Raw genomic sequence first — 57,671 nt, forward strand, 5'->3', positions numbered from 1 at the left:
TAATGATAGTTTATAGATAAAAGTTGTAAATTCACAGCGTTAGAAATGAAAAAGTTTGAAGAAGGAGATTATTATTTATCTCCAGAAGGTTTCAGAATATTTACTGAACAATATCTAAAAAAAAGAGGGTATTGTTGTAAAAGTGGATGCAAACATTGTCCGTATGGATACGATAAAAAAACAGATAAAATAAAGAATAAGAAATAATTATATGAAAATAACATCAACAGTTTTAGCTTTGTTAATAGGAAGTTGTGCTTTTGCTCAAATGAAATTTCCCGCGGTAAGTTCTCATGCTGAAGTTGAACAAAAAGTAGGTTTAACAGAATTTGAAGTTGAATATAATCGACCAAATGTAAACGGAAGAAAAGTATTTGGAAAATTGGTACCGAATGGAGAAGTTTGGCGAACTGGTGCGAATGAAAATACGGTCATCAAATTTGATAAACCAATCAAAGTGAATGGACAAGAGTTGGCTGCTGGCGAATATGCGTTGTATAGCATTCCGAATAAAGAGGAGTGGGAGGTAATTTTTTACAAAGACACGAAAAACTGGGGAAATCCGAAAGAGTGGAAGGAGTCGAATATCGCTTTGAAAGTGAAAGCTCCGTCAACAAAATCGATGAACAAGACAGAAACGTTTGAGATTCGTTTTACAAATGTGACGCAAAAATCAGCGAATTTGGTATTAGCTTGGGATAACACAACGGTTGTTTTGGATATTGAAACGAATACAATTAACGAAGTTTTAAAAATGATTGGAGATCAATTGAATGAAAATTCTTCTGCAAGAGATTTTTACAATTCAGCAAACTTCTATTATTCGAATAAATTGGATCGAAATCAAGCGTTGAAATGGGTTAATACAGCTTTAGAAAAAGATGCAAATGCGCCAGATTATTACAAAGAATTGAAAGTTAATTTGGAAAAAAATAAATATTAATTAAAAATCCCTTCAAAAATTTTTGAAGGGATTTTTTTATTGAGTAATATTCTTCTTTAAGATAATTTGTAGGTAAGAAAACATCAACGCAGTTGACCAGCCTACCATCATAATTCCGTTTATAGCTTCTAATCCAGCCATAATTTTCCATTCGCTATCAATCACAACATCACCGTAACCAACGGTTGTAAAAGTGATTAATGAAAAATAGATTGCTTCTTGAAAACTATATAAATTGTCAATATTTGGATTGAAATAAAAAGTAGCCGCCCAAATTGTACATTGTGCACCGTGCAATAAAGTCAAGAAAGATACTGAAATTGCCATTTGCCAAAGCACTTCACTAAACGTTAATCGTTGTTTTTTGAGATTATATTTATGTAGATATTTTAGCGAATAAACCGTAACAGTTGATTGTAAAATAACATTTACACAAATAATCAATACGCCAAAACATATAATTAGAAACATATTTTTATCAATTATAGATGAGTACAAAAATGTAAAGAATAAAATTTATAGAACACTTTTTGAAGCGAAAAATTTTGTAAATTTAATAGAGAAGGAAAATCTAGATATCCTAAATATTTGATAAAATCTGGATTAATAAAGCTTTATTACTAATTTTGTAACGCTAAAAATACATATTTCAACGAATGAAAATTAATTTTAAATATATTTTGATGTGTTTCGGAATAGCTACAATTGGCTTATCTTCGTGTGCTTCAAATAAAAATTCGAAAAAAATAGTTTATAAAAAAGTAGAATCTAAGCAGCCTATAAAACCTGTCGAATCTACGAAGTCAACCATTGCTACTACGCCAAAAACTGAAATTCCGAACAAGAAAGATGAAGTTTTTACAGTAAAACTACCTGAAGTAAATCGTGAGTTTCGTGCAGCTTGGGTAGCTTCTGTTGCAAATATTAACTGGCCTTCTAAAAAAGATTTGACAACAACGCAACAAAAAGATGAAGCAATAAAGTTGTTGGATATGTTAGAAGCAAACAATTTTAATGCTGTTATTTTTCAGGTTCGCCCAGCGGCAGATGCTTTGTATAAAAGTAATTTCGAACCTTGGTCTTACTTTTTAACTGGAGAAGAAGGTAAGGCGCCTTCGCCATATTATGACCCGTTAGAATTTTGGGTGGAAGAAGCACACAAACGTGGAATTGAGTTGCATGTTTGGTTAAATCCTTACAGAGCGCATCACAGTAGTGGAGGTCCAGTGACAAACGAATCGATGGTGAAAAGATCGCCAAGTAATGTGGTGAGATTGAAAAATGGCATGTATTGGTTTGATCCTGCTGACAAAAAAACGCAAGATCACGTTTCGGAAGTTGTTCGTGATATCGTTTCGCGTTATGATATTGATGGTGTTCATTTTGATGATTATTTCTATCCATATGCATCGTATAATGGTGGTGCAGACTTTCCAGATAATTCAACTTGGAATGTTTACAAGAATAATGGAGGAATGTTGTCGAGAGCAGATTGGCGTCGTCAAAATGTGAATACAATTATTGAGCGTATTTATAAAGAAATCAAAGCAGAAAAACCTTTTGTAAAATTTGGTATTAGTCCTTTTGGAATTTGGAAACCAGGATATCCTGCTGGAATTACAGGTTCTTCGCAATATGATGAATTGTATGCAGATGCAAAATTATGGTTGAACAAAGGTTGGGTTGATTATTTTTCGCCACAATTGTATTGGCCAATTAATTCGACAGGACAAAGTTTTCCGAAATTATTAGAATGGTGGAAATCAGAAAACACACATAATCGTCATCTTTGGCCAGGTTTGAATACTGTAGAAGTGAAAGTTTCGGATAGAACAACTGAGATTACAAATCAGGTAAAAATGGCTGGAGAAATTTTACAAAACAATGTGGGTGTTATTCACTGGAGTATTGCTGGATTAACGAAAAATCCTTCGATGTTGAGTTATCTGAAAGAAGGTCCATACAAAGCTAAAGCTTTGGTGCCAACTATGAATTGGATAAAAGCAGATCGTTTGGTAAAACCAAGTTTGACTGTAAATATGAAAGCGTCAGAAGTTGTGATGAATTGGAATGATTATAAAATGAATTCAAATGTTTCGAAATGGATTTTATACACACGTTACAACAACGATTGGGAAACGTCTATTTTGGATAAAACCAAAACAAACCAAACAATTTTGAAACACAAAGATGGTAAAAGTTTAACAGCAGTTGCACTAAAAGCTGTCGATCGTTTAGGAAACGAAAGTGATTACGTTGCTCAAAAAATTAATTAAGAATTGAATTTCTCTCAATATAAATCCTCAACATAAGTTGAGGATTTTTTTATTTTTTTCTCTTTAAAATATAATAAAGCGCATCGTTATCATTTTCTTTTGATGTGTAGGCAAACTGAAATTCATATCCGTTTTCAGACATAAAATTCAACGCATCAATCATCGAATTGAATTTCACTGAAATTCCGCGTTCATCTTTTATTTTCAAACCATTTTTCAGTGAAAAAGATTTGGTTTCTTGTCCAAAATCCAATCGAATATTCATTTTTGTACTCAAACCTCGCCCAGTTCCAATAATCTGTACATAATCAACATTGATATCTTTAATCGGAACATCATTTACAGTTTGCGCAACCGAAAAATTACCGATGAATAATCCCAAAATAAGTGCTAATTTTTTCATAAGTTTTAAATTTTGATAAAGATATTTATTTTCGAATGAAAGAAAAAAGCTGTTTCAAAAGACTAAAATTAGTCATGTCATTTCGACGCATGGAGAAATCTGTAATTTAGATTTCTCATTTCACTACGTTTCATTCGAAATGACATTTTTGAAACAACTTTCTTAATTATATTATTTCAATCCCCAATCAACAGCAAAAACAGCTTGTAAAGCTGCAGTTTCAGTACGGAAACGTTGATGTCCAAGACTAATTCCTGTAAAATTATGATCTTCTGCAGCGAAAATTTCATCTCTCGAAAAATCACCTTCAGGACCAATCATAATCAAAATTTTCTGCGGATTATTTTCCAAAACTGTTCGTAAAGGCGTACGTTCAATATCCGCTTCGCAATGCGCAATACATTTCGTGAAACCTTCAAAATCCTGTTTGATAAATTCATTGAATTTTGTCAAATCATTTACTTTTGGCAAATACGCTTTCAACGATTGTTTGGTTGCAGATTGTACAATTTTTTCAATTCGCTCGATTTTAATATTTTTTCGTTCCGAATGAAAAGTCTGTAAAAAAGTAATTTCGTCAATACCAATTTCAGTTGCTTTTTCTAAGAAAAATTCCAAACGTTCCATTGTTTTTGTTGGTGCAATTGCAACATGTAAATAGTAATTTTTCTGCTCGAAATTTACTTTTAAGTCAACAACTTTTCCTTCAACTGCTTTTTTAGAAATTGATGTAATTTCAACTTCAGCCAAATTTCCTTTTCCATCTGTCACGTGCACCAAATCGCCTTCATTTCCGCGTAAAACTTTTGCAAAATGATGACTTTCTTCTTCGTTGAGAATAGCTGTTTCGTGATGAATTTCTCCAAAAAATAATTTCATTAAATATGGTATTTAGCTACAGATTTCGCTGTGTTTTCTGTAAATAACTCTTGATCAAATTTTAAACTTCCAACCATTGCAATCATCGCTGCATTGTCTGTTGTATAAGCAAATTTTGGTATAAAAGTTTTCCAACCAAATTCAGTTTCTCCATCTTTTAATCGTTGACGAATTTCAGAATTTGCAGAAACTCCACCTGCAATTGCAATTTGTTTAATTCCAGTTTCGTCCGATGCTTTTTTTACTTTTTCCATCAAAATATTTACGATAGAACGTTGAATAGAAGCGCACAAATCATCAATATTTTCTTCTATAAAATTTGGATTTGCTTTGACCTCTTTCTGAATAAAATATAAAATTGACGTTTTGAAACCGCTAAAACTAAAGTTTAAACCATCAATTTTTGGTTTTGCAAATTTGAATTTTGTAGGATCTCCAATCTTAGATTTTTTGTCAATAATTGGACCTGCAGGATATGGTAAGTTTAAAATTTTACCTGCTTTATCAAAAGCTTCACCAGCTGCATCATCAATTGTTTCACCTAAAATTTCCATCTCAAAATAACTGTTGATTTTCACGATTTGTGTATGTCCACCAGAAACAGTCAAACATAAAAATGGAAAAGTTGGTTTTTCGTCGTTGGCATCTTCAATAAAATTTGCCAAAATATGTGCTTGCATGTGATTAACCTCAATCAACGGAATATCCAATGATTGACTGAAAGATTTCGCAAAACTTCCGCCAACCAAAAGCGAACCCATCAATCCTGGACCACGTGTATACGCGATTGCTTTAAGTTCTTCTTTGTTAATATTTGCCTGTTTTAAGGCTTGATCTACGACGGGAACAATATTTTGTTGATGTGCTCTCGAAGCTAATTCTGGTACTACGCCACCATATATTTCGTGAATTTTTTGGCTTGCTACAACATTAGAAATAATTTTATTTCTGTCAATAATTGCTGCGCCTGTATCATCACAAGAAGATTCTATGGCTAAAATGTAGTTTTTATCGCTCATAATTCCTTGTAGAATAAAATTTATAACTTATTTTTACCCTGCAAATATCGTAAATTTAAACCATTGAAAATAGTCAGACGAATAGGAAGATTTTTATTGTCGTTGATTATACTCGTTTTAACCCTTGTTTTAACAGTAGCAATCGCAATACAAATCCCTGCGGTACAGACAAAAATAGCTCACTTTGCCTTAGAAAAATTAAATAAATCGTTGAACACACAAATGTATGTAGATGCGGTTGATATTGATTTTTTTGGGCGTATTTATTTCTATGGTGTACACATTAAAGACGATCACAAATATGATTTTTTGAAGTCGAAGACTTTAGAAACAACAATAAATGTTTGGTCGTTAATTCCAGGAATCAAAAAAGATCATATCAATTTGAGTGAAGTGAAATTGATTGAACCTGAAATTCGTGTGATTACCTACAAAGGTGATTCGATTTCGAATTTCATCAAATTTGTGAACGGTTTTAGTTCTGATAAACCAAAAGATCCGAAAAAGATTTTCAAATTAGATGGAGATTTTATTTTACAGGATGGAAGAGTTTCAATTGTTAATCAAAATTCTGGAAATGTTTGGTTGGATTCGAAGCAGTTGAACATGACGGTAAAAAAGTTTCGATTAGTTGATTCTGATATTACGGCTGATTTAGAAAACTTCTGCTTTGTTGCAACAAAAAATAAAGAAACGTATAACGTACAAAATTTCACAGGAAAAGTTCATTATTCGAAAAAAGAAATTCGAGTTGGGAATTTAAATTTACGAACGGATACGTCTGTTTTAAACGGAAATTTATTATTGAGTTACAATCAACCTTCGGATATGTCTGATTTTAATAATAAAGTTCGTTGGGACGTTTTTTTTGATCGAGGATCTAAAATTAATTTTAAAGAAATTCGCTATTTCACTGATTTATTTGATAAAAATTCTTCGGTTGATTTATATGGAAAAGTAAATGGAACCCTGAATAATTTAACATTTACAGATTTCGAATTGAAAGGAGAAGATAATTATGTTGGTGCTTCTCGTTTACAATTGCAAGATGTGACACATGGTTCTTCGCTAAATTTTTCGACAAGAAATGTAAAAATCAATACATCCTATCAAAAAATTGTAAAGTTACTTCCAACCTTTGTTTCTAAGAAAATTCCGAATATGTTGACTCGTTTTGGAAACTTAAATTATCGTGGTGATATTTCATTAAATCCAAATGAAATTCATGCGAATGGTTACGCAGTTTCTGGACTTGGTGATGCTGATATTAAAGCTCAAATTAGGAATTACAAAGATGTAAAATCGTTAATTTATAAGGGAACTTTAGATGCGAAAAATCTTAATCTTCGTCAATTAACAAATGCAAAAGATTTGGGTTATGTAAGCGGAAAATTTAGATTTGATGGAAAAGGAACTGATCTAAAAAATATCAATTTAAATTTAGATGGAAATCTTCGTTACATCGATTTGATTGGAAAAAGATATCAAAATATTACAGTAGATGGCTTGGTCAAAAATTATCAGTTTAATGGTTTATTTGATATCAAAGATCCTAATCTAAATGCACAATTGAACGGAAAAATTAACTTCAGTGGAAAACCATATGATTTTGATTTTACATCAAACATTCGTCAAGTTAATTTAGATTTTCTTGGAGTTACAAAAAATCTAAATGCAATAGTACGTGGCGATGTTGAAGGGAATTTTAAGCTGACAAATATTAATGATTTTAGGGGAAATATTGATGTCAAAAATCTTTATTTCCGTTCTAAAAAAGATACGTTAGAATTGTCACATGTCATGTTGAATTCTCAAATAGATGGTTCGCATAAAATTATGACATTAGATGTGCCAGATTATATGAAAGCCACTGTTGATGGGAAATTTAATATTACAGAAGTTGCAAATGTTATCAATAATTCGCTTGTAGATTTGGTGCCATCTTTTCGTCATAAAAAAGTTTCGCCAAATCAGGCTTTTTCGTTTGATGTTTATGTGCAAGAAAATTTATTACAATATATCGATCCATCGATTTCTATTGAGCCAGATACACATGTTAAAGGTTATATTGATGGTACGAAAAATCAATTGGAAGCGACATTGGATACTCCAGGTATAAAATATGCAGGAATTCAATTGTTTCAGTCGAATGTTAATCTAAATACAATTGCAGAACTACCAACACTTAATGCGAAAATTGATAGTATGAAAGTGAGTGGAGTTACGATTAATGCGATTAACGTAAATTCGATTCCGAAGAATGATACAATGATTGTCAAAACAGATTTTAATATTGGTCGTAAGAATCCAATTTTATTTAATCTAAATCTTTTTCACACAGTTCAGAATAATAATGATTTGATTTTTGGATTTTCACCTTCGACAATACAAATAGATTCGACACAATGGACAATTAATCATTTGAATGATGCAAATTCTAATCGGGTAATTTTTAATCGAATCAATAAATCATTAAAAGTTGAAGATTTGTCATTAGAATCGGAAGAACAATATTTAAAAGTAAGTGGTTTATTTAATAACAATGTAGATTACAATTTCAATGCTGATTTTAAAGATTTGCATTTAGAAAAAATCATTCCTAAAACATTATTGAATAATCTAAAAATTGTCGGTATAGCGAACGGTAAAGTAGATATTATTCGTACAAAAGAAAAGTTAGAACCAACACTTGAAGCTAAAATTGATAAGTTAGGTTTAAATGATTTTGAGCTTGGTAATTTGACTTTACAAGGAGGTTATAATGTAGCGGATAAACAATTTAATTTTGAAACAAGTTTACAGAAAGAGCAAATTCAATCGTTGGTTGCTTATGGTAATATTATTAATAAACCAACAGGTCCTGAAGTCGATGTAGATGCCAATTTTGATGAGTTTCATATCGATTTCTTAGAAGGATTCTTAAAATCTGTTTTCTCTAATATGCGTGGAACGTTATCTGGTGATTTAAAAATTACTGGACCAATTGATTTACCAAATCTTAGCGGAAATATGATTGCAAAAGATCTTGGATTAAAAGTTAATTTCTTAGGAACAGATTATTTATTTGAAGGAGAAAATGAATTACTTGTTTCGAAACAAGGAAAAGGACAAGGGATTATTATGTTGAATGATATTGCGTTCAAAGACACAACTTTCAATACAAAAGGAAAAGTTGATGGAGCAATTCTTTTCCGCAACTTATCTAAATGGGGTCTCAACTTAGATTTTGATACTGATAATTTATTGGTGATGAACACATCTATTAAAGACAATGAATTGTTTTATGGAAAAGTATTTGCGAAAGGAAATGTATCTATGTTTGGTGCGGTAGAGGAATTGGAGATTGCTGGAGATGCGACAGTGGTTGGAAATTCTGAGTTAACGATAAATACAGGAAGTACAACAATTGAGTCAGAAAATAATTTGGTACGTTTTGTTCCTAACCAACATCTAGATGAAAAATCGAAAAATAACGAGCCTCACGCACCAAAAGGAATGTCGATAGATGTCAACATCAATGCGTATCCAAATGCGATGGTGAATTTGATTTTTGATGCAGCTACAAATGATAAAGCAACAGCGCGAGGAACTGCAGAAAATCTTAGATTCTTAATGAATAAAGCAGGATTGAGTATTACAGGGGTATATAATATAGAAAGTGGAACATATGAGTTTAGACAATTTCCGCTGATTCCAAAAGATTTTAAAATCAAAAAAGGATCTTCGGTACAATTTGCAGGAAATCCACTTGATGCAACGCTTAATATTACAGCTGAATATCAACGTTCGGTGTCAAATGTTGGAGACTATTTAGGTGTAGGATATTCGCAAATTTATGATGCTCTCTTATCAATTAATATTTCTGAAACGTTGAAAAAACCTATTATCGATTTTGGATTAACAATTCCTAATGCAGGTTCGGATATCAATTCGCAGTTACAATCAAAATTCCGTTCAAATACAGAAGAACAGATGCTTCAGTTTAGTTATATCTTATTGACAGGTAAATTTGGTGATGCTTCGGCTGTTCAATCTGGTGTAACAAGTACAGCTGCTGATATTGGTTTATCGACAATTGCGGGTATGTTGTCTTCTATTGCGAACAATGTAGATATACAAATGGAGTATGTCGGTGGTAGTGCGCAATCGGAGACAAATGATAAAATTAGAACTTCTGTTTCTTATCGGGTTAATAATCGTTTAAGTTTACGTGGTTCGTATGGAATTGCGGTTACAAATAATAGAAATGTACAAGAGAACTTCGATGGGAATTTTGATGTTTCTTATGATATCTCGAAATTAAACAATGGATCTTTGGTCTTAAAAGCATTTACAAAACCTACAACTTTCGGTTTATTGCCAGGAATGGAAAATAACTTAAATCAAAGTTTCGGAGTAGGAATTCAGTACAACAAAAGCTTCGATACGTTTAGAGGATTTTTAGGTTTAGATGAAAATAAACGAAAAGCAAAAGCTAAAAAAGAAGAGCAACAGCAAGAAAGATTTGATTCGATTGTACTTCCGAAACAGTTTAAAAGTGAGGAAAGAAGAATAGATTCTACTCGTCAAACTACAAAAGATACGGTCAAAGTTACGTATCAAAAAAGTACTCAACCTAAAGTGGAACAAAAACGTCGTGGTTTAGTCAAAATTAAATAAAAAAAAATGAGTTTATTGTGGTTAGACAATAAACTCGCGCAAACAAACAAAAGTGATTAGTTCTTTCTTTTTTGAACTATTATTATAACAAAAGTAAAATATTAAATAAATCATTAAAAAATATTTTGAAGTTTGTTTGTTTTATTTATAATTTTGCTAAAAATTAATTCGATTTTTTATTAAAATAATAATAATAATCAAAAATTAGGAAAATGAATTACATAATTGATGATGTTGATAAGAAAATTTTGATGTATTTGATTGACAATACAAGAATGCCATTTACAGAAATTGCAAAGAAAATGAATGTTTCTGCTGGTACTATTCACGTACGTGTCAAGAAATTAGAGGAGGCTGGAATCATCAAAGGAACTACACTAATTACAGATTATGATAAAATGGGTTATCAGTTTGTTGCGTATGTAGGATTGTTACTTACAAAAACAAACAAAACTCAGAAAGTGATAGATGAATTATATAAAATTCCTAACGTAACAGTGGTTCACGTTGTGTCTGGGAAATATAATATTTTCTGTAAAATTCGTGCAAGAGATACTTCTGATGCGAAAGATGTTATCTACAAAATTGATCAAATTGATGATGTATTGAGAACAGAATCTATGATTTCGTTAGAAGAATCTTTCAACGATAAAAATAGATTGATGCATTCAATTTTTCATTAAAAATAAATTTCAATTTATTAATCATCCCACAAAATGACAGACGAAGAAAAAGAAAAATATTTTCAGGTCGCTCTATGTTCAAGTCTCGTACTTTTCGGGTTTGATGGAGAAGATCTCAAAATATTGGTGTACAAAAAACTAAATGATCCTTTCAAAGGAGCATTGGTTTTGCCAGGAAAATATATTGCGCCAACGGTAAGTAACGATCAAGCAATTCACGAATTGTTGATTGAGAAAATTGCTTACGATGAGCATCAAACATATATTGAACAATTGAAAGCCTTTACAAAAGTTTTTCGTAATCCATTAGGACGAGTTGTAAATGTTGCTTACTATGCTTTGGTTAAATTAACACCTCAAATAGAGGAAAAAGTGAAAACACAAGGTGGAGAATGGTATGCTTACGACCGTGTTCCGGATTTGGCTTTTGATCACAATGAGATTGTAAAATATGCAAAAGAGCGTGTAAAACGTCGTGTGAAGCGTCGTCCAGTAGGGTTCAACTTACTTGGAGATGAGTTTACAATTGCGCAATTGCAAAGTTTGTATGAAAAAGCCTTGAATCGTGAGTTGGATAAACGTAACTTTAGAAAGAAAATCTTTAATTCAAATTTAATTATCGAAACTGGTAATACAACAGATCCTAAACAACATCGTAAAGTATCTAAATTGTATCGTTTTGATGAAGAGAAATACGAAAAATTGAGTTTGAAAGGATATGATTTCTTATTTTAAAATAAAGCTATGACAGATCAAAAAGTAGAACAAAATCAAGAACGTGACGATATTTTTGACACAAAAGTTTTAATGTCGGATAACACCAAAACAAAAGATTTGAAACACGAAGGAAACAAAACATCATTCCTTTTCAAGTCAATGATTTTTATAATGGTTTTCTTGATTTTGAGTATTCTTTATCGTGGTTATCAATTATTGGTGACAAATGATTATTTGTTTCGCCAAATGATGAACGAAGACGCACCAGAAATGCCAAAATGGTATCCAATTTCGACTCTTGTTTTAGGAGTCATTGCATTAATTGGTATCTTTTTAGTAAGATCTTATAAAAGAATTGGTGTGTACATGGTTGTAATATCGTTGTTCGTGTCAGCAGCAATGCAGCCCGAATTTATGGCAGATGGAACACTTTTTACCATGTTTACATTATTTGTGTTTATAGGTTATGGTTTAGCGATTATCTATCCATATTGGCACAAGTTTAAATAAAAACTTAATAAAGTATAGAAAAGAGGTTACAATTAGTTGTGACCTCTTTTTTTGATGCTGAATTATTTGTGTTAATATCATTCAATATGAATATTTTAAGCATGTTAATTGTTTAAGTTGATAAAAAAACTGCTTAAATAAAGTGAATATGAGAATTTAACGGCTATATTTGTCTTGTGTGGAAAAAATATAAATTAAAAGTACAAAATGGATTGTATTTCAGTATTTGATATGCTCAAAATTGGCGTTGGTCCTTCAAGTTCGCATACTTTAGGTCCTTGGCGCGCTGCAGAAGCTTTTCTGAAAGAATTGGATGCTGCATCTATCTTTAATAAAATTACAAAAGTTCGTGTAGATTTGTACGGCTCTTTATCGCTTACGGGTAAAGGACATGCAACTGATTATGCAGTAATGTTAGGGTTAAGCGGTGCTGATCCTGAATATATTCCTGTTGATGATATTTCGAATATTATTAATACAATCAATACAAATAAACAATTAAATTTTGGAAATAAATTTTTAATTGATTTTAATCCCGAAACTGATATCGTTTTCAATCGTGAGTTTTTATCTTTTCACGCTAATGGAATGATGTTTACAGCTTTCTATGAGAACGAAGAATTATCTTCTACGTTTTATTCGATAGGGGGAGGATTTATTACAAAAGAGGATGATAGTGCTACCAATACAGATGTCACTTGTGCTTTTCCATATTTATTTAATACATCAACAGAATTATTAGAATTTTGTTCGAAAGAAAATAAATCGATTTCTGAAATTATGTTCGAGAATGAAAAAACAATTCGAACTGAAGATGAAATTCACCACGAATTAATGCGTGTTTGGAATACTATGTTAGAGTGTATGTACATTGGTTGTCATACAGAAGGTATTTTACCAGGCGGATTGAACGTGAAACGTCGTGCTTACGATATGCACAAAAATTTGGTTGGAGCAACACCTTATTCTAATTCACAAGAATGGATTGCATCAATCCGAAAAACCAAAGTATATTTTCGTCAAATCTTGAAATGGGTGAGTTGTTTTGCTCTTGCTGTTAATGAAGTAAATGCTTCGTTAGGTAGAGTTGTAACAGCGCCAACAAATGGAAGTGCAGGAGTTATTCCAGCAGTTTTGATGTATTATTTGGTGATCGAAAATCATAAAGCTGGTCAAAAAGAGATTGAACAATTCTTAACAACAGCAGGAGTTATTGGTTCTATTTTTAAGAAAGGAGCAACTATTTCTGCGGCAATGGGAGGTTGTCAAGCTGAGATCGGTGTATCTTCGGCGATGGCTGCAGCTGCATTATGCGAATTAATGGGAGGAACTCCTGCGCAAGTAACAATGGCTGCCGAAATTGCAATGGAACATCATTTAGGTTTAACATGCGACCCGATTGGTGGTTTGGTACAAATTCCTTGTATCGAACGTAACACAATGGGAGCGATTAAAGCGATAAATGCAGCAGAATTAGCATTGGATACAGATCCATTGAATGCGAAAGTTCCGTTAGATAAAGTTGTGAATACGATGTGGGAAACTGCAAAAGATATGAATAATAAATACAAAGAAACTTCTGAAGGAGGTTTGGCAGTTGCTGTAAATATTGCAGATTGTTAGTAATTTATTCATTATCAATAAAATAATATTATGTGTATTAATTGTAAGGATTATGAATGTGTGTTGTGTATTTCAAAAATAATCCTTACATTTGCACAGCCTTTTAGAGTTAAGGTACGGATGTTAAAGAATATTCATTTAGGGATTTTTTAGGCTGCTCAGCCATTTAATTTTATTCTTTCATATCTGTTGGTTAAATAATTTAAAATAAAACCGTGATATGAAATATAAATGAATTTCATTATCTCGGTATCGTATCTAACATGATTACATTCAAAGAATTAGGACTTCAAGAAGAAATCCTAACTGCAATTGAGAAAATGGGCTTCGTTAACCCATCTCCAATCCAAGAAAAAGCTATTCCTCAAATCCTTTCATCAGATCAAGATGTTATTGCATTGGCGCAAACAGGTACAGGAAAAACTGCAGCATTCGGGCTTCCAGTTTTAAATCAATTAGACAGCAATTCAAAATCAGTACAAGCAATTATTTTGTGTCCTACTCGTGAATTATGTTTACAAATTGCAAAAGAATTAGAATCTTTTTCTGCTGATATGCGTGGAGTACGTGTACAGGCAGTTTACGGTGGTGCTGACATCGTTAAACAAATTAGAGGATTAAAAGATAATCCACAAATCGTTGTAGGAACACCAGGTCGTACAATGGACTTAATTAAACGTGGTGCATTAAAAATTAATGATATCACATGGACAGTTTTAGATGAGGCAGATGAGATGTTGAACATGGGATTCCGTGACGAAATCGATTCTATCTTAGAAACAACTCCAGAAGAAAAACAAACTTTATTATTCTCAGCTACAATGCCTTCAGAGGTTCGTCGTATCGCTTCAGAATATATGCACAATCCAGTTGAGATTGCTGTAAGTAAAGTAAATACTGCATCAAAAAATATCGAGCATCACGTTTACTTAGTACGTTCTTCTGATCGTTACTTAGCTTTAAAACGTTTGGCCGATTATTACCCAAATATTTATGGTATCGTTTTCTGTAGAACTCGTCGCGAAGCGAAAGACGTAGCAGATAAATTGATGCAAGATGGTTACAATGCAGACGCATTACATGGAGATTTATCACAATCACAACGTGATCACGTGATGGAGAAATTCCGTAACCAAAATATTCAAATCCTTGTCGCAACAGACGTTGCTGCTCGTGGTATTGACGTAAATGAGTTGACTCACGTAATCAACTTCAATTTACCAGATGATCCAGAAGTTTATGTACACCGTTCAGGACGTACAGGACGTGCGGGTAACAAAGGAATTTCTATCATTATTTCAGGAGGACGTGAAGCGCGTAAAATTAGAGATTTAGAAAAATTAATTGCTTCTAAAATCGAGCCTAAAAATGTACCAACTGGAGCAGAAATCTGTGAAAAACGTTTAATTTCTTTAATCGATAAAATCGAAAATATCGAAGTTGATGAAGAATTAATCGAGCCTTACATGGAAACTGTAAATGAAAAATTGGCGAACTTAGATCGTGACGATTTATTAAAACGTTTCATGACAGTTGAGTTCAATTCTTTCTTAGAATATTACAAAAACACGAAAGATATTTCTTCTGAAGGAGATCGTGGTGATAGAGGAGATCGTTCTTCTAACCGTCGTGGTGGACGTGATTTCTCTCGTTTCTTTATTAATATTGGTCAAAAACACAATTTACGTGTTCCAAACTTAATTGGTTTAATTAACGAGCAAACTCGTAATCGTAACATCGAAATCGGAAAAATTGAAATTTTACGTAATTTTTCTTTCTTCGAAGTTGATACACAATTCGAATCATTAGTGTTAGAATCTTTCAAAGATGCACAACGTGATGGAGTAGACTTAGATGTTCAAATCTCTAAACCAGAACCTAGACGTGGTGATGGTGAGCGTCGTGGTGGAGATCGTCGTCGTAATGACAGAGGAGATTCTCGCGGACGTGGTTTCAATAGCCGTCGTGATAATGACCGTGAAAGAAGTGGAGGTTATCGTGGTGGAGATCGTGATCGCGGAGGAGACAGAGGTGGATTCCGTGGAGGTGATCGTGACCGTGATTCTAGAGGTGGAGATCGTGGTGGTTACCGTGGAGGAGACCGTAATAGAACAGGAAACTCAAGAAGAGGTAGAGATTAATATATTCTCAATAAAAAATAACAAAAAGGATGATTTTATAAAATCATCCTTTTTTATTCATAAAACTTCTGTTTGAATAAATAATTTTTCTATATTTATTCAAAACCACAAATAAATGACAGTACAAGAATTGTTTAGCTCTATTCGATTATCCATCGAAGAAGAGAATTATACGCAATTAAAACAGATTAAAATTTTCAAACCAGAGAAATTCAATTGGGTGAAGGATATTTTTGAGCCTTATAATGTTGCTCAATTAGGAACTCAAAAAGGTTTAATTTGGAAGTATAATGAAGAACGAGAAGATTATACTTTTCAGAATTTAGCTGATAAATACAATCAATTTTTAAACTATTTAAGAAACAAAGGAATTGTACAAGGAGACAAAATGTTTTCTCAAGTTCCATTATTACCGATTACTTGGATTGGTTATTTGGCTTCTATCAAAGGTGGATTAATTATTATTCCAGCCGCAACAACTTTAGAAGCAAGGGATTTAACGTTTAGATTCGAGTCTTCTTTTCCAGAAGTTGCTTTAGCAGATCAAGCAAATGCATCGAAAATAGATGAAGCAGAAGCAAAATTTGATAAAAAGATTAAGGTAAAATTAATCACAGAAGGCGAGTGAGAAGGTTGGATAAATATCAATGAGTTATGGAAAGAATCTATTCAAGCTGAGGCTGCAGATACAAAACCAGACGATGATTTATTCTACTTTTTTACTTCAGGAACGACAGGAATGCCGAAAGTTGTGGTGCATACGCATTACACTTATCCGCTTGGAGGTTTCACGACTTCTTCTTGGGTTGGAATGAAAAAAGGTGATTTACATTATAATATTTCTCAACCAGGTTGGGCGAAATTCTTTTGGAGTAGTTTTTTTGCTCCATGGAATATGGGTGCGACAATTTTGGGTTATCATTCAGATAAATTTGTTCCGAAAGAACAATTACAAACCATTCAAGATTTGGGTGTAACAACTTTTTGCGCACCACCAACAGCTCTGCGTGTATTGATTTTAGAAGATTTGAAAAGTTATGATTTCAAACTTCGTCAATGTGTTGCAGCTGGTGAACCGCTTAATCCAGAAATTATAGATGTCTGGAAAGAAGGTACAGGAATTACGATTCGTGATGGTTATGGACAATCAGAATCAACTGCGATGATTGCGAATTTGCCAAATGAGAAGATTAAATATGGATCGATGGGAAAACCTGCGTTTTTATACGATATTGTGATTGCTGATGATGATGGAAATATTGTACAAGATTGCGAAGAAGGAAATATTTGTGTTGTGCATAATGAAGAAACCATCAATGGAATTTTCAAAACTTATTTGATTCAGAAAGATAAAATGGCGAAAGTTTTCAAGCATGGATTATATTATACAGGAGACAAAGCTTATAAAGACGAAGATGGTTATGTTTGGTTTGTTGGGCGTGATGATGATGTGATAAAAGCGTCTGATTTCCGTGTAGGACCATTTGAAGTAGAAAGTGCTTTGTTAGAGCATGATGCCATTATGGAAGCTGCTGTTGTGGCAAGTCCGCATGATTTGAGAAGTAATGCTGTAAAAGCTTTTGTTATTTTAGCACCTGGAAATGAAGCTTCGGAAGAATTAGCAAAAGATATTTTTAGATATACAGAAGAGCATTTAGCACGTTACAAAATTCCACGTATTGTGCAGTTTGTGGAGAGTTTACCAAAAACAATTTCAGGAAAAATACGTCGAGTGGAATTGCGTAACCAAGAAGCTGTTGATAAAAAGAATAAAACGATTATACCAAACGAATATTTTCACGAAAAATATTAGTCGAGCTTAAAATTAACACACAAAAAAACCACTTCAAACGAAGTGGTTTTTTAATATCAAATAATTTTATAATTTTTCTTCTATATATTCCTGAATTTTATTCGTAATAATTGGAACCGCTATCATAATCAATCCAGAAATTAAAATTTTTGTAATTCCCTTCATTGGATATTTTTTTGAAGCTTTATCTCCAGCCCAATTTAATGCACTTTCAACTTTAGAAGAAGTAAAACTTGTATCGGATTTTAAGTTTGTTACAAGATTAACTGCTTTATTTACAAATGAATTTTCATGTTTATTTTCAGCAACTTTCATTTGTAATTTTAGTTTACGTTTTGCCATTCGCAAATCGTCTAAATTTTTTATCGCAGACATTTGTTCTTTATTCTTCATCGTCGTCTTCGTCATCTTCCTGGTTAGACATAGCTTCCATCGCGTTTTCTACGGCAATATTTGTCAAGAAAAGTTTTAATTTCTTTCTAAATAGAATAGAAAAAACCATCATTAAGAAATAAATTCCAGTTACAGCAAGAAAACCTAATCCTGTATCATTAAAATAACCTCCCAAAATAAATCCTAATGCTAAACTTCCTAATAATAATAGAAACAAAGAAAATACGGCAATAATTAATACATAAATACCGCTCGCCAACATATTACTCAGCGAATCTACGAGATCGTATTTAGCTAAAGTTATTCTATTATTAATATAAACTTTTAGTTCATTAAACATAAAATTGATTTATTTCAGACAAAGTTAATTATAAATTTTAAGGAATGTTGTATTTCGAAGAAATTAAACTCCTACGTTTTCTTGAAATTCGTCTTTTAAATCTTCTTTTGTTTGGTTTGCTTTAGATTTTAAATCTTTTCCAGCTTCTTTCGCTTTTGCTACAAACTCGTCTTTTTGTTCTGCTAATTTTGATTTTACTTCGTCTAATTTAGCTTCTAATTCTTTTTTTGTTTTTTTCGCTTTATCAGAAAAATCATTCGCGTATTTGTCTAACTCTTTTTTGTATTTGTCAGCTTCTTTTTTTAATTTTTTGCGAGTGTCTTTCCCTGATTCTGGTGCATATAATAAACCTACTACTGCTCCGATTGCTGTTCCAATTGCTAAACCTGCTAATAATTTAGTTGCATTATTTAATTTACTCATAATAAAGTTTTTTTTGAGATTAAACGTTTTTTATATTTACACTTTAAAATTACAAAAACAATACCAAAGAATTCAAATCAAATTTTAAAAATTACAATAAATGTTAATATTATCTGAAAAATCACAAAATATGCCAGCTTCTCCAATCAGAAAGTTGGTGCCATACGCAGATGCAGCGAAAAAAAGAGGAACGAAAGTTTATCACTTAAATATTGGACAGCCCGATATTGAGTCGCCAAAAGCTGTTTTAGAAGGATTGAAAAATTTTCCTTCAAACATTATTTCTTATACGCACTCAGAAGGAACGTTGGAATATCGTCAGGCTTTGGCAGATTATTTTACAAATCGCGGAATTGAATTAACGCCAGAAAATTTTATTGCAACATTAGGAGGTTCGGAAGCTTTATTATTTATTTTCGGAATTATTGCAAATCCAGGAGATGAAATTATTATTCCAGAACCTTTTTATGCAAATTATAATGGATTTACATGTGAAAACGATGTAAATATTGTTCCAGTTCCATCTACAATCGAAAATAATTTTGCTTTACCATCTGTTGAGGAGTTTGCAAAAAAAATTACAGATAAAACACGTGCGATTTTAATTTGTAATCCAGGGAATCCAACAGGTTATGTATATTCGAAAGAAGAATTAAATCAATTAAAAGATTTGGTTTTAGAGCATGATATATATTTAATTGCGGATGAAGTTTATGCAGAATATTTATATACAGAAGAAGAATTTACATCTGTTTTAAGTTTCCCAGAACTGAAAGATAATGCAATTGTAATTGATTCTGAATCGAAACGTTTTTCTTTATGTGGAGCACGTTCTGGAGCTTTGATTACACGTAACGAGAAATTCTTAAAAGCTGCGATGTTATATGCTCAAGCGCGTTTAAGTCCAGTTGAAATTTCTCAGTACATTGCAACATTAGCACACAGAAACGTAGGAACTTATTTTGAAGATTGTCGTACAGAATATTTAAAACGTCGCAACACTTTGGTAAAAGGTTTACAACAAATTCCAGGTGTTGTTTGTCCAAATCCAAAAGGAGCATTTTATTGTATGATTCAATTACCTGTAGATAGTGCAGAAAAATTTGCAATCTGGTTATTAGAATCTTTCTCATCAAATGGAGAAACAGTAATGTTGGCACCAGGAGCAGGATTTTATTCAACTCCAAATTCAGGAATTCAAGAAGTTCGTTTGGCTTATGTTTTGAAAGAAGAAGATTTGGTTCGTTCTGTCGAAATCTTGAAAGAAGCTTTAGAACAATATCCAGGAACAATTAGATCATAAGAAAAATACGAAGATGGAAATCATCGAAAATTATTCATTAAAATTATATAACACATTTGGAATAGAAGCGAAAGCAAAATATTTTGCTGATGTTGCAACTATTCAAAATTTGCGAAAAGTTTTGGTTTTTCGTCGTCAAAAAGATTTACCTATTTTATTTATAGGAGGAGGAAGTAATATGCTTTTTGTAGACGATTTCCCTGGAATTGTGTTAAAACTGAATTTGAAAGGAATCGAAATTATCAATGAAGATGATGATTTTGTGTATGTAAAAGCGCAAGGAAGCGAGAATTGGCATAATTTTGTTGAATGGACGTTGCAAAATGATTTCGGAGGATTAGAAAATCTTTCGTTGATTCCTGGAAATGTTGGTACTGCACCGATGCAAAATATTGGTGCGTATGGCGTAGAGGTAAAAGATTATATCGAAGAAGTTCAGACATTAGTTCTGGAAACGGGTGATGAACGTACTTTTACAAATGAAGAATGTCAGTTTGGTTATCGCGAATCTGTTTTTAAAAATGAATTGAGAGGTCAATATGTCTTGGTGGCAGTTACGTTTAAACTGACAAAGAAAAATCATAAACTTCATGTGGAATATGGTGCAATAAAATCTGAATTGGAAAAGGAGCAAATTTTTGATCCAACGATTCAAGAAATTAGTGCAGCTGTGATCAAAATTCGTCAAAGTAAATTACCAGATCCTTCGCAAATAGGGAATTCGGGAAGTTTCTTTAAAAACCCTGTGATTTCGAATGAAGAATTTGCTGAGATTGAAAAACTTCATCCAGAAATTTCTCATTTCAAAACTGATTTAGGTGTAAAATTAGCTGCTGGTTGGTTAATAGAACACGCAGGTTGGAAAGGAAAACGTTTTGGAGATGCGGGAGTTCACGACAAACAAGCTTTGGTCTTGGTGAATTATGGAAATGCAACAGGACGCGAAATATATGATTTGTCTGAACGAATTATAGAAGATGTGAAAGCCAAATATGGCGTAACATTGGTTAGAGAAGTCAATATTATACAATAAATTAAATCCCGCTTTCAGCGGGATTTTTATTCTTCTTCTTTATTGATTTTTAATTTAGAAATTCCAATTATTAATATAATTCCGAATGCTATGTATAAAAGTTTTTCGAGAATATTTGTTACTATATTTAGTTCATAAATTGAAACACCAAGATATTCTTTTATAGATAATCTTATTATTGATAATAGTAATATAGAAATTGTTATGAAAATTAGATAATTACTAAAACTTATTTTTTTTCCGTGAGCAACAATAGAAATAATTAATAATAAAATATCGAATACGAAGTGAAGGACTAAAATTACTTTAGTATACAAAATTAAAAAATCCGGATCCATATATTTATTTATAATTTGTAATAATCTCCACAATTTTATCCAAACCATCGGTTAAAGCAGCAGGACCAGGTTGTAAAATCAATTCAGATTTTATTTCGTATAAATGATTTTGTTGAACTGCTTTTACATTTTCGAAACCAATACGTTGTTTTACTTTTTCTGGTTTGAACATTTTACCACACCAAGAACCAATAATAATTTCAGGGTTACGTTCAATCACTTGTTCAGCCAACAAAATACGATCTTTAGCCAAAGCTTTATTTTTGAGTTCTGGAAAAGCTAATTTTCCTCCAGCAATTTCTATCAAATCATTTACCCAAGCGCTTCCCGAAATAATTGGTTCGTCCCATTCTTCAAAAAAAACTGTTGGATGATAGGGAAGGAGAGCAGCTTGTTGTTTTACTTCTTCGAGTTTCTTTTCATAAGATTCAACTAATTTTAATCCTTTATCTTGGCAACCAATCAATGAAGTAAATTGCACAATCATATTTAAAATTTCATCAACTGTTCGGTGATTAAAGATAAACACATTGATTCCTCTTCTAATTAATCCTGCTGCAATATCTGCTTGTAAATCCGAATATCCTACAACTAAATCTGGTTTCAAATTGATGATATCTTCAAATTTAGCATCTAAAAAAGTCGAAACTTTAGGTTTTTCTTTTCTTGCTTGTGGCGGACGATAGGTAAAACCACTAATTCCTACTAAACGATGTTGTTCATTAATGTTATACAGAATTTCAGTTCCTTCTTCGGTTAAGCAAACAATGCGTTGAGGATATCGATTTGATGACATTTAATTATGATTAATAATAACTAAAATTAAGATTAAAATATGTAAAAAAAAAAGACCACTTGCAAAAGTGGTCTTTAGATTAAGTTTTCAGCTTAAATTATATATTTTTTGAATTTGCACAGCTGTAATCAACTGGACCATCGTTTGGAATATCTTTTAAAATATCTAATAAATAATCCCAGAATTTTTGAACTGATGCAATTTCTACTTTTTCGTCAGGAGAGTGAGCGCCAGAGATATTTGGACCGAAAGAAATCATATCCAAACCAGGATAATTTGTTCCAATAATTCCACATTCTAAACCAGCGTGACATGCCACAACTTTTGGTTCTTCTCCGAATTTTGAAACATAAATTCCTTTCATCAATTCTAAAATTTCTGAATGAGTATTTGCTTTCCAACCAGGGTAAGATCCTGAGAATTTAACCTCAAAATCACCTAATTCGAATCCAGCTTTTAATGTTTGTGCTAATGCTTCTTTACCTGATTCTATAGAAGAACGAGTTAAACATAAAACACGAGCATTTCCGTCAATAACTTCTACGCGAGCCACATTGTTAGACGTTTCTACTAAACCTTCAACATCTGGACTCATTCTGTAAACACCATTGAAAGCTGCCATAATCGTTTGAACAAAAACTTTAGAATCTTGTGCTGACATTGCATCAGTTGCATCAGTTGATTCTAATGTAATGACCATTTTAGGCTCTTTCGTTTCGTATTCTTCAATAATTTCTGCACGTAAAGTTTCGTAAGAAGCTTTGAAAGCGTCAACTTTATCTGTAGGAATCACAATTTTAGCCCAAGATTCGCGAGGAATAGCGTTACGTAAACTTCCACCTTCCATATGCGCGATTTGTAAACCAAATTCAGTTGCAGCATTTAACAAACGAGCAATCAATTTGTTCGAATTTCCTAAACCTTCGTGAATTTGCATTCCAGAGTGTCCACCGTTCAAACCTTTTAATGTTAAGGTAAAAGCAGTTCCGTTAGTAGCTTCTGCCGTATAAGATTTTGTAGCCGTAACATCAACACCACCAGCGCAACCAATGTCTAATTCGTCATCTTCTTCTGTATCTAAATTCAACAAAATTTTCCCAGATAAAAATCCTGCTTTCAAACCTAAAGCACCAGTCATTCCAGTTTCTTCGTCAATCGTGAAAAACGCTTCAATAGCTGGATGAGGAATATCTTTCGATTCTAAAATTGACATAATTGTCGCAACTCCAATTCCGTTATCAGCACCTAAAGTTGTTCCATTTGCCGTAACAAATTTTCCATCTTCAATCAACATTTCAATTCCTTGTGTTTCAAAATCGAATGTAACATCGTTATTTTTTTGACAAACCATATCCAAGTGTGATTGCATCACCACTTTTTTACGGTCTTCCATTCCTGGATAAGCTGCTTTTTTGATCAAAACATTTCCTACTTCATCTGTTTCGACAGGTAAACCTAAATCTTCACCAAATTTGATGATAAACTGACGAACTTTTTCTTCTTTTTTAGAAGGTCTTGGAACTGAGTTCAATGCTGAAAAGTTTTTCCAGATTGCTTTTGGTTCCAAATTAAGAATATCGTTATTCATTGTTTGTTTTTTTATTGTTCCTCAAAGTTACGGAATTGCAACAATATAGTTTTATGAAAGAAGTTTTAAATTTTAAATAAAGCAAAAAATCCCTTGAATTCAAGGGATTTTTTAATGTATACTTTTTATATTTATCTTGTAGAAGGCATAGGAGATTCTTTGTCTACAACTGGTCTATTTTCGACGTTTGCTAAAATCCAAATTGTATTGAAAGCTAATTTTGTACGACGCGTCAATAAATCATATTCAATTTTGTCTGGTGTATCGCCTGGTTTGTGGTAATCATCGTGCACACCATTAAAGAAGAAAACAGACGGAATGTTATGTTTCGCAAAATTATAGTGGTCAGAACGGTAATAAAAACGATTTGGATCATCTGGCGTATTGTAACGCATATCTAAATTAATTCCTAATCCATCATTTGCTGCTAAAACAGCTTTGTGTAAATCAGAAGACAACATTTCAGAACCAATTACATAAACAAAGTCTCTTGTTTGTTCATTATGTTCGTAGTCTACTCGACCAATCATATCAATGTTAACATTTGCAACTGTGTTTGCAAGAGGAAAAATTGGATGTTCTGAATAATATTTAGAACCTAATAATCCTTTTTCTTCACCAGAAACATGTAGCAATAAAACCGAACGTTTTGGACGAATTCCTTTCTTCTCAGCTTCGCGGAAAATACGACCAATTTCCATTACAGCAACAGTTCCAGAACCATCATCATCAGCACCAGCATATAATTTTCCATCTTTTATTCCTTCGTGATCATAATGTGCCGAAATCACCACAATTTCTTCTGGTTTTTCTGATCCTTTGATGAATCCCATCACATTTCTCATTTGACCTTTTACTCGGTTAAAAGTTCCAGCAGGAATAATTTGGAAATAATTATTATTTGGTCCATTAATTCCTAATTCTTTGTAATAATTAGAGATATAGTTTCCCGCTTTTATTTCGCCTTCAGTTCCAGCATTTCTACCTTCCATATCAGGCGCAGCAATGATGTAAAGCTGTTTTTTTAATTCAGCTTCAGAAATTTTGTCTGTATATTTTACAAGACTCTTTTGATATTTCTCCTGAGAAATTGGTTTTGTAGAATCACAACTTACTAAAGTAGCAGTTAAAGCAATTGCAAATAAAAATTGTTTCATGTTAATTTTTTGAATTAAATTTAAAATTAATCTAACCAAGCAGAATAAAAAAGAAAATTTGAATAAAAAACCAATATTTATACGGATTCTATCCGAATTTGGGATTGTCTTTTTTATATTTGCCCGTTTTTAAATAAATTATGTCACAATTATTCAGAAAAAAATCTGTCGAATCCATTTTAGCAGAATCTGCAAAGAACACGACTACAATGAAAAGAACTTTAGGTGTTCGAGATTTAACAGGTTTTGGTATCGCCGCAATTGTTGGAGCTGGTATTTTTAGTACTATTGGTCGAGCAAGTTTTGAAGGTGGACCAGCAGTTATCTTCTTATTTATTTTTACAGCAATAGCCTGTGGTTTCACAGCATTTGCTTATGCAGAATTTGCTTCGTTAGTACCTGTTTCGGGTAGTGCGTATACATATAGCTATGTTGCATTTGGAGAATTATTTGCTTGGGTAATTGGTTGGGCATTGATTATGGAATATGCGATTGGAAATATTGTTCTCGCGATTTCGTGGAGTGATTATTTTACCACCTTGCTCTCCGGAATGGGATTGCATCTGCCAGAATGGATGACAATGGATTATTTCACTGCGAGAGAAGGTTTTGAGTTTGTTTCGAATGAATTAGCGAAAGGTAAAACATTAGAAGGAATTGCAAATTCGCCTTATGCACAAGAGATTCCGAAATATTTAGCTTTCAAAGATGCTCCATATTTAGGATTTAATTTGGTGGTGGATATTCCTGCATTAATCATTACTTTTTTGATTACAGCTTTGGTTTATCGTGGAATTAATGAATCGAGAAAAGCAAGTAACGCAATGGTTGTGTTAAAATTAGCAGTAGTGCTTTTGGTAATTGTGGTTGGTGCTTTTTATGTGAATCCTGATAATTGGAATCCTTTTGCACCGAATGGAATAGGAGGTGTTTTGGCTGGAGTTTCTTCTGTTTTTTACGCTTATATTGGGTTTGATGCGATTAGTACAACTGCGGAAGAATGTAAAGATCCGAAGCGTGATTTACCTCGCGGAATTTTTGCTTCAATTATTATTTGTACTGTTTTATATGTACTTATTGCTTTGGTGATTACGGGAATGGTGCATTATTCTGAATTGAATGTTGGAGATCCTTTGGCGTATGTTTTTGATAAAATTCAAGATTTAAAATGGTTGGCAGGAATTATTGCTTTTTCGGCTGTAGTAGCGATGGCGAGTGTATTTATTGTTTTTCAAATTGGACAACCTCGTATTTGGATGACAATGTCTCGTGATGGTTTATTGCCAAAGAAATTTTCTACCATTCACCCAAAATTTAAAACGCCTTCTTTTGCAACTATTTTTACTGGATTTGTAGTTGGAGTTCCTATTTTATTTACAGATTTGGAATTGGTTGTTGATGCTTGTTCTATCGGAACTTTGTTTGCTTTTGTGTTAGTTTGTGCTGCTGTACTTCGTATGGATGCCGATCCAAATGCGAAAAGAGGAAATTTTAAAACGCCTTTTATCAATGCAAAATACATTATGCCAATTGTAACTGCCGTGATTGTATTTTTATGCGCAACAACATTTAAAGATGATTCGATTGATTTCTTTACGAATAAACCGCAACCTATGCCAATTGAACATTTTGTAAATTCGTTATCGCCAAAAGAATTAAAAGATTCTTATGCCACAATTAATGAATTAACAGGATCTGAAATTGAATTTTTGGATGATTATTTGGTACAATTATCTCCAGAACAATATAAATCTACTTTGAGCAAATTACCAGTTTACGAAGATAAGAAGATGGAAAAAGGATGGGATGTTTTCAAACACAAAATTCCAATGATTCTATTCTTAATGATTTATGTTTTTATGGTAGTTAGAACATTTTTCAAAAGAACTTCTATTATTCCGTTAGCAGGTATGTTGTGTTGTTTTTATATGATGGCGCAATTAGGATTGAAAAACTGGATGATTTTCTTGATTTGGATTGCAATTGGTTTGACAATTTATTTCACCTACGGTTATAAACATAGTAAGTTGAGAAATCAAAATTCATAATAGTTAAAGCGATTCAATTTTGAATCGCTTTTTTCTTAAAATTATTTGATCAAATAAGTTATATAACTTCTTTATTTCACCTCAAAACTCTACCTTTGTCTTATAAATTTGACGACAAATGTTTAGAACTCATACTTGTGGTGAATTAACACAAGCCAACATTAATGAAAAAGTAACGTTAAGCGGTTGGGTATCAACGCTACGTGACAAAGGTTTTATGATGTGGATCGATTTACGTGATCGCTACGGAATCACACAAATCATCTTAGATGAAGAACGTTCTTCGAGAGAATTATTTGAAACTGCTCGTCATTTAGGACGTGAGTTCGTAATTCAAGTTACAGGAACTGTAATCGAAAGAGCTTCAAAAAATCCAAACATTCCAACAGGAGATATCGAAATCTTAGCAGAGAACATTACAATTTTGAACGCATCTGCATTGCCTCCATTTACAATCGAAGATAATACAGATGGTGGAGAAGATATCCGTATGAAATATCGTTATTTAGATATTCGTCGTAATCCAGTAAAAGAAAAATTAATCTTCCGCTCTAAAGTTGCGCAGGAAGTTCGTAAATATTTAGATGCACAAGAATTTGTAGAAGTTGAAACTCCAGTTTTAATCAAATCTACACCAGAAGGTGCACGTGATTTTGTGGTTCCTTCTCGTATGAATCCAGGTGAATTTTATGCATTACCACAATCACCACAAACATTCAAACAATTATTAATGGTAGGGGGTCTAGACCGCTATTTTCAAATTGTAAAATGTTTCCGTGACGAAGATTTACGTGCAGACCGTCAACCAGAGTTTACACAAATTGACTGTGAAATGTCATTTGTTGAACAAGAAGATATCATGAATGTTTTCGAAGGTTTAGCAAAACATTTATTACATACTTTTAAAGGTTTAGAATTTGATCAATTTCCAAGAATGACATTTGCAGAAGCAATGCGTCGTTATGGAAATGATAAACCAGATATCCGTTTTGGAATGGAGTTCGGTGAAATTACAGACTTAGCGAAAGGAAAAGATTTCAAAATATTTGATGAACAAGAATTAATTGTTGGTATTGCTGCCGAAGGTTGTAATGCTTACACACGTAAGGAAATTGATAAATTAATTGAATGGGTTCAACGTCCACAAATTGGGGCAACTGGACTTGTTTGGGCACGTTACAACGAAGACGGAACATTTAAATCTTCTGTAGATAAATTTTATTCACAAGAAGATTTAGCAGCTTGGGCTGAGCGTATGAACGCAAAACCAGGTGATTTGATGTTGGTAATGTCAGGTAATACAAACAAAGTTCGTGCGCAATTATCGGCTTTACGTATGGAAATTGCAGAGCGTTTAGGATTACGTAATCCAGAAGTTTTTGCTCCATTATGGGTTATCGATTTTCCATTATTAGAATGGGACGAAGAATCTGAAAGATATCACGCAATGCACCATCCATTTACTTCTCCAAAACCAGAGGATATGGAATTAATTGCAACTAATCCAGGTGAAGTTCGTGCAAATGCTTACGATTTAGTTTTAAATGGTAATGAAATCGGTGGAGGTTCTATTCGTATTTTCGATAAAGAAGTTCAAGCAAGAATGTTCGAATTATTAGGATTTACGCCAGAACAAGCAGAAGCGCAATTTGGTTTCTTAATGAACGCTTTCAAATACGGAGCGCCACCTCACGGAGGTTTAGCATTTGGTTTTGACCGTTTTGTATCAATTTTAGATGGTTCAGAAACAATTCGTGATTACATTGCATTCCCTAAAAATAATTCAGGTCGTGATGTCATGATTGATGCGCCAGCTCCAATTGATCAAACACAAATGGATGAACTGAATATTGCGTCAACATTTGTTGCGAAATAAGAAGAATAAAATTCCTATAAATATTAAAGACTACTTTTATAAGTAGTCTTTTTTTATTGATTAATTTTAAATTACATCACAATTTCTAAATGTAGAAGCAAAACCTTTGCTGTATCTTTGCAATTGTAAATAGAGAATAAATTGGAATTAAAAGAGCATTTAAGGCGTAATATCAAATTAGCATTTCCTGTAATGATTACTCAAATGGGGCAAATTTCTGTCAACATTATTGATAACATTATGGTTGGTGGTTTAGGTGGAAAATATGATAATATAGAAGATGAGGTTTTGGGTAAAACAGCTCTAGCAGCAGCTTCTTTAGGAAATTCATTGTTTTTTGCAGTTTTAGTATTTGCTTTCGGATTTAGTTTTGCGTTGTCACCATTGATTGCAGCAGAAGATTCGAAAGGTGATAAAAAAATGGCTGCAAATTATTTTTCGCATAGTTTGGTCTTGAATATTACTCTATCAATCGGTTTATTCTTATTGATTACATTTCTGAAACCGCTAATGTTCTACATGGGACAACCCGCTGATGTAGTGGAAAAATGTATTCCATATCTAACGATTATGACATTTTCGATGATACCGTTGATGATTTTTCAAACGTTTCGTCAATTATCGGAAGGTTTATCATTAACGATTCCTGTTACAATTGCAACTGTATTGAGTAACGTGATTAATATTACGTTAAATTATGGTTGGATTTATGGAAACTGGGGATTCCCACGTTTAGAAGTCGCTGGTGCAGCTTGGGGAACATTCGTTGCGCGTTTGGTAATGATGATTTTCTTAATTCTTGTTTTATTTAATTTTAAGAAAACGAAATCTGTTTTACAAGAAGTTCAATTTAAGGCAAGTAATTTTCAGAAAGCTATTTTCAGAAAAATTGCTGGAATTGGAATTCCAACCGCGTTAACTTCTTTCTTCGAAATGAGTGCATTCTCTTTGGCAGCCTTTGTTTGCGGTTATACATTTACAAATTCTATTGCAGATCAAGAATTAGCTAAAGTAAATTTAGCAGCGCATCAAATTGCGATAAATTTAGCTTCCACAACTTTTATGATGTGTACAGGAATTGGAGTTGCAGCAACGGTTCGTATCGGAAATCAATTAGGTTTAAAAGATTACAAAACCTTACGAGAAGCAGGTTGGTCTTGTATTTTAATGGTATTATCATTTATGATTTTGTGCGGAATTTTATTCATTATTTTCCGTTATCAATTACCAACAATTTATTTAGACAATCCAGACGTTATCAATTTAGCTGCATCATTATTAATTATTGCCTCGCTTTTCCAAATGTCAGATGGCGTTCAATTGGTATTATTAGGTGCTTTGAGAGGAATGACCGATGTTAAAATTCCTTCTATTTTAACGTTTATATCATATTGGTTAATCGCAATTCCGATTGGTGTAGTATTAGCAATTGTTTTCGAAATGCGTGCGTTTGGAATGTGGATTGGTTTAGGAACTGGATTAACAGCTTCGGCAGTGTTTTTGATGATTCGTTACAATCGTCAAACGAAGAAAATGATTAGGGAAAATCCTAATACAGAAATAATTTTAGAAGATAAATTAAAAAACATATAAAATGGAATTACCAAAATTTTTATTGGCTGATAACTCTACAATGCCAGACAAAATCTTTATTTTACATACAGATTATCCTCGTTTTTTATTAGACGTAGAAACTGACGATATCGAGTGGTTTGAAGATATTTCTGAAGAAGAAGATAACGAAGAATTTAATACTGAAATTGCTAATTTAATTGAAGACGCTTTAGATTTTTATGATCAAGAAATGTCTTTGTTAGATGATGAAGAATAAGTCTTAAATAAATAAAATTTCTATGTTTTTATTGGTGTAAGATTTACACTAAAATAATTTTATATGCTTGCATTATAATTTTTTTATTAGTATTTTGCAACTAAGAAAATTATTCAAAACCATGGAAATAAAAAGATTATTTGATTTTCCGCAAAATCAATTAGAAAATAATCCTCGAGAAGATGCATTGGTGTCTAAAGTGAACGGAACTTGGGTGAAAACATCTACGCAAGAATACGTTGGCAAAGCAAATGCATTTAGTCGAGGATTATTACAATTAGGAATCAAGCCACAAGATAAAATTGCAATAGTCACTTCAACTAATCGTACCGAATGGAACATCTGTGATATCGGTATTCAGCAAGTTGGCGCGATTTCCGTTCCATTATATCCAACACTTTCGGAAGATGATTTTGATTATATCTTAAATAATGCTGAATGTAAATTTATCATTGTTTCTGATAAAGGTTTATACGATACGGTTGCGGCTGTAAAAGATAAAGTGTCAACATTGGTTGGGATTTATAGTTTTGATGAAATTGCTGGAGTTCCTAATTATAAAGAAATTTTAGATTTGGGTGAAGATAATTCAACACAACATGAAGTAGATAGTATCAAAGAGATGATAAAACCTTCTGATATGGCAACTTTGATTTATACTTCTGGAACAACAGGTCGTCCGAAAGGTGTTGTATTAACGCACGAAAATATCGTTTCTGATGTTTTAATGTCTGTTGATCGTATTCCAGATTTTCCAAATCATGCGATTGCGTTAAGTTTTCTTCCGATTAATCATGTTTTCGAACGTATGTTGATTTATTTGTATCAACATTTGAGTATTGGAATTTGGTATGCAGAAAGCATCGATAAATTAGGAGATAATATGAAAGAGGTCAAACCACATGTAATGACGGTTGTGCCTCGATTAGTTGAAAAGGTTTACGATAAAATTTACAATACAGGTGCTTCTGCAGGAGGTCTTAAAACGAAAATTTTTATGTGGGCTTTAAGCCTTGTTGAAGATTACGATCCTTATAATCCAAAAGGTGGATTATTTGGGTTGAAACATTCTATCGCGAAAAGTTTGGTTTTCAGTAAATGGAAAGAAGGAGTTGGAGGAAATTTAGTATGTATGGTGTCGGGATCTGCACCTTTAGCAGCACGTTTGAATCATATTTTCTGGGGTGCTGGAATTCCAATTTTAGAAGGTTATGGTTTGACAGAAACTTCTCCTGTAATTTCGGTGAATTGTATGAAGAAAGATGGTTTCGGAATCGGAACTGTTGGTGCTCCATTAAAAGGAATCGAGGTTAAAATTGCAGAAGATGGAGAGATTTTAGTCAAAGGTCCTAACGTTACACAAGGTTATTATAAAGATCCTGAAAAAACTGCTGAAGCATTCACACCAGATGGTTATTTCAAAACGGGTGATATTGGAGTTCTTGAAAGAGGTTTACTTAAAATTACTGATCGTAAAAAAGAGATGTTCAAAACTTCTGGAGGAAAATATATTGCACCTCAAATTATTGAAAATAAGTTTAAACAATCTCGTTTTATCGAGCAAGTAATGGTTGTTGGAGAAGGAGAGAAGATGCCTTGTGCGATTATTCAACCTAATTTTCAAGTGTTGAAAGATTATTTACGTATCAAAGGAATTGCTGAACCTGCAACGAAGGCAGATTTAATTAAAGAGCCTGCAATTTTAGATATTATAGGTCGTGAAATTGAAAAAATGAATAAAGGTTTAGGACATTGGGAACAAATCAAAAAGTTTGAATTAACTCCTGATGAATGGACAATTGATGATGGATTATTAACGCCAACATTAAAATTGAAACGTAAAAATGTCTTGGCTAAATATCAAGATTTATACAATAAATTATACGATAAGAAATAATAAAAAATCCCTTCAAAAATTTTTGAAGGGATTTTTTAATTTTATAATAATTAAGTTTTAATCTCGTCGTCCGCCCATTGCCATCATTACAAAATAAAGTAATTGCGCTAATGAACCAATCGCCGCTACTACATAAGTTCTTGCAGCCCATTTTAATGAATCTTTTGCGCCTTCATATTCGTTTGGCATTACCATATTGTTTCCTTTTAACCAAGCTAACGCACGGTTGGAAGCGTCATATTCTACAGGTAAAGTAACAAATGCGAAAACTGTTGTTACCGCAAATAAGAAAATACCAATCCACAATAAAGTTGCATTTTTAGATGAAGCCATTACGATTAATCCTAACATCAAAATCCATTGATTTAAGCGAGATGCAACGTTTACCATTGGAACCATTTTCGAGCGTAATTGCAACATATTATATCCAACCGCATGTTGTACTGCGTGACCACACTCGTGCGCTGCAACTGCCGCCGCCGCTGCATTTCGTTCGTGGTAAACAACTTCCGATAAGTTTACCGTTTTATCAGCAGGATTGTAATGATCCGTCAATTGTCCAGGAGTAGATATAACACGAACATCGTGAATGTTATTATCAGAAAGCATTTTTTCGGCAATCTCTTTTCCTGACATTCCGTTTGCTAAATGTACTTTCGAATAATACTTAAATTTACTTTGCAGTCGGTTACTAACAAACCAACTAATCAGCATAAATAACCCAATAATAATGTAATAACCTGTCATCTATTTTCTATTTTATTTTTTAATCAATTTTAATATTTATTCAAAATTCAAAAAGTATTCCAATAAGTGAATAGAGACAAAAATAGCAGAAAAGTTAGTTTTTTTGGCAGAGTTCTGTATTAAATCATATAAAAATGAACAAAAACTGACATTTTGCTCAAAAATTTTTGAATTGAAATTACAAAACTCATTACCTTTGTAAGCTATGAGTATTCGCATAATAGAAGTACAATCAAAACACGATTTGGAAGCATTTATTAAGTTTCCGATGAATTTGTATAAGGATAATCAATATTACGTTCCACCCTTTATTAATGAGGAGAAGGAAACATTAGATGTTTCTAAAAATCCCGTTTTTAAAGATGCTGAAGCGCGTTATTTTCTTGCTGAAAAAGAAGGTAAGATTGTGGGACGTGTTGCGGCAATTATCAATTGGCAAGAAGTCAATAATCAACAAAAACGTAAAATGCGTTTCGGCTGGTTTGATATGATTGATGATATCGAAGTCACGAAAGTACTTTTGGCAAAAGTCACGGAAATAGGTAAAGAAAATCAATTAGAATATATAGAGGGACCAGTTGGTTTTTCGAATTTGGAAAAGGCAGGTTTGCTAACTTTCGGATATGATAAATTGGCTACAATGGTTGGTTTATATAATTTTCCGTACTATGCGCAACACTTAGAATCATTAGGTTTTGAAACGGCTAATGAGTGGGTGGAATATGAATTGGCTGCACCAACAGAATTGCCAGAAAAGGTTATCAAATTTAATAAAATTATTCGAGAACGTTACAAATTACGAGAATTGAAGTTTACAAAAACTTCTGAAATTATTCCGTATGTCGACGAAATGTTCGATTTGTTAGATAAAACTTACAGCGAATTGGATACTTATGTGCCAATTGCGGATTACCAAATAGAATATTACAAAAAGAAATATATTCCGTTTATCAATCCAGATTTTGTGAACTGTATTGTTGATGAAGACGGAAAAATGGTTTCGTTTGCAATTACGATGCCTTCTTACTCGAAAGCGATGCAAAAAGCGAAAGGTAAAATTTTTCCTTTTGGTTGGTGGCATTTGATGAAAGCAAGTAAAAATAATGATTCTGCTCAATTTTATTTGATTGGAATTGATCCGAAATTTCAAGGAAAGGGAGTTACAGCATTGATTTTTAATGCAATGTTTGATACGTTTAGAAACAACGGGATCAAATTTTTGGAAACAAACCCTGAATTAGCGGACAACGAAAGTATTCAAGTTTTATGGAAAGCTTATGATCCTGTAAATCACAAACGTCGCAAAACTTTCAAGAAATCAATTTAGTATAAATAATAATGTTATATATTTTGAATTAAAATTTGTCAATTCGAGTGATTTTTAGAAAGATTATTTCTGAAAATTATATCGAGAATTAAGATGAATTATATTTTCTAAAAATTTATAGCATAGAACTTATAAACGTATAACGTAAAAAATATGTTTGATATTCATCAATTAGAGAAAGAATATTCAACTTTCAGACAAGAAGGTTTTGATTCGAAATGGTTAAATTTTGAAGCTTTAAATCAATATTTTTCATTAAAATCAACTCAAAAAGAACAAATTGGAACATCTTTTTTAGGAAACGAGATTTATAAATTAAGTTTCGGCACTGGAGAAAAACGTTTATTAATTTGGTCTCAAATGCACGGAAACGAATCTTCTGGAACGCGTGCAATGTTTGATGTGATTAATTTTTTTGAACAAAAATCTGAATTAGCTCAAACCATTTTATCTCAATTGACTATTGATTTTATTCCGATGCTAAATCCTGATGGTGCAAATGTTAATACACGTAGAAATGCGGTTGGAATTGATATTAACCGTGATTTTTTAGCAAAAGAATCAACAGAAATTCACGTTTTGTTAAATCAAGTGGAGAAAGGAAATTATCAAACCTTATTCAATTTACATGATCAACGTACGATTTTCAATGTTGGACAAACCGCTAACCCAGCGACTTTATCATTTTTAGCTCCTTCTTATAATGTTGAAGAAGATGTAAACGAAGTTCGCGAGAAAACTATGGGAATTATTCAGGCAATGAATACAGAATTGCAAAAAGTAATTTCTGGTCATGTAGGTCGTTATACATCAGAGTTTTATCCGATGTCAACTGGAGATAATTTTACAAAAATGGGTTATCCTTGCGTATTATTTGAAGCGGGACATTTTCCGAATGATTATCAACGAAATACAACAAGAAAATACAATGCATTGGCTATTTTAGCAGGATTGAATGCTTTAGCTACGCAAGAAAATTTTCCGTTTGATGAATATTTATCGATTCCTCAAAATGGACAAAAATATTTGGATGTTGTCATTCATAATGTTCAAATCCAAAATGGAGAAAATTCTTCTGTTGTTGATTTGGGAATTTATTTTGAAGATGAATACAACGAAGAAAATAATTCGGTAGTGCAAATCGCGAAAATTATTGAAATTGGTGATTTACGAAAATTTATTGGTCATCTCGAAATTGATGCTGAAAAACAAGTTTATAAAGGAATAACTAAAAATTATCCTTTTTTGAATCAATTGGCGACTTTCGAAATTGGCTCAATTAAAGTTGAAAATGGTCAAATCATTTCATAATTATTTATACATTTAACCTATAAACTAAAAATACAATGAAAAAAATATTAGCAATTGCACTTGTTGCAATGTTGGGATTTTCTACGCAATCGTTTGCTCAAAATAAAGTGTTGAATCGTACGATTACAGCTGAAAATGGGAAGAAAATGTTGACGGGAGAATTCAATAGAAAAGCTTTGGAAGAAGAAGATTTTAAAGAATGGTATCACCACGAATATGACACTTACGAAGTTGAGAAAAGTAAATTGAAAGGTTTAAAAGATTTACGTAACTACCGTTTGGAAGTTTTTGTAGGAACTTGGTGTCCAGATTCTCGTCGTGAATTACCACGTTTGTACAAAATTTTAGATGATATTAAATTTCCTCAAAATCGTTTGAAAGTGATTGGTGTAAATCGTCAAAAGAAAAGTTTCAACGGAGAAGAAATCAATAAAAATGTGACTCACGTTCCGACAATTATCGTATATAATAATAAAAAAGAAGAAGTTGGTAGAATTGTAGAATCTCCAGTTTCGGGCTATCTAGAAGAAGATTTGGCACAGATTGTGAATGGTACGCCATTGACTCCAAATTATGCAAATGAATAATTTAAAGAAAATAATTCTTGTTGTTGTAGCCTTTATTTTTGGTGTGATGATAACGTATTTCATCATGGATAAATTCAAATCTGAAAGCTATACCGAACAATCTCATGTGATTGCGTATCAAATCGAACGAATGAATAAAATGATTGTTGCAGAACAAACCTATTCAGATTTATACAATCACACGTCAAAAAAATCGTTGCCAGGTTTAACTGATATTTTTTCTGCGGATAAAAAGGTGACACTTTTGGTGAAAGCCAAAGCACAAGCAACGTATGATTTAAAAAAAATGGATATTGAATTGGATTCGGTGAATAAAAAAATCATCATCAAATCTATTCCTCCAGTTGAAATCCAAGTATATCCAGATGTTAGTTTTTATGACATGGATCAAAGTGTTTTCAATAAATTTAGTAAAGATGATTTGAACGGAATTAAAAAACGTGCCGTGGAGCATGTGGAAAAAACTGTGGATCAAACCAAACTAAAACAAGAAGCACATCAACAATTAATTCAAAATCTTGGCGATTTGTATTTCCTTGCCAAAACCTACGGTTGGAAGATAGAGGATAAAACGAGTTACGCCAACGAATTGAATAAATTATACGATTAATAAATAATTAAAAACCTGTTCCGATAGAATAGGTTTTTTTTCGCTGAATAAAGAAATGAAGTGTTTCTTTCTTTAGAATTAAAATTGAAAATAGTATTTTCGCTTAATATTAAAAATAAAAATGAATTGGCGTAGATTTTTACTTCCATTTTCTGGTTTATATTGGATAGGAACTTCGGTTCGAAATCTGTTTTACAATATAGGAATGATGCGTTCCTCATCATTCAATATTCCAATTATTAATGTTGGAAACCTTTCTGTTGGCGGAACGGGAAAGTCACCTCATATCATGTATTTAATTGATTTGTTGAAAGACGAAAAATTAATTGCAACATTGAGTAGAGGATATGGACGAAAAACAAAGGGTTTTTTGATTGCAAATTATTCTTCAAAAGTGTATGATATAGGAGACGAACCAATGCAGTTTTTTCAACGTTTCAAGAATAGAATCTTGATTGCTGTTTGCGAAGACAGAGCTTTTGGTGCACAAAAATTAATTGACCATTATAATGCAGAAGCAATTTTGTTGGATGATGCTTATCAACATCGTGGAATTAAAGCTGGTTTCAATATTTTGTTGACAGATTTTAATAATCCATATTATAAAGATTTTTTATTGCCAGCAGGTGATTTGAGAGAGAGTAGAAGTGGAGTTCGTCGTGCAGATATTATAATTGTAACGAAATGTCCAGACAGAATTTCGGAAGAAAAACACAAAGAAATTTCGAAAAAGATTAACTTAAAATCTCATCAGCAATTATTTTTTTCGAAAATTGTTTATGATAACAAATTGATTGGGAAATTGGATAATGTTGAGAAATCGACTTGGAAAAATCTGAATGTTATTTTAGTTACAGGAATTGCTAAAACAGATGGTTTGGTAAAATTTGCGGAAGAAAACTTTGCAAATGTCTTGCATTTAGAATATCCAGATCATCATAATTTTAGTCAATCAGAAATTGAGTATATTTACAAACGATACGAAGATACGGAAGGTAGAAAGCGTTTTGATAAAATTATCATGACAACGGAGAAAGATTATATGCGTTTGATGGAAGAATCCATGATAAAAGACGATTTATACTACATCCCAATTAGTATCGATATTAACGATAAAGAAAAATTTAATCAAACTATTTTAGAGTATGTTGGACAGAATTAATGAGGCTGTAAAGTACATCAATAATTTATTGCCAGATCAACCAGAATTTGTAATTGTGTTAGGGTCTGGATTAGGAAAATTAGAAGACGAAGTAGAAAATAAAGTTGTTATTAGCTACAAAGATATACCAAACTTTCCTCAAGTAACAGTAGAAGGGCATAAAGGTCATTTAGTATACGGAACTATTTTAGGTAAAAAAGTTTTGATGATGGCTGGTCGTTTTCATTACTACGAAGGATATTCGATGGAAGAAGTAACTTTCCCAATGCGTGTTTTCAATGGATTAGGAATTAAGAAAGTTGTTTTATCGAATGCTTCTGGAGGTGTTAACCCAAATTTCCAAGTTGGCGATATTTGTTTGGTAAAAGACCATATCAATATGATGCCAGAACATCCTTTACGTGGAAAAAATATCGACGAATTAGGACCTCGTTTTGTGGATATGTCAAAAGCTTATGACAGAGAAATGTTGAATGAAGCAGCAGAATTTGCAAAAGCGAATGATATTTTGGTTCATCAAGGAGTTTATGTAGGATTACAAGGACCAACTTTCGAAACACCATCAGAATACGGATTGGTTCGTTTTATTGGTGGAGATTGTGTTGGTATGAGTACAGTTCCTGAAGTTATTGTTGCTCGTCACATGGATATGCGCGTTTTCTGTTTATCGATTATTACAGATTTAGGAGGACCAGAAATTTCATTTGATGTTTCGCACGAAGATGTATTAAATGCAGCAAATACAGCAATGCCAAATGTAATTCGCGTGGTAAAAAGTGTAATCGAAAATTGTTAAAAAAATAATTTTTAGTTCATAAAATAAAAGCAGCGTCTGATATATTCTATCGGACGCTGTTTGTTTTTAGTAAAATAAAATTTATTATATTGGATTTTATTTATTGTAATTTTAAATAAAAAATGATTAAAGAAATAATTTTACAATATATTGAGCAACTCAATGAACTTGAATCAACAAATTTTAAAATTGTTATAAATAAAGATTGGGAAAACATTGATGATGATATTGAAATTATATATTGTGGTGATAATCCTGGTAAAACAGAAAAAGCAGAAAATAGATATTTTGTAGGCAAAGCAGGAAGCGAACTTGACTTTTTTATAAAAGTAAATAATAGAAGACTTAATGTTACTAAATCTATTTTTTTTAATAAAACACCTTGTTATTCAATTAAAACAAAAGATATTACCAAAGCTAAGGATTTAAATCAAGTCGTTCATAAAAGTATTGAGTTGACAATAGATTGTTTAGCGAAAATTTTTGAATATAAACAAATTCCAATATTTATTTTTGGTGCTGATGAAAGTAGTTATATTGTAAAATCATTTAAAGATATAATCAATAAATCTGAATATTCAAAACTTAAAGCTAATTTGATGATTTTAAATCACCCAAGTTATAATTCTTTGTTTGCTGCGTTTGGAAAAGTGATAATTTCTAAATTTGAACAAGATCAAGAAATTCATATAAATTATAATGAACTGATAGAAAAGTCAAAGAAAAATTGGTAATAAACCTGATTTCAATTGTTTATTCTAAGTATGTTTTTTTATAAAAAAATCGGTGAATTCGAAAGAATAATAAGGTCAAATAACAAGACGAATTCACCGACAAGCTTTGAAGCGTTCGATTGATTAGATCTCAACTTCTCGTTCAGAATTTGCGCAATTGCTATGAACGATATAATCGATTAGTTTTCCATTTTCAAAACATAACATCAAATCCTCTTCATAAATTGATGTATGTGTCAATTGATTAAATTGTAATAATTTTCCTTGAGGAATTTTAATAATTCCAGAATACCAGCTCGCAAAAACTTCTTCTCTTTTTGGAAATAAATAATTCAATTCAACTTCATCCAAACCATCCAAATATCCTCTGAAATTAATTAAAAACAATTCGTCATTTCTCAATTCCCATTTCCCATAATATCCTCTCCAGCATGTTGGCGAAGGCGGAGTAAAATAAGGTGGATGATTTAATTTTCTAAAATAATGATGTAATGGTTGTTCGGCTATAATATATTGTTGGTTGTCGATTAATAAAATTTCTCCTATTTGCGCGGTCATTTTTTCTTATGGTTTATTCAAATGTAGAATAGCCACACGAATTAATGAAAAATCAATAGCGCTAATTTATCAAAATGATAAAAATTGACCGACTAAAATAAAATGGTTAAAAATTATCTTGTCTTTAAATGATAAATTCGTAATTATTATTTATTTTAGAATTATTCTTTCACCTTGTTGAGGGAAAATATAATTGATGTTATATGGATTGTCTTTTAACAATTCGTCTTTAATTTTTTGCTCATAATCATCTTTTGGTTTGATATGAGTAACGATGATTGTAAAACCTTTCAACTTACTTTTTCCAACTTCTTTCGCTAATTCTCCTAATTCTTCGTTCATCAATTTTGGCGTTAAATGTCCAAATAATAATTTTTCGGGTTGAGAATTCGGAAAAGAAACTTCTAACATCATTGTTTTTAGTTTACCTGATTTGATTTTAGGCGCAATTGCTTTCCAAATAGTTGCTAAATTTTTAGTTTTTTCGATACGATCAGATCCAGTATCACCAAAATATAAAACTGCATTTGAGCCATTTTCTACTAATATTGCCGAACTTTTCAAAGGATTTACATGACTCAATTCGTAAATTGTTCCTGTAAAATTAGTTCCTTCTATGGTGAAAGGTGTCCCTATTTCGGCGTATTTGTAGTAATATTTATTCAAAATTGGCGATTCGCCTTCATTGGCAAAATTTGCCCAAGCATCATTAGTAAAATATTTATTTTTTAAAACTGAAATTGTTTCAGAAATACCATAAATAGGTTTGTTTGTGTCTTCTGGAGAATTAATAATCATCCCAGAAAGATGATCCAAATGTCCATGCGAAATAAAATATCCTTTGATATAGTTTTTAAGAATTTTACTATTTTGTTCTTCAAAAGTACCTTTCTCTATTGCTTTATTGATTCCAGAAAGAATTGTCCCAGCATCCAATGCTAAATAGCTATTTGTCGTTTCTTCACCAATCAAATAAGAAGAAAGATTGCTTTCGTTGCTACCACCATAAACACCAAGTGGAACAATCTGAATATTTTGTGCTGATGCAATCATCGAAATTCCAAATCCAATACTTAATAGATATTTTTTCATAAAAAGAATTTTAACAAAAATACAACTGAAAGTATTATTAAACTAAAATATCCTCATAGTTTCTAAAAACTTTAGTATTTTCACACTTCTTTAAAAATTAACGCATAAAATTAGTTAGAATGAAATCGAAATTATCTACTAAAATATTTAAAAATTATGCGACTCAACTGATGACAAAAAAAGCAATGTATGCTGCGGCAATCGCTTTATTGGCAACAAATGTTGATGCGCAAAAGAAACCATTAGATTTGACTGTTTTTGATGAATGGCAATCAATCGGAATGAAAGAATTATCGAACAATGGTTCGTGGGTTGCTTATCAAGTTAATGCACAAGAAAGTGATAATACATTGAACTTTTTTGGTTTGAAAACGGATAAAAATCTAAGTTTTCATCGTGGTGAACAAAGTGTTTTTACAGCAGATTCTAAATTTGCCGTTTTTAAAATTCGACCTTTTTATAAAGATTTGAAATTGGTTCGAATTAAGAAAAAGAAAGAACACGAAATTGCTAAAGATTCAATTGGAATATTAAATCTAGCAACAAATCAAGTTGAGAAATTACCGAATATAAAATCATTCAAAACACCGAAAAAAGGAGGTTCTCTTTTAGCTTATTTATTAGAAAAAGAAGAAACGAAGAATGATAAAAAAGACAAGTCAGATTCTACAAAAACGAAGGATAAAGTTGCAAAATCAGCTGGAAAAGATAAGAAAGATACGCCGTTAGAATTGGTGTTGAGAAATTTGATTTCAGGTCAGAGAAAATCATTCAAAAATGTGATGAATTATGAGTTTAGCGAGAATGGTAAGCAATTAATTTTTTCGACTAAACAAGAGAAAAAAGATAGTTTAGATAAAACTAAATATGGTGTTTTCTTAGTGAATACAGCAACGTTTGTTCAAAAACAATTGGTAGATACAATTGGTGATTTTAAACAATTTGCGTTTGATGAATTAGCAAATAAAGTCGCTTTTGTTGGAACTTCTGACGAAGAGAAAAAGGAAAATAAAACATATTATTTATATTATTCTACAACAAATAATCCGCAACAAATCAAGAAATCTGAATTGTTAGGATTGAAAAAAGATTGGCAAGTTTCAGAAAATCGTCAACCAAAATTTAGTAAAGATGGAAATTCTTTGTTCATTGGTTTGATGCCTAAATTAGCAGAAAAAGACACAACTTTAATCGCTGATGATTATGCAAAAGTGGATGTTTGGAGTTACAAAGATGATTTTATTCAACCACAACAATTAAAGAATCTTGAGCGTGAAAAAAAGCGTTCGTATTTATCAGTGATTGATTTATCGAATCCTGTAAAAGTGACACAATTAGCGGATTTGGATATGAATCAAGTCGAAATTTTGAACGAAGGAAATTCAAACTTTGCTTTAGGAACTTCTGATAATGCCTATCGATTAAGCTCTAATTGGGATGTAACAGGTCGTAAAGATTATTATATCATTAATACGAAAACGGGACAACGCGAGTTATTTGCAAAAGCTTTGGCTGGAAGAGTAGAGATGTCGCCGAACGGAAAATTTGCTGTTTTTTATAATGCCGAAAATGGTTTGTGGTCGAGCTATAATATCGAAACAAAGGAAAAAAAAGTTCTGAATAAAAAGCTAAAAGTGAAATTCTATGACGAAGAAAATGATTCGCCAACTTTAGCGCAAGAATACGGTGTTGCTTATTTTACGGATAATGATGAAACGGTTTTAATCAAAGATCGTTATGATATTTGGGAGTTTGATTTGGTTGGAAATCGTCGTCCTGAAAATATGACAAATGGTTTTGGTCGTAAACATAATATTACGTTTGATATCAATCAATTAAATGATGATATTAAAACACTTAACCGTGATAATTTAGTTTATTTAGGTGCTTTTAATAATCAGAATAAACAATCAGGGGTTTATCAAACAATCATTTCGAAAGCAAAAAATCCTGAAGAAGTTGTCATGTCGAATACTTGGGGAACGCAAAAAATGAAGAAAGCGTTGAATGCCAACGAATTTATTTATACAAAAGAATCGTTCCGAAATTCGCCTGATGTTTATGTTTCAACAAATTTTATAGATGAGAAAAAGATATCTGCAATCAATCCGCAACAAAAAGATTATTTATGGGGGAATGGTGAGTTGGTAACGTGGAAAACATATTCGGGTAAAGATGCGACAGGAGTTGTGTATAAACCAGAGAATTTTGATCCAAATAAAAAATATCCGATGATTGTTTACTTCTACGAAAAACTTTCGGATAATTTGAATCGTTATCAAGCGCCTGCGCCAACGCCTTCTCGTATTAATCACACATATTTTGTAAGTAACGATTACATTGTGTTTACACCAGATATTTCATATACAATTGGTCATCCTGGTAAATCTGCCGAAGATTATATCAATTCTGGAGTAGAAGCGTTGAAGAAAAATACGTGGGTAAATGGAAGTAAAATCGCTATACAAGGACAAAGTTGGGGAGGTTACCAAGTTGCACATTTGATCACTGCAACCAATATGTATGCTGCTGCTTGGACGGGTGCGCCTGTTGTTAATATGACTTCTGCTTATGGTGGAATTCGTTGGGGAACGGGTATGAGTCGTCAATTTCAGTACGAACAAACGCAAAGTAGAATCGGTAAAACCTTGTGGGAAGCGCCGGAATTATATATCGAAAATTCGCCTTTGTTTAATATGCCAAAAGTTACGACGCCAGTTGTAATCATGCATAACGACGAAGACGGTGCTGTTCCTTGGTATCAAGGAATTGAAATGTTTATGGCATTGCGTCGTTTAGGAAAACCAGTTTGGATGTTAAATTATAACGGAGATGATCATAACTTGATAAAACGTGCGAATAAAAATGATATTCAACAACGACAAGTTCAATTTTTTGATCATTATCTGAAAGATAAACCTGCTCCGAAATGGATGACAGAAGGTGTTCCTGCAATTAATAAAGGTATTGATTGGGGCTTTGATCTAGAGAAATAATTATAGTAAATATTTAAAAGCGACCAATTTGGTCGCTTTTTTTGTCAAAAGAATTTCTTACAACACAATTATATTGTTAAATTTACATTTCATGTATAATTAACTTATTGAAAAAGTTTAATTTAAAGGTTTAATTGCACTGAATATGAATACAAATAATCGACAAATTGTTTATATCCATGGACTAAATAGTTCGGCAAATTCAACTAAATTCAAAACTATTCTAAAAAATTATCCTTCAGCGATTTGTATTGAATGGAAAACGGAGGATAATATTGCGACTATTTTATTTGAAGCTTACGAACATTTAAAAGGTTTGGTAAATGATTTGGCGATTATAGGAAGTTCTACTGGAGGGAATTTTGGTTGGCAATTGCAACAAAAATTAAAGGAAAATGGAAAATCGAGCGAATTGATTTTGTTAAATCCTTTGGTTGATGTGTCGATGAAAGTCGAAAATAATTTTCCAGAAAATCTTTCGCAATATTTAGTCGATATGAATCGTTTCGAAAATACAACGGTTTTTCTTTCTGTACATGACGAAGTTTTGGATTTTGAGAAACTAAAAACTTTCTTTGAAATTCAACAAAATATTTTTCCTCAACAAATCGAAATCATAGAAATTGATGACAATCATCGAATACGTAACTTCGAGTCATTGTTAACGTTAATTTAATTTACGCTTTACAATTATTTAATTTTATTAACTGCATTTTTGCACACGAATCAAGAAACAAATAAACATGAGGCAAGTTTTAACATTAATACTTATTGTATTTTCAATCAGTTCGTATGCGCAAGTAAAAGATTCTACAGAATCTAAAAAGAAAACTGTACAGGATTTTAAGAATATGATGTCGCCCTATTATAGCTATGGTAACGGATTGGGAATTACTTCTCCAGATAGTCTTTATCAGGTCAACATTAGATTTCGCATGCAAAATCGCATTAGTTATAATCATAATGATGGAGAAGAAGATAATATTGATGGACAAATTCGTCGTTTAAGATTGCGTTTTGATGGATATATCGGAGATCCAAAATTTGGTTATTCGATGCAATTATCTTTTGCAGCAGGTGATGTAGGAAAAGCAGAAGAGGGTAAGAATACAAATATTATTCGTGATGCGATGATTTTCTATTACCCAAATAAACATTGGAGTTTAGGATTTGGTCAAACAAAACTTCCAGGAAATAGACAACGTGTTAATTCTTCTGGAGCATTACAATTAACGGATCGATCTATCAATAATGCAGATTTTAATATCGATCGCGATTTTGGATTTCAAGTCTTATACAATAAAAGAAATCAAGAAAAATTCTCTTATATTTTGAGAGGAGCTATTTCTACTGGTGAAGGGCGAAATTGGACAAGTTTTAAGGATACTGGTTTAGCTTATACAGGAAAAGTTGAGTTGTTTCCACTTGGAGAATTTACAAAAGGTGGAAGTAATTATGAAGGTGATTTAGTTCACGAACAAACACCAAAATTGATGATTTCGGGAGCTTATAGTTACAATGATAGAGCACATAGAACAGCAGGAATGTTAGGAGATGATATTGTAGGTGGAGGAACAGCTAATATAAAATCATTGTTTTTGGATGCGATGTTAAAATATCGTGGATGGAATTTGATGTATTCTTATATGAATCGTAATTCTGATAATGTGTTATTTTATAACCCTACAGATATTTCTGATTTTAATTATATCTATAATGGAGAAGGAATGGATTTTCAAGGTTCATACACATTCCCGAAACACTGGGAGGTGATAGGACGTTATTCAACTCAAACAGTAGATAAAGAAATTTTTGAGTTTACACCGAATACAAATCAATACACATTAGGTTTGACAAAATATATTTGGGAACATGCTTTCAAATTACAAGCAGAATTTACGTATGAACAACAAAAATTCTATAATTTAGAAAAGAAAAACAACTGGTACGCGCGTTTTCAGATAGAAATTGGGATTTAAGATATCTTATTGTAAATTAAATATTTTAGAATAAAATAAAGGTTTGATATTTGATAATATTTAATAAATTTGCAGTCAAATATCAACCTATGCAATCCAATAAAAAAAGAAAAAGTTTAAACCGAAATGTAGAGTTCGGAACTAAAAAAGTGCAATTTAAAGATGTAATTATTGTCGCAATATTAATCTTCGTAATTGTTTTAGCAATTTTGAAATTTATAAATTAATTATAAAACAAAAAACCACTTCAATTGAAGTGGTTTTTTTGTTTTATTTCTTTTTGATGGAAACTAATTTCGAATCTTCTTTGCAAATTTCTAATACAAAATCATAATCTTTCGTATTGTCTTTGCTTTTATAGTTTGCCAAATATTCTCTACAAGGAACTTGATCTTTTTTCGAGTGATCAAAATCAACTTTACTTCTTTTGAATAATTCTTTTTTCAAGAATGTAGAATCTAAATTTTCTGCTTTTAAAAATGCTTGAGCTTCTGGTGAAATAGCTAATCTTTTTGAAAAAGCTTCATCCAAAACTCTTGCATTTGGAAAGTAATTACATGAGAAAGCACGAGGTCCAAACGCCATAGCGATGAAAACTAACCCAATTCCAACTCCCATCAAATACTTCATAAATCTTTGCGTAAACGTCATATAATCAATAAATTAATGTCGTGAAATGGTAAATCAAACCAATCACATAAGTTCTTTTTTACAATTCTTCCTTTGTACAAATATACGCCATTTCTTATAGTTTTATCCGATTGTACCACATTCGCAAAACCAGATTCTTCTGAAATTTGGAATAAATACGACAAGAAATAATTGCTCAACGCTTTGGTAGAGGTGCGTGCGACGCGAGAAGTGATGTTAGAAACCGCATAATGAATTATATCATTCTTAATAATGATAGGGTGATCATGAGTTGTTAATTCAGATGTTTCGAAGCATCCTCCTTGATCAATACTTACATCAATAATCACAGCTCCAGCTTTCATATTTTGCACCATCATCTCAGTTACAACACAAGGTGTACGTGTTTCTCCGCGAAGTGCACCGATTGCTAAATCACAACGTCGCAAAGCTTTTCCTAATTCTTTTGGATCTAATGTAGAAGTAGAAACTCGTTGTCCGATATTTTGCTGTAATCGTCTTAATCTTGTTAATGAATTATCAAAAACACGAACCGAAGCACCTAAACCTAAAGCTGTTCTTGTCGCATTTTCTGCAACCGTTCCAGCTCCAAGAATCACAACTTCTGTTGGTCGAACACCTGTTACGCCGCCCATCAAAACTCCGTTTCCTCCGTTTGTAGAAGACATCAATTCACTTGCGACCAAAATTGCTGTTGTTCCAGCAATTTCACTTAACAATCGAACAACTGGTAAATGATTTTGTTCATCACGAATAAATTCAAATCCAACCGCATTCACACGTTTTGTAATTAATTTCTGAAAATATTCGCGTCTTAAAGTATTTGTAGGGACAGATGAAATAATCAAAGCATTTGGTTTTACCCAGTCAATTTCATCTAAAGTAAGTGGACCAACTTTTAGAATAATAGGTTTCTCGAAAACAGCTTGCGTATTGTAAGAAATTTGCGCACCAGCTTCCGAATATTCTTTATCTGAATAATTTGCACCTTCTCCTGCTCCAGTTTCTATCGTAACTTGATGTCCATTATTGACTAAAATTTCGACTGCATCAGGAGAAAGACAAATTCTTTTTTCTTGATTATTTGTTTCTTTTGGAATTCCAATATCAAAGCGTTCTTTCTTGTGAGGAATCTCTAAACGCTCGGGTTGAGGAATAAGATCTTCCTGAGAAAAAGGCGTGAAAATATTTTTTCCGTCCATATAGTATTAGCTAAAATTTAAATGACGAACGCCATCTACATTTTCCAATGTAATTGTGTGGTGCTCATCTGGTATAAAGTTAGCAATTTTATTTGGCCATTCCATTAAACAATATTGATTAGAATATAAATATTCTTCAATCCCAAAATCTAAGGCTTCATCTTCGTGATTTAGACGATAAAAATCGAAATGATAAACTTTTCCTTTATCTGTTTCATATTCATTAACAATCGAAAAAGTAGGACTCGAAACTTCATCATTTGTTCCCAAAGCTTTTACAAACTCTTTGATAAAAGTTGTTTTTCCAGCTCCCATTTCTCCTTCGAAAGTGATTAATTTATACTGAAGTTGATCGATTATTTTTTGAGCAACTTCTGGTAATTCGTCTAAATTATTGATGATAAATTCCATTTAATTTTTTGGTGTTAAAACAACCATTGGGATAATTATTTCCTCCAACGAAATTCCACCATGTTGGTAAGTGTTTTTGTAATAATTAACGAAATGATTGTAATTTTTTGGATACGTTAAAAATAAATTTTCTTTTGCAAAGATATACTTTGACGTAACATTAACCTTAGGTAAAAGGAATTTTTCTGGTTGCTCAACCGCCAAAACATCTTTCGGATCGTATTGCAATTGTTTCCCCAATTTATAACGCAAATTTGTACTAGCTTCTTTGTCGCCAATTACCTTCGTAGGCTCTTTTACGTAAATTGTTCCGTGATCGGTTGTTACAATAATTTTCATTTTTTCTTGCGCCGCTTTTTTCACAATTTCCATTAAATATGAATTTTCAAACCAATGTTTTGTGATCGAACGATACGTTTTATCATCACGAATAATTTCTCCAACAATTTTGTTGTCTGTTTTCGCATGCGAAAGAATATCGATAAAGTTATAGACAATTACATTCAAATTATTCTTTTTGTAATTATTAAAATCATCTGCAATTTTTTTCTCGAAATCAGAATTTAAAATTTTAAAATAATTATACGATAAATCGCCAAAACCAAGACGTTTTAATTGTTCTCCTAACAATTCTTTTTCGTACATATTTTTATTTCCTTCATCGGTATCATTCAACCAATATTCAGGATATTTTTTCTCAATTTCCAACGGCATTAAACCCGAAAAGAACGCATTTCTAGCATATTGCGTTGCCGAAGGTAAAATACTATAATATAAATTTTCGGCTTCTGAATTATAATAACGATTGAAAATTGGCTCAATAACTTTCCATTGATCGTAGCGTAAATTATCCACCATAATCAATAAAACATTTTTATCTTTTCCAAGATGAGGTCGAACCAATTGATTGAAAATTGTATGTGATAAAACGGGACGATCTTCGTCGTCGTGCAACCAATCTTCGTAATTACGTTCTATAAATTTGAAGAAAGCTGCATTTGCTTCACTTTTTTGATTTTCGATGATTTGAGAAAGTGCTGTATCTTCGATATTTTCAAGTTCAAGTTCCCAAAAAACTAATTTTTTATAAATTTCTTGCCAATCCTCATAATCGCGCGCATTCATCATATCCATTGTGATATTTCTGAATTCCTGTTGATAATTGATAACTGTTTTTTCTGAAATAATTTTAGATGCATCCAAAATCTTTTTCAAACTCAATAAAATTTGATTTGGATTAACTGGTTTAATCAAATAATCTGCTATATGTGAACCAATTGCATCTTCCATGATATGCTCTTCTTCACTTTTTGTGACCATAATAGCAGGAAGATTTGGACGCAATTCTTTAATTTTTGGTAAAGCTTCCAATCCGCTCAAACCGGGCATATTTTCGTCGATTAAAACCGCTGCAAAGCTCTCTTTTTCTATTTCTTCTAATGCATCAGTCGCATTATTTATCATTGTTGTATCGTATCCTTTCTTCTCTAAAAAAAGCTGGTGTGGTTTCAATAAATCGATTTCATCATCAATCCATAAAATTTTTATAGCCATTTGTTATATTTTTATTTTTTATATTGATTTCTACTTTTAGAATTATTCCAAATATAGCGATTACGGAAATGTTAAAATCAAAATTGTATGTTAAACAAAATTGTAGTTTTCCCAAAATTTGCGATGATTATTTAGCATAAATAATTCCAAAAATGATTTTTATCTAAAATATTTTATAAAAACCATTCTTAATCAAAAAAGTAACGTTCTGAATGAGTAAAAATTCTTATCTTTGCCGACAAAACAGTACGTTTGAATCCATTAAACAATAATAAGTTGAAGATAGTAAATGATCCAGTTCATGGATTTATTACGATTCCAAACGAGCTTATTTATCAGATTATTCAACATCCATATTTTCAGCGACTTCGTAGAATTACGCAAACTGGATTAACAGAAATGGTTTATCCAGGAGCGAGACATTCTCGTTTTCATCACGCTTTAGGTTGTATGCATTTGATGCAAAAAGCCTTAAATATTCTCAAAAGAAAAAACGTCGACATTACTCCAGAAGAAGAAAATGGAGCTTTAATCGCGATTTTATTGCATGATTTGGGACACGGACCTTTTTCTCATTCTCTTGAACATTCTATAATTAATGGTTCGCATCACGAAGAAGTTTCGCTTCGTTTGATGGAAGAATTGAATCAAATTTTTGATAATCGATTAGCTCTAGCTATTCAAATTTTTAAAGGAAATTATCCGAAAAAGTTCTTGTCACAATTAGTTTCGAGTCAGTTGGATTGCGATCGCATGGATTATTTGAAGCGCGATAGTTTTTACACAGGAGTGGTAGAAGGAAATATCAATCCGGAACGAATTATCTCAATGATGAATGTCTCGAATGATGAGTTGGTGATAGAAGCAAAGGGAATTTCGTCGGTCGAGAAATTTTTGATGGCGCGTATGTTTATGTACATGCAAGTGTATATGCATAAGAAATCGTTTACAGCAGAGAATTTTTTGATTAGCGTTTTGAGAAGAGCGAAAGAATTGACAAAAACGGGAGAAAATCTTTTTGCAACGTTTGCTTTTAAATACTTTTTAGAAGAAAATGAAGTTGGAAGTTTATCGAAAGAAGGTTTAGAAATTTTCACACGTTTGGACGACTCGGATGTTTTATCAGCGATAAAAGAATGGCAGTTTCATGATGATTTAATTTTGAGTAAATTATCAAAAAATATCATTCAGCGTACATTACCAAAATCATATTTGATGGATACAAAATTATCCGAAGAAGAAATTTTGGTTGAAAAAAATAGAGTAGAAAATGCTTTAGGAATTGATGATGCAAGTTATTTTGTGGAACAAACAACGATAAAAATTGTTCCGTACGAAAAATCAAAAAGTCCAATAAAGGTTTTATATAAAAATGGTGAGGTAAAAGAAATTTCGAGTTCAGAAAAAAGTTTGTTAACGCAATTTTTGCAACAAGAAATTACAAAATATCATTACCATAGCGTTTAAATATCGATTTGAAGAATTTGACAAAAAAGTTAAATAACTTAAATAATCATTTTATAAATTTAAGAATAATTATTAGTTTTGCAGACTATGAAATTTAAAGCTGCAGAGATTGCGCAATTATTGCAAGGAACCGTAACAGGTGATGCAAATGTAGAGGTTTCCACATTATCGAAGATAGAGGAAGGAAAAGAAGGTTCGATTTCGTTTTTGGCTAATCCGAAATACGAGCATTTTATCTATACAACAAACGCTTCTATTGTGATTGTGAGTAAGGATTTTGTGGCAACAGATTCTATTTCGTCTACATTGATTGTGGTTGAAGATGCTTATCAAGCTTTTACACAGTTATTGCAGTATTACAATACGATAAAAAATAATAAAGTTGGAATAGAAGAATATACGAAAGTAAATTCTACTGCGCAACTAGGAGATAATGTATATGTTGGAAGTTTTTCTTATATTGGAGCTAATGTTTCGATTGGGAATAATGTAAAAATATATCCAAATGTAACGATTGGCGATCATGCTAAGATTGGTGATAATACCGTTTTACATTCAGGCGTACAAGTGTATGAAGAGTGTGAAATTGGTCAAAATTGTATCATTCATTCTAATGTTGTGATTGGTGCTGATGGTTTCGGTTTTGCGCCAAATCCAGATGGTTCTTTCGAAAAAATTCCTCAAATAGGAAATGTTTTGATCGAAGATAATGTCGAAATTGGAGCAGGATCAACAATAGATAGAGCAACAATGGGATCTACAATTATTCGTAAAGGAGTAAAATTAGATAACCAAATTCAAATTGCTCATAACGTTCAAATTGGTGAGAATACTGTTATTGCTTCGCAAAGTGGAGTAGCAGGTTCTACAAAAATTGGACGCAATTGTATGATTGGAGGTCAAGTTGGTATCGCAGGTCATTTGACAATCGGAGATTTTGTACAAGTACAAGCTCAGAGTGGTATTAATGGTGATGTAGAAAGCAAAACGCAATTGTATGGTTCGCCAGCAATGGAAGCGTCAAGCTTTAGAAAATCATATGTACATTTTAGAAAGTTTCCAGAAATTGTGAAACGAATCGATAAATTAGAAAAAGAGAACAAACAAAAGTAAAAGTTAATGTCTGATAAACAAAAAACTTTAGCGAATGAAGCCGTTCTAAAAGGTGTTGGCTTGCATACAGGTAAATTTGTTACCTTAACATTTAAACCAGCCGAACCAGATACAGGATTTGTATTTGTTAGAACAGATTTAGAAGGTCAACCTCAAGTAGAAGCTGATGCACAATATGTTGTGAGCACAGCTCGAGGAACAACTTTAGAGAAGAAAGGAGTTAAAGTACATACAACAGAGCACGTTTTAGCGGCTTTGGTAGGTATGGATATTGATAATTGTTACATTGAAATTGACAATGCGGAACCACCAATTATGGACGGTTCTTCTCGTTTTTTCGTAGAAGCAATAGAATCTGCTGGAATTGTAGAGCAAGATAAAGACAGAGAATATTATAGAATTAAAGAAATTGTAACGTATGTAGATCCAGAAACAGGATCAGAAATCACGGCGATTCCTGCAGATGAATACCAAGTTACAGCAATGGTAGATTTCGGAACGAAAGTTTTGGGAACTCAGAATGCAACTTTAACATCTATCAAAAACTTCAAACAAGATATCTCTCAAGCAAGAACATTTTGTTTCTTACATGAGTTAGAGCAATTGTTGGAAGCTGGTTTAGTAAAAGGTGGAGATTTAGACAATGCAATTGTTTATGTTGACAAAGAAATTACGCCAGAAACAAAAGAAAAATTATGTAAAGCGTTCAATAGAGATGATGTTTCTATTCGTCCGAATGGAATCTTGGATCACTTGACTTTACACTATCCAAATGAAGCTGCACGTCACAAATTATTAGATGTTGTGGGAGATTTGGCTTTAGTAGGTAAAAAATTGAAGGCTAAAATTATTGCAACAAAGCCTGGACATCATACCAATACAAATTTTGCTAAGAAATTAAGCAAACAAATTAAATTAGCGCAACGTAACAAAGTGCCAGAATTTGATTTGACAGCAGAACCAGTTTATGATATTAATGATATCATGAAGTTATTACCACATCGTCCACCATTCTTATTGATTGACAAGGTAATTTCTAAAAGTGCAACAGGTTTAATCGGCGTGAAAAATGTAACGATGAACGAGCCTTTCTTTGTTGGACATTTTCCTAAAGAACCTGTTATGCCAGGTGTATTGCAAATTGAAGCAATGGCACAATTAGGAGGGTTATTGATTTTAGGAGAATTAGAAAATCCTCAAGATTATTCAACTTATTTCATGAAAATTGAAAGTGCTAAATTTAAACGCAAAATTATTCCAGGTGATACATTGGTGTTTAAATTAGAGTTGGTTGAACCAATTAGAAGAGGAATTGTTCATATGCAAGGAATTGGATATGTAAACAATCAAATTGCTGTGGAAGCAGAAATGATGGCAGTTATTACAAAAGAATAATTAAAGAAATGGAAGTTATGAATCATCCGATGGCATATGTTCATCCAACTGCAATAATAGGTGAAAATGTTACAATCAGCCCTTTCTCTTCTGTTTACGAAGATGTAGAAATTGGTGATGGAACATGGATTGGTCCTAATGTAACAATTATGTCAGGAGCACGTATTGGAAAAAATTGTAAAATTTATCCAGGTACGGTAATTTCTGGTGAGCCTCAAGATTTGAAGTACGAAGGTGAAAAAACTTTAACATATATTGGTGACAATACAACAATTCGTGAATGCGTTACTGTAAACAAAGGAACTAATGCATTAGGTTATACTAAAATTGGTGACAATTGTTTGATTATGGCAACTGCACATATCGCGCACGATTGTGTTGTAGGAAATAATGTCGTAATCGTAAATGCGGTTGGTTTAGCAGGACATATAGAAGTTGGAGATTTCGCTTTTATTGGTGGTTATAGTGCAGTTCATCAATTTACAAAAATTGGAGAACATGCTTTTGTAGCTGGTGCGACACAAATTCGTAAAGATGTTCCTCCGTATGTTAAAGCTGCAAAAAATCCTGTTGCTTATGCGGGAGTTAATGCAATTGGATTGAGAAGAAAAGGTTTTACATCAGAAGAAATCTTCGAAATTCAAGGTATTTACAGAATTTTATATCAACAAAAAAATAACGTATCTCAGGCTGTAGAACAAATCTTAGAAAAATTCCCAGATTCACATTATCGTGAAGTGATCCTTGATTTTATCGATACAAGTGATCGTGGAATTATGAAAGGATATAGCTCGGGAGTTTAATAAAATAACAATAGAATAAATGGCAACAACTTCTGATATCAGAAAAGGTTTATGTATTATTTTTAATAATGATACGTATAAAATTATCGAATTTTTACACGTAAAACCAGGTAAAGGACCTGCTTTCGTTCGTACAAAATTAAAATCATTAACTAACGGAAAAGTATTAGACAATACATTCTCTGCTGGTCATAAAATTGAAGAAGTTCGTGTAGAAACACGTAACTACCAATATTTATATGAAGATGATAATGGTTTCCACTTCATGAATAATGATGATTTCTCTCAAGTTTATTTAAACAAAGATTTGATTGATAATTCACAATTTATGAAAGCTGGTGACGAAGTAAAAATCTTGTTCCGTGCTTCTGATGAAACAGCTTTAGCAGCTGAGTTACCAACTACAGTTGTAATGGAAATTACATACACAGAGCCAGGTCTTAAAGGTGATACAGCTACAAATGCTACAAAACCTGCAACGACAGAAACTGGTGCTGAAATCCGTGTTCCTTTATTCATCAACGAAGGTGATAAAGTAAAAATCAACACAGAAGATGGTTCTTATGTAGAACGTATTAAAGAATAATTATTCTGAAATATAGATAAAAAAAGCGACCTTTTGGTCGCTTTTTTTATTACAATTTTATTGTAACTTTTTCACTAGAACATGTCGTTTCTTTATCTATTTTCTTGACAAAAATTGGGTAGAACCTAAGAATTCATTTTTGATTGTGATAGATGATGAATCACTCCCTTTATAAACCGTTTTATTCTCTTTTGGATCGAAATTATAGATTCTATTTCCATCTTCATCCAACCATTCGAATTTATATTTCTTATCGTCAGTATTTTTTAAAGTAAGTATAATCGTTCCGTCTTTTTTATTTTGTTTGATACTAACTTTTTCAGAAAGATTAATTTTTTCTAAAACAGTAATTTGGATCGCTTTTCGTTCAGATTTTTTGTTATTCCAATTACTTTCTATGTAAAAAGTCTTATTCTCAGTAATAGTTGGACTAATAATATTATTTCCTTTTGCAAATGGTTGTATAGAATTTGGCTCATCATACCAAAAATATTCAATCTCAGCTTCTGGATTTTTTACCGTTAAAGCCTGATGTCCATTGTAACAACTTTCTTGATTTTCGCCCCATGTCAAAATTGGTGGAGTTAAATTCACATTATTAGGTTTTGAAATTTCCCATTGCGTTGTGTACATATGATTCGCATGATTTTCTTTTCTTACTAATTGCGTTGTATCCGTTACTTCTGCTCTTAAAATATTTTTTTCTAAGTTGAACTGACCTTTATTTAAATGAATAGAATCTAAATTTTCTGCAATCAATTTATTATTCAAAATCCATTTTATTTTCAACGTATTTGGAACTGTTTTTACTAAATTAAGTGTAAAAGCATTCATGTTTTCTGTGTTAACAGGAGTATCAACAGCGGGTTTTGTAGAAATAATTGGATTTGTTTTTTGATGAATTACTTCAATAAATTCTTCTTGACAAACATTACAAAAAGGCGCGATTAAATATTGCATTTTACAGAATTCGTGCGGACGAAACCATTGTGCTCTTGCATCTTTTTCGCCATATGCATAAATTCCAATTCCATTTGTCCCAATCCAATTTTTCCAAGGAACATCTTGTATATTCTGTGTTTTATTTGGACCAGGAACCGTATACAACGGACCAGACCAATATTCGTCTGATAATTTTGCAAACGAATGTCCAATTTCGTGAACAGCGATATCATTACTTTTAAAATTAACTGTTGTCGTCGCAAATTCTCCTCCAGAACCACCATAAAAAGGAGAATTAACAAGAATTACAACTTGACTATAATTGGGAATATTATCTTTCAGAACTTGTAATACCTTTTCATTTTTCGTTGGAACAACTAAACGATGAATTCCAGAAATATCAAAACTACTTCCGAAAATTGTATTTGGATTAGTTTTCGGAACTTCATATTTCTTTACAAATTTATTATAACGTTCAGGTAACTGATCCCAATCTACTTTTTCTGTGGGACATTCTTTGGTAGAATATGGGTGAATTGCACCAGATTCCTCAGAAATACTATTTATAACAAATACATTAAAATAATTGATATATTGACTTAATGGTTCCGTTTTGAAAAAATAGTCTGTAAATCGTTTTGCATCTTCTTTATAATATTTTAATTCGTCTTTTGTATAACCATCTGCTAAAACAACAAGGTTGATAATGTTTTTATCACTTCCCTGATATTGTAAGGTATCAATTTCGAATTTTTGTGCTGATAGAGTTGAAACTGTAAATAGAGTGGTGGCTAGAAAAAATAATCTTGTTCTCATAGTTGTATTTTGAAAAAATAATACGCAATATAGTAAGATAGATTTTTTTAATGAAATTTTGATTTTAAATATTTATTATCGGATAGGAGTTCTTAAATCATTATAAAACTGAAGAATATATTGTATTTTTAACACAAGAAATA

General features: G+C 32.0%; 51 protein-coding genes and 1 pseudogene. 33 read left to right on the top strand and 19 right to left on the bottom strand.

Going from position 1 to position 57,671, the window contains the following annotated elements:
* Window positions 1-45: 45 nt before the first annotated feature.
* The gene (locus N5D46_RS06700; RefSeq protein WP_160279602.1) at window positions 46-207 is read left to right on the top strand and encodes a DUF5522 domain-containing protein; all 162 of its coding nucleotides are present in this window, start codon (window positions 46-48) and stop codon (window positions 205-207) included.
* A 4-nt stretch (window positions 208-211) separates the two neighbouring features.
* The gene (locus N5D46_RS06705) at window positions 212-943 is read left to right on the top strand and encodes a DUF2911 domain-containing protein (protein ID WP_084106931.1); all 732 of its coding nucleotides are present in this window, start codon (window positions 212-214) and stop codon (window positions 941-943) included.
* Window positions 944-979: 36 nt separating this feature from the next.
* Here the strand turns inward: N5D46_RS06705 and N5D46_RS06710 are convergent, their stop codons facing one another.
* Entirely contained in the window at window positions 980-1,414 is a 435-nt protein-coding gene (locus N5D46_RS06710) for a potassium channel family protein (protein WP_280049537.1), read from the bottom strand.
* A 185-nt stretch (window positions 1,415-1,599) separates the two neighbouring features.
* Between N5D46_RS06710 and N5D46_RS06715 the strand changes: the two genes are divergently transcribed.
* Window positions 1,600-3,219: a family 10 glycosylhydrolase gene (locus N5D46_RS06715; RefSeq protein ID WP_114999991.1), complete on the top strand. Its 1,620-nt coding sequence runs from the start codon at window positions 1,600-1,602 to the stop codon at window positions 3,217-3,219.
* 49 nt (window positions 3,220-3,268) lie between these two features.
* On the opposite strand, the gene N5D46_RS06720 is transcribed toward N5D46_RS06715, so the two are convergent.
* From N5D46_RS06720 to tsaD, 3 genes are all read right to left on the bottom strand, one after another.
* On the bottom strand, window positions 3,269-3,622 hold the full coding sequence (locus N5D46_RS06720) for a hypothetical protein (RefSeq protein ID WP_038336316.1): 354 nt from the start codon (window positions 3,620-3,622) through the stop codon (window positions 3,269-3,271).
* A 171-nt stretch (window positions 3,623-3,793) separates the two neighbouring features.
* Complete coding sequence (locus tag N5D46_RS06725) at window positions 3,794-4,501, bottom strand: RsmE family RNA methyltransferase (protein WP_114999993.1); 708 nt, start codon at window positions 4,499-4,501, stop codon at window positions 3,794-3,796.
* Entirely contained in the window at window positions 4,501-5,520 is a 1,020-nt protein-coding gene (gene tsaD, locus N5D46_RS06730; protein WP_038336318.1) for a tRNA (adenosine(37)-N6)-threonylcarbamoyltransferase complex transferase subunit TsaD, read from the bottom strand. The genes N5D46_RS06725 and tsaD overlap by 1 nt, the downstream gene beginning before the upstream one ends.
* A 63-nt stretch (window positions 5,521-5,583) precedes the next feature.
* Here tsaD and N5D46_RS06735 point away from each other — a divergent pair, with 63 nt between their 5' ends.
* From N5D46_RS06735 to N5D46_RS06770, 8 genes and pseudogenes are all read left to right on the top strand, one after another.
* Window positions 5,584-10,179, top strand: a complete 4,596-nt coding sequence (locus N5D46_RS06735; protein ID WP_221854793.1) for a translocation/assembly module TamB domain-containing protein — start codon at window positions 5,584-5,586, stop codon at window positions 10,177-10,179.
* Between the two features lie 212 nt (window positions 10,180-10,391).
* Entirely contained in the window at window positions 10,392-10,862 is a 471-nt protein-coding gene (locus N5D46_RS06740; RefSeq protein WP_038336320.1) for a winged helix-turn-helix transcriptional regulator, read from the top strand.
* A 33-nt stretch (window positions 10,863-10,895) separates the two neighbouring features.
* Window positions 10,896-11,597 (top strand): NUDIX hydrolase, encoded by a 702-nt coding sequence (locus tag N5D46_RS06745; protein WP_038336322.1) that lies wholly within the window; start codon window positions 10,896-10,898, stop codon window positions 11,595-11,597.
* A 9-nt stretch (window positions 11,598-11,606) separates the two neighbouring features.
* Window positions 11,607-12,089 (top strand): hypothetical protein, encoded by a 483-nt coding sequence (locus tag N5D46_RS06750; protein WP_114999996.1) that lies wholly within the window; start codon window positions 11,607-11,609, stop codon window positions 12,087-12,089.
* 207 nt (window positions 12,090-12,296) lie between these two features.
* Window positions 12,297-13,712, top strand: a complete 1,416-nt coding sequence (locus N5D46_RS06755) for an L-serine ammonia-lyase (protein ID WP_280049538.1) — start codon at window positions 12,297-12,299, stop codon at window positions 13,710-13,712.
* 263 nt (window positions 13,713-13,975) lie between these two features.
* Entirely contained in the window at window positions 13,976-15,853 is a 1,878-nt protein-coding gene (locus N5D46_RS06760) for a DEAD/DEAH box helicase (protein WP_125350223.1), read from the top strand.
* A gap of 115 nt (window positions 15,854-15,968) precedes the next feature.
* A pseudogene (locus N5D46_RS06765) lies at window positions 15,969-17,144 on the top strand (AMP-binding protein); the annotation flags it as partial.
* Between the two features lie 63 nt (window positions 17,145-17,207).
* A complete protein-coding gene (locus N5D46_RS06770; RefSeq protein WP_347881019.1) occupies window positions 17,208-17,666 on the top strand; it encodes a hypothetical protein in 459 nt (152 codons plus the stop codon).
* Between the two features lie 66 nt (window positions 17,667-17,732).
* Here the strand turns inward: N5D46_RS06770 and N5D46_RS06775 are convergent, their stop codons facing one another.
* From N5D46_RS06775 to N5D46_RS06785, 3 genes are all read right to left on the bottom strand, one after another.
* Entirely contained in the window at window positions 17,733-18,059 is a 327-nt protein-coding gene (locus N5D46_RS06775; RefSeq protein WP_115000004.1) for a hypothetical protein, read from the bottom strand.
* The gene (locus N5D46_RS06780) at window positions 18,049-18,399 is read right to left on the bottom strand and encodes a phage holin family protein (protein WP_219034203.1); all 351 of its coding nucleotides are present in this window, start codon (window positions 18,397-18,399) and stop codon (window positions 18,049-18,051) included. Before N5D46_RS06780 ends, N5D46_RS06775 begins: the two co-directional genes overlap by 11 nt.
* A gap of 63 nt (window positions 18,400-18,462) precedes the next feature.
* A complete protein-coding gene (locus N5D46_RS06785; RefSeq protein WP_125350224.1) occupies window positions 18,463-18,822 on the bottom strand; it encodes a YtxH domain-containing protein in 360 nt (119 codons plus the stop codon).
* 100 nt (window positions 18,823-18,922) lie between these two features.
* Here N5D46_RS06785 and N5D46_RS06790 point away from each other — a divergent pair, with 100 nt between their 5' ends.
* Together N5D46_RS06790 and murB are read left to right on the top strand one after the other, a co-directional pair.
* Entirely contained in the window at window positions 18,923-20,125 is a 1,203-nt protein-coding gene (locus tag N5D46_RS06790) for a pyridoxal phosphate-dependent aminotransferase (protein WP_280036080.1), read from the top strand.
* 13 nt (window positions 20,126-20,138) lie between these two features.
* Window positions 20,139-21,158, top strand: coding sequence for a UDP-N-acetylmuramate dehydrogenase (murB, locus tag N5D46_RS06795; protein ID WP_280049539.1), 1,020 nt, complete (start codon window positions 20,139-20,141; stop codon window positions 21,156-21,158).
* Between the two features lie 26 nt (window positions 21,159-21,184).
* Here the strand turns inward: murB and N5D46_RS06800 are convergent, their stop codons facing one another.
* The 4 genes from N5D46_RS06800 to N5D46_RS06815 form a co-directional block, all read right to left on the bottom strand.
* Window positions 21,185-21,496 carry a hypothetical protein gene (locus N5D46_RS06800; protein ID WP_219034206.1) on the bottom strand — a complete coding sequence of 104 codons (312 nt, stop codon included), beginning with the start codon at window positions 21,494-21,496 and terminating at the stop codon, window positions 21,185-21,187.
* 4 nt (window positions 21,497-21,500) lie between these two features.
* Window positions 21,501-22,292 carry a cobalamin-binding protein gene (locus N5D46_RS06805; RefSeq protein ID WP_219034207.1) on the bottom strand — a complete coding sequence of 264 codons (792 nt, stop codon included), beginning with the start codon at window positions 22,290-22,292 and terminating at the stop codon, window positions 21,501-21,503.
* A 97-nt stretch (window positions 22,293-22,389) separates the two neighbouring features.
* Window positions 22,390-23,880, bottom strand: a complete 1,491-nt coding sequence (locus N5D46_RS06810; protein ID WP_038336337.1) for an aminoacyl-histidine dipeptidase — start codon at window positions 23,878-23,880, stop codon at window positions 22,390-22,392.
* A gap of 131 nt (window positions 23,881-24,011) precedes the next feature.
* Window positions 24,012-25,037, bottom strand: coding sequence for a M28 family peptidase (locus N5D46_RS06815; protein ID WP_280049540.1), 1,026 nt, complete (start codon window positions 25,035-25,037; stop codon window positions 24,012-24,014).
* Window positions 25,038-25,177: 140 nt separating this feature from the next.
* On the opposite strand from N5D46_RS06815, the gene N5D46_RS06820 reads away from it, so the two are divergent.
* The 5 genes from N5D46_RS06820 to N5D46_RS06840 all read left to right on the top strand — a co-directional run bounded on the left by N5D46_RS06820 (window position 25,178) and on the right by N5D46_RS06840 (window position 32,689).
* Window positions 25,178-27,085, top strand: coding sequence for an amino acid permease (locus tag N5D46_RS06820; protein WP_280049541.1), 1,908 nt, complete (start codon window positions 25,178-25,180; stop codon window positions 27,083-27,085).
* A gap of 118 nt (window positions 27,086-27,203) precedes the next feature.
* A complete protein-coding gene (gene aspS, locus N5D46_RS06825) occupies window positions 27,204-28,961 on the top strand; it encodes an aspartate--tRNA ligase (protein WP_115000015.1) in 1,758 nt (585 codons plus the stop codon).
* Window positions 28,962-29,102: 141 nt separating this feature from the next.
* Window positions 29,103-30,554 (top strand): MATE family efflux transporter, encoded by a 1,452-nt coding sequence (locus tag N5D46_RS06830; RefSeq protein WP_280049542.1) that lies wholly within the window; start codon window positions 29,103-29,105, stop codon window positions 30,552-30,554.
* A gap of 1 nt (window position 30,555) precedes the next feature.
* Window positions 30,556-30,792: a hypothetical protein gene (locus N5D46_RS06835; RefSeq protein ID WP_038336082.1), complete on the top strand. Its 237-nt coding sequence runs from the start codon at window positions 30,556-30,558 to the stop codon at window positions 30,790-30,792.
* A gap of 121 nt (window positions 30,793-30,913) precedes the next feature.
* Window positions 30,914-32,689: a long-chain fatty acid--CoA ligase gene (locus N5D46_RS06840; RefSeq protein WP_115001063.1), complete on the top strand. Its 1,776-nt coding sequence runs from the start codon at window positions 30,914-30,916 to the stop codon at window positions 32,687-32,689.
* Window positions 32,690-32,746: 57 nt separating this feature from the next.
* On the opposite strand, the gene N5D46_RS06845 is transcribed toward N5D46_RS06840, so the two are convergent.
* Complete coding sequence (locus N5D46_RS06845; RefSeq protein WP_115001061.1) at window positions 32,747-33,436, bottom strand: zinc metallopeptidase; 690 nt, start codon at window positions 33,434-33,436, stop codon at window positions 32,747-32,749.
* A 205-nt stretch (window positions 33,437-33,641) separates the two neighbouring features.
* Here N5D46_RS06845 and N5D46_RS06850 point away from each other — a divergent pair, with 205 nt between their 5' ends.
* From N5D46_RS06850 to N5D46_RS06880, 7 genes are all read left to right on the top strand, one after another.
* Entirely contained in the window at window positions 33,642-34,763 is a 1,122-nt protein-coding gene (locus N5D46_RS06850; RefSeq protein WP_125350449.1) for a GNAT family N-acetyltransferase, read from the top strand.
* 153 nt (window positions 34,764-34,916) lie between these two features.
* A complete protein-coding gene (locus tag N5D46_RS06855; RefSeq protein WP_038336088.1) occupies window positions 34,917-36,074 on the top strand; it encodes a M14 family zinc carboxypeptidase in 1,158 nt (385 codons plus the stop codon).
* A 35-nt stretch (window positions 36,075-36,109) separates the two neighbouring features.
* A complete protein-coding gene (locus tag N5D46_RS06860) occupies window positions 36,110-36,661 on the top strand; it encodes a thioredoxin family protein (RefSeq protein ID WP_219034218.1) in 552 nt (183 codons plus the stop codon).
* Entirely contained in the window at window positions 36,654-37,271 is a 618-nt protein-coding gene (locus N5D46_RS06865; RefSeq protein ID WP_052217853.1) for a DUF4230 domain-containing protein, read from the top strand. The genes N5D46_RS06860 and N5D46_RS06865 overlap by 8 nt, the downstream gene beginning before the upstream one ends.
* A gap of 121 nt (window positions 37,272-37,392) precedes the next feature.
* Window positions 37,393-38,433: a tetraacyldisaccharide 4'-kinase gene (gene lpxK / locus N5D46_RS06870; RefSeq protein WP_280049543.1), complete on the top strand. Its 1,041-nt coding sequence runs from the start codon at window positions 37,393-37,395 to the stop codon at window positions 38,431-38,433.
* Window positions 38,417-39,229 (top strand): purine-nucleoside phosphorylase, encoded by an 813-nt coding sequence (locus tag N5D46_RS06875; protein WP_280036054.1) that lies wholly within the window; start codon window positions 38,417-38,419, stop codon window positions 39,227-39,229. Before lpxK ends, N5D46_RS06875 begins: the two co-directional genes overlap by 17 nt.
* A gap of 122 nt (window positions 39,230-39,351) precedes the next feature.
* A complete protein-coding gene (locus tag N5D46_RS06880; RefSeq protein ID WP_038336094.1) occupies window positions 39,352-39,963 on the top strand; it encodes a uracil-DNA glycosylase family protein in 612 nt (203 codons plus the stop codon).
* Between the two features lie 123 nt (window positions 39,964-40,086).
* Here N5D46_RS06880 and N5D46_RS06885 read toward each other — a convergent pair whose 3' ends face one another.
* Both N5D46_RS06885 and N5D46_RS06890 read right to left on the bottom strand, forming a co-directional pair.
* Window positions 40,087-40,521 (bottom strand): hypothetical protein, encoded by a 435-nt coding sequence (locus tag N5D46_RS06885; RefSeq protein ID WP_038336095.1) that lies wholly within the window; start codon window positions 40,519-40,521, stop codon window positions 40,087-40,089.
* A 150-nt stretch (window positions 40,522-40,671) separates the two neighbouring features.
* Complete coding sequence (locus N5D46_RS06890; RefSeq protein ID WP_280049544.1) at window positions 40,672-41,613, bottom strand: 3',5'-cyclic-nucleotide phosphodiesterase; 942 nt, start codon at window positions 41,611-41,613, stop codon at window positions 40,672-40,674.
* Window positions 41,614-41,732: 119 nt separating this feature from the next.
* Here N5D46_RS06890 and N5D46_RS06895 point away from each other — a divergent pair, with 119 nt between their 5' ends.
* From N5D46_RS06895 to N5D46_RS06905, 3 genes are all read left to right on the top strand, one after another.
* On the top strand, window positions 41,733-44,609 hold the full coding sequence (locus N5D46_RS06895; protein ID WP_280049545.1) for a prolyl oligopeptidase family serine peptidase: 2,877 nt from the start codon (window positions 41,733-41,735) through the stop codon (window positions 44,607-44,609).
* 145 nt (window positions 44,610-44,754) lie between these two features.
* Window positions 44,755-45,285 (top strand): YqiA/YcfP family alpha/beta fold hydrolase, encoded by a 531-nt coding sequence (locus N5D46_RS06900; protein WP_219035345.1) that lies wholly within the window; start codon window positions 44,755-44,757, stop codon window positions 45,283-45,285.
* 67 nt (window positions 45,286-45,352) lie between these two features.
* The gene (locus tag N5D46_RS06905) at window positions 45,353-46,588 is read left to right on the top strand and encodes a porin (protein ID WP_280049546.1); all 1,236 of its coding nucleotides are present in this window, start codon (window positions 45,353-45,355) and stop codon (window positions 46,586-46,588) included.
* Between the two features lie 270 nt (window positions 46,589-46,858).
* Here N5D46_RS06905 and N5D46_RS06910 read toward each other — a convergent pair whose 3' ends face one another.
* From N5D46_RS06910 to N5D46_RS06925, 4 genes are read right to left on the bottom strand one after another with little or no spacing between them, the layout of a single operon-like run.
* Window positions 46,859-47,218, bottom strand: a complete 360-nt coding sequence (locus tag N5D46_RS06910) for a hypothetical protein (RefSeq protein ID WP_280049547.1) — start codon at window positions 47,216-47,218, stop codon at window positions 46,859-46,861.
* Window positions 47,219-47,235: 17 nt separating this feature from the next.
* The gene (locus N5D46_RS06915) at window positions 47,236-48,441 is read right to left on the bottom strand and encodes an alanine dehydrogenase (protein ID WP_280049548.1); all 1,206 of its coding nucleotides are present in this window, start codon (window positions 48,439-48,441) and stop codon (window positions 47,236-47,238) included.
* Between the two features lie 6 nt (window positions 48,442-48,447).
* Window positions 48,448-48,852: a tRNA (adenosine(37)-N6)-threonylcarbamoyltransferase complex ATPase subunit type 1 TsaE gene (gene tsaE, locus N5D46_RS06920; protein WP_115001044.1), complete on the bottom strand. Its 405-nt coding sequence runs from the start codon at window positions 48,850-48,852 to the stop codon at window positions 48,448-48,450.
* Window positions 48,853-50,406: a bifunctional response regulator/alkaline phosphatase family protein gene (locus N5D46_RS06925; protein ID WP_280049550.1), complete on the bottom strand. Its 1,554-nt coding sequence runs from the start codon at window positions 50,404-50,406 to the stop codon at window positions 48,853-48,855.
* A 276-nt stretch (window positions 50,407-50,682) separates the two neighbouring features.
* Here N5D46_RS06925 and N5D46_RS06930 point away from each other — a divergent pair, with 276 nt between their 5' ends.
* From N5D46_RS06930 to efp, 5 genes are all read left to right on the top strand, one after another.
* Window positions 50,683-51,873, top strand: coding sequence for an HD domain-containing protein (locus tag N5D46_RS06930; protein WP_260509633.1), 1,191 nt, complete (start codon window positions 50,683-50,685; stop codon window positions 51,871-51,873).
* Between the two features lie 87 nt (window positions 51,874-51,960).
* Window positions 51,961-52,986, top strand: a complete 1,026-nt coding sequence (gene lpxD, locus N5D46_RS06935) for a UDP-3-O-(3-hydroxymyristoyl)glucosamine N-acyltransferase (RefSeq protein ID WP_221856539.1) — start codon at window positions 51,961-51,963, stop codon at window positions 52,984-52,986.
* 6 nt (window positions 52,987-52,992) lie between these two features.
* Window positions 52,993-54,381, top strand: a complete 1,389-nt coding sequence (locus tag N5D46_RS06940) for a bifunctional UDP-3-O-[3-hydroxymyristoyl] N-acetylglucosamine deacetylase/3-hydroxyacyl-ACP dehydratase (protein WP_135835139.1) — start codon at window positions 52,993-52,995, stop codon at window positions 54,379-54,381.
* Window positions 54,382-54,398: 17 nt separating this feature from the next.
* Window positions 54,399-55,184, top strand: a complete 786-nt coding sequence (gene lpxA / locus N5D46_RS06945; RefSeq protein WP_038336134.1) for an acyl-ACP--UDP-N-acetylglucosamine O-acyltransferase — start codon at window positions 54,399-54,401, stop codon at window positions 55,182-55,184.
* Between the two features lie 19 nt (window positions 55,185-55,203).
* On the top strand, window positions 55,204-55,770 hold the full coding sequence (gene efp, locus N5D46_RS06950) for an elongation factor P (RefSeq protein ID WP_038336113.1): 567 nt from the start codon (window positions 55,204-55,206) through the stop codon (window positions 55,768-55,770).
* A 96-nt stretch (window positions 55,771-55,866) separates the two neighbouring features.
* On the opposite strand, the gene N5D46_RS06955 is transcribed toward efp, so the two are convergent.
* Window positions 55,867-57,528 (bottom strand): M64 family metallopeptidase, encoded by a 1,662-nt coding sequence (locus N5D46_RS06955; RefSeq protein WP_280049551.1) that lies wholly within the window; start codon window positions 57,526-57,528, stop codon window positions 55,867-55,869.
* Window positions 57,529-57,671 lie beyond the last annotated feature (143 nt).

Origin of the sequence: Empedobacter sp. GD03865, assembly GCF_029840775.1 — a bacterium.
Lineage (GTDB): Bacteria > Bacteroidota > Bacteroidia > Flavobacteriales > Weeksellaceae > Empedobacter > Empedobacter falsenii_B.

Coding starts and splice junctions, on each gene's coding strand:
- N5D46_RS06700 (WP_160279602.1), top strand. CDS start 46: ATGAAAAAGTTTGAAGAAGGAGATTATTATTTATCTCCAGAAGGTTTC.
- N5D46_RS06705 (WP_084106931.1), top strand. CDS start 212: ATGAAAATAACATCAACAGTTTTAGCTTTGTTAATAGGAAGTTGTGCT.
- N5D46_RS06710 (WP_280049537.1), bottom strand. CDS start 1,414: ATGTTTCTAATTATATGTTTTGGCGTATTGATTATTTGTGTAAATGTT.
- N5D46_RS06715 (WP_114999991.1), top strand. CDS start 1,600: ATGAAAATTAATTTTAAATATATTTTGATGTGTTTCGGAATAGCTACA.
- N5D46_RS06720 (WP_038336316.1), bottom strand. CDS start 3,622: ATGAAAAAATTAGCACTTATTTTGGGATTATTCATCGGTAATTTTTCG.
- N5D46_RS06725 (WP_114999993.1), bottom strand. CDS start 4,501: ATGAAATTATTTTTTGGAGAAATTCATCACGAAACAGCTATTCTCAAC.
- tsaD (WP_038336318.1), bottom strand. CDS start 5,520: ATGAGCGATAAAAACTACATTTTAGCCATAGAATCTTCTTGTGATGAT.
- N5D46_RS06740 (WP_038336320.1), top strand. CDS start 10,392: ATGAATTACATAATTGATGATGTTGATAAGAAAATTTTGATGTATTTG.
- N5D46_RS06745 (WP_038336322.1), top strand. CDS start 10,896: ATGACAGACGAAGAAAAAGAAAAATATTTTCAGGTCGCTCTATGTTCA.
- N5D46_RS06750 (WP_114999996.1), top strand. CDS start 11,607: ATGACAGATCAAAAAGTAGAACAAAATCAAGAACGTGACGATATTTTT.
- N5D46_RS06755 (WP_280049538.1), top strand. CDS start 12,297: ATGGATTGTATTTCAGTATTTGATATGCTCAAAATTGGCGTTGGTCCT.
- N5D46_RS06760 (WP_125350223.1), top strand. CDS start 13,976: ATGATTACATTCAAAGAATTAGGACTTCAAGAAGAAATCCTAACTGCA.
- N5D46_RS06770 (WP_347881019.1), top strand. CDS start 17,208: ATGGCGAAAGTTTTCAAGCATGGATTATATTATACAGGAGACAAAGCT.
- N5D46_RS06775 (WP_115000004.1), bottom strand. CDS start 18,059: ATGAAGAATAAAGAACAAATGTCTGCGATAAAAAATTTAGACGATTTG.
- N5D46_RS06780 (WP_219034203.1), bottom strand. CDS start 18,399: ATGTTTAATGAACTAAAAGTTTATATTAATAATAGAATAACTTTAGCT.
- N5D46_RS06785 (WP_125350224.1), bottom strand. CDS start 18,822: ATGAGTAAATTAAATAATGCAACTAAATTATTAGCAGGTTTAGCAATT.
- N5D46_RS06790 (WP_280036080.1), top strand. CDS start 18,923: ATGTTAATATTATCTGAAAAATCACAAAATATGCCAGCTTCTCCAATC.
- murB (WP_280049539.1), top strand. CDS start 20,139: ATGGAAATCATCGAAAATTATTCATTAAAATTATATAACACATTTGGA.
- N5D46_RS06800 (WP_219034206.1), bottom strand. CDS start 21,496: ATGGATCCGGATTTTTTAATTTTGTATACTAAAGTAATTTTAGTCCTT.
- N5D46_RS06805 (WP_219034207.1), bottom strand. CDS start 22,292: ATGTCATCAAATCGATATCCTCAACGCATTGTTTGCTTAACCGAAGAA.
- N5D46_RS06810 (WP_038336337.1), bottom strand. CDS start 23,880: ATGAATAACGATATTCTTAATTTGGAACCAAAAGCAATCTGGAAAAAC.
- N5D46_RS06815 (WP_280049540.1), bottom strand. CDS start 25,037: ATGAAACAATTTTTATTTGCAATTGCTTTAACTGCTACTTTAGTAAGT.
- N5D46_RS06820 (WP_280049541.1), top strand. CDS start 25,178: ATGTCACAATTATTCAGAAAAAAATCTGTCGAATCCATTTTAGCAGAA.
- aspS (WP_115000015.1), top strand. CDS start 27,204: ATGTTTAGAACTCATACTTGTGGTGAATTAACACAAGCCAACATTAAT.
- N5D46_RS06835 (WP_038336082.1), top strand. CDS start 30,556: ATGGAATTACCAAAATTTTTATTGGCTGATAACTCTACAATGCCAGAC.
- N5D46_RS06840 (WP_115001063.1), top strand. CDS start 30,914: ATGGAAATAAAAAGATTATTTGATTTTCCGCAAAATCAATTAGAAAAT.
- N5D46_RS06845 (WP_115001061.1), bottom strand. CDS start 33,436: ATGACAGGTTATTACATTATTATTGGGTTATTTATGCTGATTAGTTGG.
- N5D46_RS06850 (WP_125350449.1), top strand. CDS start 33,642: ATGAGTATTCGCATAATAGAAGTACAATCAAAACACGATTTGGAAGCA.
- N5D46_RS06855 (WP_038336088.1), top strand. CDS start 34,917: ATGTTTGATATTCATCAATTAGAGAAAGAATATTCAACTTTCAGACAA.
- N5D46_RS06860 (WP_219034218.1), top strand. CDS start 36,110: ATGAAAAAAATATTAGCAATTGCACTTGTTGCAATGTTGGGATTTTCT.
- N5D46_RS06865 (WP_052217853.1), top strand. CDS start 36,654: ATGAATAATTTAAAGAAAATAATTCTTGTTGTTGTAGCCTTTATTTTT.
- lpxK (WP_280049543.1), top strand. CDS start 37,393: ATGAATTGGCGTAGATTTTTACTTCCATTTTCTGGTTTATATTGGATA.
- N5D46_RS06875 (WP_280036054.1), top strand. CDS start 38,417: ATGTTGGACAGAATTAATGAGGCTGTAAAGTACATCAATAATTTATTG.
- N5D46_RS06880 (WP_038336094.1), top strand. CDS start 39,352: ATGATTAAAGAAATAATTTTACAATATATTGAGCAACTCAATGAACTT.
- N5D46_RS06885 (WP_038336095.1), bottom strand. CDS start 40,521: ATGACCGCGCAAATAGGAGAAATTTTATTAATCGACAACCAACAATAT.
- N5D46_RS06890 (WP_280049544.1), bottom strand. CDS start 41,613: ATGAAAAAATATCTATTAAGTATTGGATTTGGAATTTCGATGATTGCA.
- N5D46_RS06895 (WP_280049545.1), top strand. CDS start 41,733: ATGAAATCGAAATTATCTACTAAAATATTTAAAAATTATGCGACTCAA.
- N5D46_RS06900 (WP_219035345.1), top strand. CDS start 44,755: ATGAATACAAATAATCGACAAATTGTTTATATCCATGGACTAAATAGT.
- N5D46_RS06905 (WP_280049546.1), top strand. CDS start 45,353: ATGAGGCAAGTTTTAACATTAATACTTATTGTATTTTCAATCAGTTCG.
- N5D46_RS06910 (WP_280049547.1), bottom strand. CDS start 47,218: ATGAAGTATTTGATGGGAGTTGGAATTGGGTTAGTTTTCATCGCTATG.
- N5D46_RS06915 (WP_280049548.1), bottom strand. CDS start 48,441: ATGGACGGAAAAAATATTTTCACGCCTTTTTCTCAGGAAGATCTTATT.
- tsaE (WP_115001044.1), bottom strand. CDS start 48,852: ATGGAATTTATCATCAATAATTTAGACGAATTACCAGAAGTTGCTCAA.
- N5D46_RS06925 (WP_280049550.1), bottom strand. CDS start 50,406: ATGGCTATAAAAATTTTATGGATTGATGATGAAATCGATTTATTGAAA.
- lpxD (WP_221856539.1), top strand. CDS start 51,961: ATGAAATTTAAAGCTGCAGAGATTGCGCAATTATTGCAAGGAACCGTA.
- N5D46_RS06940 (WP_135835139.1), top strand. CDS start 52,993: ATGTCTGATAAACAAAAAACTTTAGCGAATGAAGCCGTTCTAAAAGGT.
- lpxA (WP_038336134.1), top strand. CDS start 54,399: ATGAATCATCCGATGGCATATGTTCATCCAACTGCAATAATAGGTGAA.
- efp (WP_038336113.1), top strand. CDS start 55,204: ATGGCAACAACTTCTGATATCAGAAAAGGTTTATGTATTATTTTTAAT.
- N5D46_RS06955 (WP_280049551.1), bottom strand. CDS start 57,528: ATGAGAACAAGATTATTTTTTCTAGCCACCACTCTATTTACAGTTTCA.